The organism is Candidatus Mycolicibacterium alkanivorans (genome assembly GCF_022760805.1).
Taxonomy (GTDB): Bacteria; Actinomycetota; Actinomycetes; order Mycobacteriales; family Mycobacteriaceae; genus Mycobacterium; species Mycobacterium alkanivorans.
The window spans coordinates 624365-682035 of record NZ_JAIVFL010000001.1 but is presented as its reverse complement, the minus strand read 5'-3'; the positions used below and the strand labels follow the sequence as shown (position 1 = coordinate 682035).

Sequence of the window (57671 nt, the reverse complement as noted above, 5' to 3'; positions counted from 1 at the left end):
GATCTCGTCGGCATGCTCACGGTCGCGGACGGTCTTGACCTCCTGCGCGCGACGGATTTCGTCGGCCTGCCTCTGGGCGCCGCGGGTTGCCACGATCGCCAAGCCGCGCGGCAGCAGGTAGTTGCGGCCGTACCCGTTCTTGACCTCGACGGTGTCGCCGGCCACGCCGAGGTGATCGACCTCGGCAGTCAGGATCAGCTTCATTGTCGTACTTCCTTGTCTATCGGGCCGACGAGGTGAACGGCAGCAGAGCAACCTCGCGCGCGTTCTTGACGGCGATCGCAATGTCGCGCTGATGCTGCACGCAGTTACCGGTCACCCGACGGGCGCGGATCTTGCCGCGCTCGCTGATGTAGGTGCGCAGCAACGCGGTGTCCTTGTAGTCGATGCTCTGCCCCTTCCCCTTCTTGGAGCAGAACACGCACTTGCGGGTCTTGACCGGCTTTTCCGGAGCAGGACGCCGTTTCGTGGACTTGGCCATGTGTCAATCTCTTTCGTTCTTTGATGAGCGCGCGGGGCGCGCTGAAGGTTGTGTTAGAAAGGCGGTTCGTCGTCGCTGCCGGCGAACGATCCCGATGCCGGGGCGCTGCCCCACGGATCGTCGTTGGACTCGGTGGCCGCCGGACGGGACGTCCCGCCGCCGCCACCACCACCGAAGCCGCCGCCACCACCGCCGCGGGAGGCCTTGTTGACCTTGGCGGTGGCATACCGCAGGGAGGGGCCGATCTCGTCAACCTCGACCTCGAACACGGTGCGCTTCTCACCCTCACGGGTTTCGAAGGAGCGCTGCTTGAGCCGGCCGGTCACGACGACGCGGGAGCCCCGGGTGAGGCTTTCGGCGACGTTCTCAGCCGCCTCACGCCAGATGTTGCAGCGCAGGAACAGCGCTTCGCCGTCTTTCCACTCCCCGCTCTGGCGGTCATAGATCCGTGGTGTGGACGCCACCGTGAAATTGGCGACTGCTGCACCGGACGGGGTGAATCGCAGTTCGGGGTCGGCGGTCAGATTTCCGACGACGGTGATGGTCGTGTCACCGGCCACAAGGTCCTCCTGGCATAGTGGGTGGATTCACCGCGAGCCTACGTAACTGGTACGACGCGCGACGACGTTCTCCACTGAGTGACTAGTGCTTGTCGGTCCGCATCACCTTGGTCCGCAGCACCGACTCGTTCAGGTTGAGCTGACGGTCGAGCTCGGACACGGTGGCCGGTTCGGCCTTCACATCGACGATGGCGTAGATGCCCTCGGCATGCTTCGCGATCTCGTAGGCCAGCCGGCGGCGGCCCCAGATGTCGACCTTGCCGACACTGCCGCCGTCCTTGCGGATGACGTTCAGGAACGTCTCCAGCGACGGAGCTACGGTGCGCTCGTCAAGAGTGGGGTCAAGGATGACCATGACTTCGTATGGACGCATGGGAACCTCATCACCTCCTATGGTCGTAGCGGCCACGGTCATTCCGTGGCAGGAGAGTCGCCTGCGTCGGCAACCTGCCCAGGCTACCGGAACGCAGGCTGATCAGCGAAATCAGCTCCGGGCGCTGTAGTACTCCGTCGCCCGCGCCCGACGAACACGACGTCGATCGAGGGCACCCGCTGCAGCACCTCGCAGGGCCCGATGGCGTCCAACGTGGTGTTACGCGGAAACAACGCTATCGCGACGTGCATCCGGTGTCCCTCCCGGCTCGGGAAGGTGGGCGCGCGCTCCACGGGGGCGCAGCCATTGCGGGAGCCGGGCGGGGAACGCGTCGGGCGCACCGTCGAACACCCCGCCCGCCGGGTCGTCGATCAGGCCGTTCCAGCGTACGAGATCCAGTTTGGGCCGGTAGATCTGGCGAACGACAAGGACCATCAGCCCGACCACGGCGATATCGCGCAACAGCACGGTGCCGGTGAACCACTGCTCGGGAAGCCCCTTGTTGCCCTCGCCGTACAGGTAGTACATCCGAGGTACCCACACCAGCATGTCGATTGTCATCCACACCAACAGGATTCGGCGATGTGGCAACGCCAGAACCGCCAGCGGGACCAGCCACAGCGAGAACTGCGGGCTCCAGACCTTGTTCACCAGCAGGAACGCGGCCACCGTCAGGAACACCAGTTGCGCCACCCGCGGGCGCTGCGGAGCGGTCAGCGCGATGTAGGCGATTGCCGCACAACACAACAGGAACAGCACGGCCGCCACGACGTTGAGGACCACCGGCGGTTCCCAGAACCCCAGGTTCGGGTCGAAGCCGTCCCATCCGGTGAATGACCTCACCACGTTGTAGAGCGAGTCCATGTCGTCGCCGCGACGGGAGTTCAGCCGGAAGAACTCCGACCAGCCACGCGGATAGAGCAGCATCACCGGCAGGTTCACCAGGAACCAGGCGCCCACCGCGGACACCACCGACCGCGCCGCGTCGGCCATCCGGTCCGTACGGATCGCCAGCACCACCAGCGGCAGCAACAGCAGGGCCGGATAGAGCTTGGCGGATACCCCCAGGCCGATCAGGATGCCGGCCAGCACCGGTCTTCGCCGGGCCCAGACGAGTAGACTGCCGATCGCCAAAGCCGTTGCCAGCGCATCGAAATTCGTGAAGATCTGGAAGACCAGCACCGGGGAGGCCGCCACCAGGGCCGCGTCCCACACCCGTCGGCCCGACAGCCACGACGACGCCCACACCGTCGCCAGCCAGGCCAGCGCCAAACCGACCGCCGAGAAGTTGAAGAACATCACCACCTCGGCTACGACCGGCAGCGACAACATCTTTGCGACGGCGGTGTAGGTCTTGGCCAACGCCATCGAAACGTATTGGTACACCCCGGTCAGGACCGGATACTCCATGTAGCGCACCGCTGGCTTGCCGTCGTAGCGGGTCTGCGGCCGGCCTGTGGAGTCCGTCTCGATCCAGCTGGACTTGTAGGGGAACCTGCCCTGGCTCAACAACTCTGCGCCGTACAGCGGCACGGTGTCGGAGTAGCACAGTTCGTAGTACGCCCGCTGGTTCTGCCAGTTGGCCACCAACTTGTCGGGTGGACCGGTGCCGACGGTTTGCAGGCAGGGCGCCTTCGTCGACCAGCCCAGCGCCAGAACCACCAGCGCCATCAAGAACATGACCCGCAGTGGAGTGAGCACCCTGGTGCGGCCGATCAGGGCATGGCGGCCGACGGGGCCGCCGACAACATCGGACAGCGCGGAGCCGAGAGTGTCAGTGCGACTGGGGAAATCGCGGTCGTCCGCGCTGCGCAGATCGGCGGCCAACGGCTGTGGAGAGGCCGTGGCCCGGCCGGCACCGCCGTCGATCACGGCGGCGGAGGCGGAACGGCTGCGTTGGGGTCGCCACCCGGCGGTGGGATCACCGGCGGCTCACCTCCCGGCGGCGGCGGCCCGGGCGGCAGGTTGGTGATGGTCGTCGGCGGGCCGAGCGGAATCGTGATGCCCGGTGCCAATTCGATACTGGGCTGGATCACCGTCTCGCTCGGCGGTGCGGCGGTCGGCGGCGGCGGTGGTGGTGGTGGTGCCGGAACACCCGCGTAGCCGCCTACCTCGGCGGGCTTGGGGAACGACTCGATGTCGGTGCCCTTGAGCGCACCGTCCATGGTGGCCTTCCAGATGTCCGACGGGATGCCCGAGCCGTAGACCGGGCCGCCCCACTGGTTCACCAAAGGCTGTGTGCCGTCCACGGTTCCGACCCAGACCGCCGTCGACAGCGACGGGGTGAAACCGACCATCCAGGCGTCGCGGTTGGCGCCGGTGTCACCGAGCTGGTTGGTGCCAGTCTTGGCGGCCGACGGCCGGCCGTTGGCCAGGTTGTGGCCGTTGGACCACCCGGCGATGGGCTGCATGGCCGCTGTCACGTTGTCGGCGACGGCTTTCTCTATGCGGCGCTCGCCGGTGTTGTCCTGCTGGGAGGCGTCGAAAAGCACCTCGCCGCGGGCGTTGACTACCTTCTGCACGAAGTGCGGCTTGTGGTACATCCCGGAGGCGGCCAACGTCGCGTAGGCCGACGCCATGTCGAGCACCCGGGTCTGGTACTGGCCCAGCACCACACCGTTGTTCGGCGGGCCGCCCAGGCCGTCCTCGGACAGCGTGTGTTCCACCCCGGGGAAGCTGGTCGCGACACCGGCGCGGTGCGCGGCATCGGCGACGTCGGCCGGACCGTTCTTGAGCTTGAGCATCAACCGGTAGTAGCTGGTGTTCAGCGACCGCTTGAGCGCCTCGGCGATGTTGCAGACGCCGCAACCCCCACCCTCGACGTTGGTGATCTTGATGCCGTTGACGTCCACGGGCGAGCTGTCGATCTGATAACCCAGACCCATCCCCTGCTCGAGCGCGGCGACCAGAGCGAACACCTTGAACGACGATCCCGTCGGCAGGCCGGCCTGGGCGAAGTCGTAGCCCTGCGCATCCGAACCGCCGTAGTAGGCCCTCACCCGACCGGTGCGCGGGTCGATGGACACCACCGCCGCGCGCATGTCGGGCATCTGACCGTCGAGGTATTTCGACACCGCGTCCTCGGCGGTCTTCTGCGCCTGCGGGTCGATGGTCGTGGTGATCTGCAGGCCCTGGGTGTTCAGCGTCTGCTCGTCGATGTTGAACAGGTCGAGAAGTTCCTTGGTGACCTGGCGCTCGATCAGCCCGTTTGGGCCGGTGGTCACGTTCTCCGAGCGGGCCTGGTCCGGCGGCACCGTCGCAGGGAAGACCTGCTGACTGCGTTCGTCTTTCGACAGCGCACCCATCGACACCATGCCGTCGAGCACCCAGTTCCAGCGGGCCGCCGCGCCGCCGGGGTCGACGGCGGGGTCCAACGTCGAGGGCCGCTGGACCAGCGCCGCGAGCAGCGCGCCCTCGGCGACGGTCAGCTGGTCGACCGGCTTGTTGAAGTAGGCTTTCGACGCAGCCGAGATGCCGTAGGCGCCGCGCCCAAAGTAGATGATGTTCAGATAGGCCTGCAGCACTTCGTCCTTGGACCATTCGCGCGACATCTTCGTCGAGATGACGAGCTCCTTGGCCTTACGGATAAGACCGCCTAGGCCCGACCGCGCATCACCGACAAGTGCGTTCTTGACGTACTGCTGAGTGATCGTCGAGCCGCCCTGCAGGTCGCCGCCGAACAGGTTGTTCTTGATGGCGCGGGCGAACCCGGACAGCGAGAATCCCGGGTTGCTGTAGAAGTCCCGGTCCTCAGCCGCCATCACGGCGTTGCGGACGTGCACCGGCACCTGGTCGATGTTGACGTCCACCCGGTTCCCTTCGGGGGGAACGATTTTCGCCAGCTCCGAACCGTCGCTGGCCAGGATCGTCGACACCTGGTTGGTGCGGATGTCACCAGGCTGCGGCACGTCGACGATCAGGTAGGCCATGCCGAAAGTGAGCATCGGCAGCACGATCAGGACGACCGCTGCCAGGTAGATCGAGCGCCACACCCACTTCCAGGAGATCTGCTGGGAGAGTTTCGGCGGCTTGGGCGGTGGGCCGCCGGGGCCCCCGCGCGTCGGTGGAGGTGGTGGCGGCGGCGGGAGCTTCGGCGGCGGTGTGCCGTCCAGCGCCGCCTTGACGAGGTCGATCGGGTCGCGCGGCAGCGCCTCGATGAGCGTTGTCAGCCGGTCGTCCGGGGGAACTTGCCGGACGCGTGTGCCCGACTCGTCGGCGGCCGGAATCTTCGTCGTGGGCGTCTCGGCCCAGTGCCGGAGACCGTCGGACGCACCATTGCCGCCTGAACCCGCACGAATGTCAGTGGCTGGCCGGTCGCGACGCCCTTCGCTATTCACTGGCCGTACGCGCGCCGGAGCGCGCCGTCTGGGTGCCGCGCCTGCCGCGTCCATTGGTGGGCTTCGGCGCTCCGAGCACGTACGACTTGACCAAGTGATTCCATTCGCAGGTCCGGCATACCTCCACCACGTGCACCGAGAACTCATCGAACTTGGTTGCCAGCAGGACCAGTTCCTCGGCGGTGCGGGCCGACCCCGACACGGCACCAAGGTGATCGCCGAAAACCCACGACACCAGGGTCAGCGGTTCCTTGCGGCAGATCGGGCACGGCACCGAACTGGTCTTGCCGTGAAACTTCGCGGCGCGCAGCAGATAGGGATTGGCGTCGCACACCTCGGTGACCCCTGTGCGGCCGGAGTAGACCTCGGCCAGCAGGGAGCGCCGCCGTAGGGCGTAGTCCACCACCTGTCGCTGCAGTCGCACGAAGACCAGAGTACGTCGGCCATCTGAGCACCGACGCGCAACCGGTCCCACGGGTCGGGCGGATTGCCCGTCTAGTCTGCGGTCTTGGACCCCCAACTTCTACGATCGTCGTCGTGGCGACCTCCCAGACAGCTGGTACGCGGGCCAAGGACAGTGACCGCAACGACATCTGTCAGATCCTGGACACCGCACTGTCCGAGGGACAGCTGTCGATGACCGAACACGAGCAGCGGGTCAACGCCGCCACCACCGCCACGACGCTGGGTGACCTGCGGGCCCTGGTGTCCGACCTGCAGACCGCCAACGCCCCAGTCCAACTGGCGAGTTTGAAGAAGCCGGGGCGGATCGTCCCGTCGTCCCGCGGCGGGTGGGGTCTCCGGGCCGCCGTGGCCGGGGTGCTGGTGCTGCTGGGCATCGGGATCGGCTGGGGTTTGTACGGCAACACCCCGTCGCCGCTGAACTTCACCTCCGACCCGGGCGCCAAGTCCGACAGGGTGGCGCCGGTGGTGCTGACCCCACCGCGACAGCTTCAGTCCTTGGGCGGGCTCCACGGCCTTTTCGAGCAGACGCGCAAGAAGTTCGGCGACACCATCGGCTACCGACTGGTGATCTATCCGGACTACGCCTCGCTGGACCGTCCCGACCCCAACGACGACCGACGCTCGTTCAGCTACACCTACCGCGGCGGGTGGGGAGACCCCAGCACCTCGTCGAAGAGCAGCGACGCCACCGTGGTGGATCTGGCCGAATTCGATGCCAAGGCGGTGGTCGGCGTGCTGCGGGGAGCGCCCGAGACGCTGAACATCAAGCCCTCCGACGTCAAGAGCACCTACCTGATCGTCGAGCCGAGCCGGGACCAGACCGTGCCGGGAACCTTGTCGATCGACATCGACGTCTCCAGCGACTTCGGCAGCGGCTACATCGAATTGGCCCCGGACGGCACCGTCAAGCAGATCAACTACCCGTAGCTGGGGTTATTCACCCACTGACGTGCTGCCCGACACCTGCGGGCCCCCCCGCGTTCACCCCCGAGTTGGCACCGAATATATCGGCCCGATACTATTGCCGGAGGTGTCGACGCGCCGTAACGGTTGACGAAAGGAGGTGACCCGATGCTGGAGCTTGCCATCCTGGGTCTTCTCCTCGAGTCCCCGATGCACGGCTACGAGCTGCGCAAACGACTGACGGGCTTGCTGGGGGCGTTCCGTGCCTTCTCCTACGGCTCGCTGTACCCGGCGCTGCGCCGGATGCAGGCCGACGGGCTGATCGCCGAGGACGCCGCCCCCGCAGGAACCCCGGTATTGCGCCGTGGCCGGCGGGTCTACCAGCTGACTGACGCCGGCCGACAGCGGTTCTCCGAACTCGTCGCCGACACCGGTCCGCAGAACTACACCGACGACGGCTTCGGTGTTCACCTGGCCTTCTTCAACCGCACACCCGCCGAAGCGCGGATGCGTATCCTGGAAGGCCGCCGTCGGCAGGTGGAGGAACGCCGCGAAGGCCTGCGTGAGGCAGTCGCGCGGGCCAGCAACTCGCTCGACCGCTACACCCGACAACTGCATCAGCTGGGTTTGGAGTCCAGCGAGCGGGAAGTCAAATGGCTCAACGAGCTGATCACCGCCGAGCGGGTCGCACAGACGCACCCGGACCAGGCTTGAAGCCACATAGAACCTGACCAGCAGCAAGAAGAAGTTCAAGAAGGAGAACGTCCATGACTGAGCACAACGCGCCAGGAACGTCGACGGATGTGCGGGTCGCCATTGTCGGCGTCGGCAACTGCGCGTCGTCGCTCGTCCAGGGCGTCCAGTACTACAAGGATGCGGACCCGAACGCCTCGGTTCCCGGCCTGATGCACGTCAAGCTCGGGCGGTACCACGTGCGCGACGTGAAGTTCGTCGCCGCGTTCGACGTCGACGCCAAGAAAGTCGGGTTCGACCTGTCCGAGGCCATCTTCGCCTCGGAGAACAACACCGTCAAGATCGCTGACGTGCCGCCGACCGATGTCGTGGTGCAGCGTGGCCCGACCCTCGACGGCATCGGCAAGTACTACGCCGACACCATCGAGCTGTCCGATGACGAGCCGGCCGACGTGGTCAAGGTGCTCAAGGACAACAAGGTCGACGTGCTGGTGTCCTACCTGCCGGTGGGCTCGGAGCAGGCCGACAAGTTCTACGCGCAGTGCGCGATCGACGCCGGCGTGGCGTTCGTCAACGCGCTGCCGGTGTTCATCGCCTCCGACCCGGTGTGGGCCAAGAAGTTCGCGGACGCCGGTGTGCCGATCGTCGGCGACGACATCAAGAGCCAGGTCGGCGCCACCATCACCCACCGCGTCATGGCCAAGCTGTTCGAGGACCGCGGCGTCGCGCTGGACCGCACCTTCCAGCTGAACGTGGGCGGCAACATGGACTTCAAGAACATGCTCGAGCGCGAGCGCCTGGAGTCCAAAAAGGTCTCCAAGACCCAGTCCGTGACCTCCAACCTGACCGGCTCGCTGGCCGGCAAGATCGAGGACAAGAACGTCCACATCGGCCCGTCGGACCACGTCGCCTGGCTCGACGACCGCAAGTGGGCCTACGTCCGCCTGGAAGGCCGCGCCTTCGGCGACGTGCCACTGAACCTGGAGTACAAGCTCGAGGTGTGGGACTCGCCGAACTCGGCCGGCATCATCATCGACGCGGTGCGCGCGGCCAAGGTCGCCAAGGACCGCGGCATCGGCGGCCCGATCATCCCGGCCTCGGCCTACCTGATGAAGAGCCCGCCCAAGCAGCTCGCCGACGACGTGGCCCGCGAGCAGCTCGAAGCGTTCATCGCCGGCGGGCAGGAGCGCAGCGACGCGGGGATCAACAAGGGCTAGTTCGTTTTCGTCGAGTTCGCGCTGCTCCCCGAGAACGCCGCCAAGGTGCGCGGCACCAAGTCGTTCTTCGTCAACGACGAGGGCGCCGACGAATTCGCTCGCACTGCACCGGGATTCCAGACCGTCCACGTCGTGGCGGACGCCGGTCACTCGGTTCAGGGCTATCAGCCGCGGGCGCTGGTGCAGATCCTGCGGGATGTGCTCGACGGTTAGGGCCGGCGAGAGGCCTAACGTGATGACATGACCTTTCCCCTCCGAATCGGTGTCCAGCTCCAGCCCCAGCACTCCGACGACTACGCCCAGATCCGCGGCGCCGTACGCCGATGCGAGGACATCGGCATCGACGTCGTCTTCAACTGGGACCACTTTTTTCCGCTCTACGGCGACCCCGACGGCGCCCACTACGAGTGCTGGACCATGCTGGGAGCCTGGGCTGAGCAGACCTCGCGCGTCGAGATCGGCGCACTGGTCACGTGCAACTCCTACCGCAACCCCGAACTGTTGGCCGACATGGCCCGCACCGTCGACCACATCTCCGGTGGACGGCTGATCCTCGGCATCGGTTCGGGATGGAAGCAGAAGGACTACGACGAGTACGGCTACGAATTCGGCACCGTCGGCAGCCGGCTGGCCGACCTCGCCGAAGCGCTGCCGCGAATCAAGTCCCGGCTGGCCAAGCTCAATCCCGCGCCCACGCGCGACATCCCGATCCTCATTGGCGGTCAAGGCGAACGCAAAACCCTGCGCCTGGTCGCCGAGCACGCCGAGATGTGGCACAGCTTCACCAACGCCGAGACCTATCCGGGTAAGGCCGAGGCGCTGGCCGCCCACTGCGAGGCGGTCGGCCGTGATCCGGGCAGCATCGAGCGCTCGTCAGGTGTCGAGGGCCGCGACGCCGAAAGCCTGGTCGCCAACGCCGAGGCGCTGGCCGGTCTGGGCGTCACACTGATGACCGTCGGATGCGACGGGCCCGACTACAACCTGGGCCCGGCCGAGACGCTGGTCCGCTGGCGCGACAGCCGCTGACTCAGCAGGGCTCGCACTCCAGCGGCAGGGACTCCAGGCCGAACGTCCCTGCCGGCCATAAGGTGTGCGCCTCGCCCAGCCAGCTGGTAGACGGGTCGACGGGTAGACCAAGCGCCTACAGCGGTTCCTGTCTCAGGTTCTATAGTTCGGCCCTGAAAACGGCATTACGCGCCTCTTGACAGAGCCGCACAGGTTAGACTAGCGAACTATGATTGAGGCCGAGCCGCAGGTCACTGACCTGTCAGGGGACCTGCAGCGAGTCCTCTCGAAATTGTTCTCGGTCTTGCGCCGCGGCGACCCGCGCACTCCGACTAGCGGTGATCTGACGCTGGCCCAGTTGTCGATCCTGCTGACCCTGCTGGATCGGGGCCCGATGCGCATGACCGAGCTCGCTGCCCGCGAGCGGGTGCGCACACCCACCACGACGGTGGCCATCCGGCGCCTGGAGAAGCTGGGGCTGGTCAAGCGGTCCCGCGACCCCTCGGATCTGCGGGCCGTGCTGGTCGAGGTCACCCCGGAGGGACTGGTGCAGCACCGCGAGGCGCTCGATCACCGGCGCGCGTACCTGGCCTCGCTGCTGGCCAAACTCAGCGACGAGGAGCGCGAGACCCTGGCCAAGGCCCTGCGCCCGCTGGAGCGCCTGGCCGATCAATCCGAGAGCTAACCCAACCAGTCGAGCACCGCGGCGGCGGTCCAGGACTGCTGCATGCTGCCCAGCGGCTCACCGGTGAACGGCTCGTAATACTCGGCGAACGAGCCGTCGCTGGCCTGGCGCAGACCTTCTCGGCGCAACATCAACGAACGCTCGGACCAACCCCGGCGGGCGAACGCCCATGAGAACAGCCACGTCAGCACGGGCCATACCGGTCCACGCCAGTACTCGCGCGGCCGAAAGTCTTTGGAAACCGGCGATGTTGAGGGAATCAGCGAGAACTTCAGGTCCGGGTGTCCGCAGAACCGCGGGCCCTCGAGGACCCTCAGCAAGGCGCGTTCCTGCTCATGCGGCAGGCCCCCGCAGAGCAGCGGTGCGAACTGCGCAGCCGTCTCGGTGGCGATCCATTTTTCGCCTCGTACGTCGAAATCCCTTGCGGCGCCCGTTCTTTCGTCTGTCGTGCCGATGACCCCGGCGCGGAAGCGCTCGGCCCAGGAGTACAGGTCACGCACGTCGGAGTGGGGTCGCTTGTAATCCTCGCCGATGTTGGCCAGCACGTCACAGGCCACCGAGAAGATCGCCGAGACGAAGACGTCCTCGACGGCGAAGCTCATCACCTTCGGCAGGAGGTCGTCGTCGTAGCGGGCGGCCTTCATCTCCTCGAGCAGCCACAGATACCGGTCGTACTCGGTGTCCGACGGACGCTGGCTGGCGTCCGTGATGATGTGATTATCCTCGCGCTGATACTCCGGGACGTTGCCGGGAATCACGTTGGCGTAGGCCGAATCCCACCGTGGCGAGTTGTCCATCCCGGATTCCCAGCCGTGGTACAGGGTGATCCGGCCCCTCTTGTTCTGGTCTCTGGCTTCGGCAAGCCAGCGGTGCCAGCGCACCAGATCCGACCAACGCCGGTCCAGGAATGCCTCGGCCACCGCCCGGGTGGAGCGGCCCCGCATGCGTGCCCGGTCAAGGATGCGCTGCACCGCGATCGCGTGCACCGGAGGCTGGGTGATCCCGGAGGTGTGCCTGCTACGCGGGGCGTGGGCCGCCAGCGCCGAACAGGCCCAGCGGGCCGGGCCGGGAAAGTAGCCGTCGACACCATGGGCGAAGACGATGTGCGGGATCATCCCGTTGGTCCACTGCGCCGACAGCAGCGTGTCGAGTTCGACGACGGCGCGCTCGACACTCAGCGGGGCCAGGCCGACCGCCACGAAGGCGGCGTCCCAACTCCACATGTGCGGGTAGAGCTGGGGTGCCGCCGAGGTCATCACACCCAAGTCGTTACCGCGCAGCAGGTAGGCCGCGCGGGCCGCCAGCTGCGCCTGGCCGAAGCTCGGGTCAAATGCCACGCGTTCATTCTGCGTTGCGTGAGGTGGAAACGCAGATCGGTAGGGTTGGCGGCATGTCTTCCGGCGGGCAGGAGCGAAGCGACGCGGGGGTTGGGCGCGACGGGCAGGAGCGAAGCGACGCGGGGATGAAAACCGCAATGATCACTGGGGCGAGTGGCGGCATCGGATCCGCGATAGCCGAGGCCCTGGCCCCCACCCACATTCTGCTGCTGGCCGGCCGGCCGGCCGCCCGGCTCGACGCCGTCGCTGCCCGGCTTGGCGCCACCACCTGGCCGCTGGACCTGGCCGATCCGGACTCGGTGGAGGCCGCCGCCGAACCGCTGGCCGAACTCGACGTCTTGGTGCACAACGCCGGGGTGGCCTATCCGGGCCGGGTCGCGGAGTCCACCCCCGAACAGTGGCGCGCCACCTTCGAGGTAAATGTCATCGGGGCAGTGGCGCTCACCCTGGCGCTGCTGCCAGCACTGCGAGCGGCCAGAGGGCAGGTCGTGTTCATCAACTCCGGATCGGGGCTCAACGTCTCACCCGGGCTGGCCGCCTACTCGGCGAGCAAGTTCGCGCTGCGCGCCTTCGCCGACTCGCTTCGGGCCGACGAGCCGAGCCTGCGGGTCACCAGCGTGCACCCCGGCCGGGTCGACACCGAGATGCAGCGCGACCTGATCGCCTACGAAGGCGGCGAGTACGAGCCCGCGAAATTCCTGTCCGCCGAGACGGTCGCTCAGGTCGTGGCCGGGGTAATCGCCACGCCGCTGGATGCGCATACGCATCAGGTGGTCGTCCGCCCCCGGGCATGATTTCGGCGCGGTTATCGCCGGTAGGCGGCGATTAGCGCGCCGAAATCGCAGAACGGATGACGGCGATGACGCGCTCGGGATATCCCGTCAGATCCAGCCAGGTGAACCGCAGGATCTGCCAACCGCAAAGCGCGATGGTGTTCTGGCGCTGCCGGTCGATCTGAAACACCTCTTCGTCGGTGTGGAAGGCGAAGCCGTCGACTTCGATGGCGACCTTCTGCTTGGGAAAGGCCACATCGACCTTGTACCCAGCCACCGGATGGTTGGTCCGCCATCCGGTCAGTCCGGCTTGGCGCAGCAACCCCAGCAACAGCCTTTCGGCCTCCGAACGGCTGCCGTCGGCTGCGGCCTGAAGCATTCGGCGCGCTGCTGGCGCGCCGTAGCGGCCCTTGTTCCGGAGATGTGCCTGCCACAGCGCCTGCAACTCGACGTGGCGCTGCAGTGCGCGATCCATCAGCTTCGCTCCGCCACGGCGCCGAACCGAAGCCTCCACCACGGTGAGGGACAGTTCGGTCACCTTCAGCCCGCGAACGGCGCTGACATCTGAAGCGCCGAGGTTGCGCCGCCGCACCCGGGCGCCACCATGGCTACGACCGCGGCTGTTTCTCGGGACAGTGACCTCGACGACCTCAGGCGCGAACACCGTGAGGCGGTGCCACCAAGCAGCGGCAAGGCCGCTGGCCGCCGCGTGTGCGCCGTGCGCCCAAACCGCCGCGCGGATGCGGGCCGCGTCGGTGAATTCACGGTCGTCGACGAAGTAGACGCCCCGGGCACATCGACGCCAGTAACCCGAGCGCACACGACGTTGAACCGCTTGATGCGTGAGCCCGACGCGCTGCGCTTGAGCGAGCGTGATGACGCCATCTTGATCGCGAAGAAGATCGTTCAGCACGCCAAGATGGACGCGCCGGAAAACAGTTGCGTTCCATTCCTAGCGATTCGGGCGCGCTTGTCGCCGGTAGGCGACGAAAAGCGCGCCGAAATCGCCCGGGCTAGACGACGAGGTTGACCAGGCGGCCGGGAACGACGATGACCTTCTTCGGGGTGGCACCGGCCAGGAATGCCGCCACCTTCTCGTCGGCCAGCGCCGCCGCTTCGACGGCCGTCTTGTCGGCCTCGGCGTCGACCGTGATCCGACCACGCACCTTGCCGTTGACCTGTACCGGGTACTGGACGGTGTCCGCCACCAGAAAGGCCGGATCGGCAACAGGGAACGGGCCGTGCGCCAGCGATGTCTCGTGGCCCAGTCGCCGCCACAGCTCCTCGGCGAGGTGCGGGGCCAGTGGGGCCACCATCAACACCAGTGGCTCCAGCGCTGCGCGGGAGGTGACGCCCTCCTTGGTCAGGTGGTTGGTGTACTCGATGAGCTTGGCCGCGGCGGTGTTGTTGCGCAGGCCCGCATAGTCGTCGGCCACGCCGGCGATGGTGCGGTGCAGCAACCGCAGCGTCTCGTCGTCTAGCGACTCGTGCTTGGAAACCCGTTCCGCACCGGTGTTTTCGTCGACGACCAACCGCCACACCCGCTGCAGGAAACGATGGGCGCCGACCACGTCCTTGGTGGCCCACGGCCGCGACGCTTCCAGCGGGCCCATCGACATCTCGTAGACACGCAGCGTGTCGGCGCCGTAGTTGTCGCAGATCTCGTCGGGCGATACCGAGTTCTTCAGGCTCTTGCCGATCTTGCCGAACTCCTGGAAGACCTCGATCTCACCGTCGGTCCCCGGCAGGAAGAACTTCCCGTTTCGCTCGACGACGTCGGCGGCGGGCACGTACGCGCCCCGCGCATCGGTGTAGGCGAAAGCCTGGATGTAGCCCTGATTCACCAAGCGGCGGTAGGGTTCCCGCGACGTGACGTGGCCGAGGTCGTGAAGCACCTTGTGCCAGAACCGCGAATACAGCAGGTGCAGCACCGCGTGCTCGACGCCGCCGACGTACAGGTCCACCCCGCCCGGATCGTCCGGCCCGTGCTCGGATGGGCGCGGGCCCATCCAGTAGGCCTCGTTCTGCTTGTCGCAGAACTCTTCTGAGTTGTGCGGATCGGCGTAGCGCAGCTCGTACCACGAACTGCCGGCCCACTGCGGCATGACGTTGGTGTCGCGGGTATACCCCTTGAGTCCGTCGCCGAGGTCGAGGTCGACGTTCACCCACTCAGTCGCCTTGTTCAGCGGCGGCGACGGCTCGCTGTCGGCGTCCTCTGGGTCGAACAGCACCGGCGAGTAGTCCGCGATGTCGGGCAGCTCGACCGGCAGCGCGGAATCCGGCAGCGGATGGGCCCGGCCGTCGGCGCCGTAGACGATCGGAAACGGCTCACCCCAGTACCGTTGGCGCGCGAAAAGCCAGTCCCGCAGCTTGTATTCGATGCGGGCGCGGCCGCGGCCGTCGGCCTCGAGCTTCTCGGCGATGGCCGTCTTGGCGTCCTCGACACTAAGCCCGTCGAGGTACTGCGAGTTGACCAGTGTGCCGTGCCCGACATAGGCGGCCTCGGTGATGTCGCCGCCGGCGATCACCTCCAGGACGGGCAGACCGAACTCGCCGGCGAACTCCCAGTCACGCTGGTCGTGGCCGGGCACCGCCATGATCGCGCCGGTGCCGTAGCCGACCAGCACGTAGTCGGCGATGAAGACCGGAACCCGTTGCCCGTTGGCCGGATTGGTGGCCCACGTTCCTAGGAACACCCCGGTCTTGGTCTTGTTCTCCTGACGCTCCAGGTCGGACTTCGCCGCGATCGAACGCCGGTAGGCGGCCACCGCTTCACCGGGTGTGGCTGCGCCACCAGTCCAGCGCGGGTCGACGCCTTCGGGCCACTGCCCGGCCGTCAGAGCGTCGACGAGTTCATGTTCGGGTGCCAGAACCAGATAGGTGGCGCCGAACAGGGTGTCGGGACGAGTGGTGAACACTTCGATGTCGCTGCCGTCGGCATCGAAGAGCACCGATGCGCCGGTGGAGCGTCCGATCCAGTTGCGCTGCATGGTCTTGACCTTCTCCGGCCAGTCCAGCACGTCGAGATCGTCGAGCAGCCGATCGGAGTAGGCGGTGATGCGCATCATCCACTGCCGCAACCGTTTCCGGAACACCGGGAAGTTGCCGCGCTCGCTGCGGCCCTCGGAGGTGACCTCCTCGTTGGCCAGCACGGTGCCCAGCCCGGGACACCAGTTCACCAGCGAGTCGGCCCGGTACACCAGCCGGTGGCCGTCGACGACGTCGGCGCGCTCCCCCGCCGACAGCTGGGACCACACCCGGCCGTCATCGAGAGTCCTTGCGCCGCTGTCGAACTCGTCCACCAGCTCAGCGATGGGCCGGGCCTTGTTCTGTGCGGGGTCGAACCACGCGTTGTAGATCTGCAGGAAGATCCACTGCGTCCACTTGTAGAAGTCGACATCGGTGGTGGAGAAGCTGCGGCGCTGGTCGTGGCCCAGCCCGAGCCGGCCCAGCTGGCGACGGAAGTTCACGATGTTGGCCTCGGTGCGCACCCGTGGATGGGTGCCGGTCTGGACCGCAAACTGCTCTGCCGGCAGGCCGAACGCGTCGAAGCCCAGTGCGTGCAGCACATTGCGACCCGTCATCCGGAAGTAGCGGGCGTAGACGTCGGTGGCGATGTAGCCCAGCGGGTGGCCGACGTGCAGGCCATCGCCGGACGGGTAGGGGAACATGTCCTGGACGAACATCTTGTCCTCGGGCACCGCCGAACCATCTGCCGGAGCCAGCGAGCCCACCGGGTTGGGCACGTTGAAGGTGCCCCAGGCCTGCCAGTTGTCCTGCCACGTCGCCTCGATCCGCCCCGCCAGCTCGGCGGTATAGCGGTGCCGCGGCACGTCGGCGTCGGCCTCGGTGGCCCCGGTGGTAGGCGATTCGGTCACGCAGACAGGTTATAAGCACCATTGTCCGACGCCGACCACCCGCCGAGCCGGCGTGATCTGGGCTACTGCCGGTGGCCATTGTGAGCGTTGCCGGGCACCCCGGCAACGCTCTGGTATCAGTTGCGTTGCAGAGCGGTCAGAGGTTGGTTCCAGCTCAGTTCCAGGCCTAGCCCGCGGCTTCTCACGCCCACTACTGTCAGCCCGGGACAAGGGGTCTCACCAGGCCCAACCGTGTCGGAAAAGGACATCTGCGATGATCAGGATCGCCCGTAACTGGCGGGTAGTAGTAGGTGGTGTGGCCGCCGGTTCGGCCGCAGTACTCGGGTTTGCCGGCGCCAACGCAACAGCCGACCCGGTTCTTCCGCTCCCCCCCGCGCCGGCCGTCACTGAGACCGCCGCCGTCGCACCGCTGGCCGCCGGGCCGACCGCAGCCACCGCGCCGCTGGAGGTGCCGACCACCGTGACGGCGGCGCCCACGGCGGTGGCAGCCCCGGCGACCCTCGTCCCGGCTCAGTCCGGCACCATCGCCGACTTCTTCAAGGAGAAGGGCGTAACCATGGAGCCGCAGAAGGCCACCGGGTTCACCGCCCTCAACATCGTCCTGCCCATGCCGCGGGGCTGGAGCGTCGTCCCGGACCCCAACGTGCCCGACGCGTTCACCGTGCTGGCCGACCGCCTGGGCGGCGACGGGCTCTACACCTCCAACGCCGCGCTTAAGGTCTACAAACTGGTCGGCGACTTCAACCCGAAGGAAGCCATCACCCACGGCTACGTCGACGCCCAGCAGCTGTTCAACTGGCAGTCCACCGACGCATCCCTGGCCGACTTCGGCGGCTTCCCGTCGTCAATCATCGAGGGCACGTACCGCGAGAACGACCAGACGCTGAACACCTCCCGGCGTTACGTCATCGCGCAGTCGGGTGCCGACCGCTACCTGGTGTCGCTGGATGTGACGACCGCGGCCAACCAGGTCGTCGCGACGGCCGACGCGACCGACGCCATCGTCAACGGCTTCCGGGTGACCTCCCCGACCGCGGCGCCCGCGACCGCAGCGGCACCTGCGCCGGCGGCAGCACCGGTCTCCGATGCGGGCGCCACCGCGACCGTGACCGTCACCGTCCCCGTTCCGGTTCCCGCGGTGCCCGCTACGCAGCGCTGACGTCCGGCTCGTATTGTTGCCGCATGTTCCTTGCGGGCGTGGTGTGCCTGTTTCTGGCCGTGCTGGTCGGGGGTTCCGGCGTGTGGACCCTGTCCCGCCCGGCCGGGGCTGACCTGACCGCGCAGGTCATGCGCGCGGTGGCCCCGACCCAGGTCGCGGCCGGCGGCATGCTCGCAGCCGGCGGCGCTGCAGCGCTGGCCGCCCCCGCCTCGATCGCACTGACGGTGCTGATTCTGTGTGCGGTCGGCGCGGTCGGCACCGTTGCCGCGGGTTCCTGGCAGGGCGCCCGCTTCGCCGCCCGTAAGCAAACGGCGTCCTCCAGCTGCGCGGGTAGCTGCACGAGCTGCACCCGCTCCTGCGAGTGATCCTCTGACACGCCGCTGCCCGTCGTGGCGCTGATGCCGGTCGGCCTGGCCGCGCGGCTGGCGCGCGACTAGTTGCGGCTGACGTCGATCGGATGGGTCGCCAGCAGCGACAGCGGTAGCGGCTGGCGACGCAACACCCGCGACCACAGATCGACCCGCGGCTCGACCAGGACGTCAGAAGGCAAGGCGGACAACACAATCCAGTCGTCGCGTTCGATTTCCCCGTCGAGCTGGCCGATGGTCCACCCTGAGTAGCCGGCGAAAATCCGCACCCCCTCGACGGCGGCTGCGATCAGGTCCGGGTCGGCGTCGAGATCGATCATCACCATCCGGCCCGCGACGTGGCGCAGGCCGGGCATGCCGGCCGGGTCTGTACCGACGCGAAGCGCGCCCAAGCACAGCGCGGCGCCGCGTTTGACCGGGCCGCCGATGAACATCGTCTTCGGTTTGGCCGCCAACTTGGCCCACTGCGGCAACACATTGTAGACGGCGTTTTCGCTGGGCCGGTTGAGCACAACGCCCAACGTGCCGCCGTCGTTGTGTTCGACGACGTAGATGACGCTGCGGCGAAACGTCGGCTCGAGCAGATCGGTGTTGGCGAGCAGCAGCGTGCCAGCCCGCACCCGATGCGCCGCGGGCGCGACGAAATCTTCGGGATCTTCCGACTGTGACACTCCACCATCATGGCATCACCATGCGGTAGCTGTGGTGAACAAGCGGGCGCCTCCCGCACATTTGTACTGTTGGTCGGGTGGTCGACGCCAGCGCATCCGGTTCGCTGTGGCGTTCTGTGCGCAACCTGCCCGAGTTCTGGCGGCTGCTGGAGCTCAGGACGGCAAGCCAGTTCGGCGACGGCTTGTTCCAGGCCGGGCTAGCAGGCGGGCTGCTGTTCAATCCGGAGCGCGCCGCCGACCCCTGGGCGGTGGCCGGGGCCTTCGCCGTGCTGTTCCTCCCCTACTCCCTCGTGGGCCCGTTCGCCGGGGCGCTGCTGGACCGGTGGGACCGGCGCGCGGTGCTGGTCTGGGCAAATGTCGGGCGGCTGCTGCTGGTGACCGGCGTCGGCCTGCTGCTGGCCGTGGGCGCCGGCGAATCAGCCGTGCTGTGCGGGGCGTTGATCGTCAACGGCTTCAGCCGGTTCGTCACCTCCGGCCTGTCGGCCGCGCTGCCGCACGTCGTCCCGCGCGAGCAGGTCGTCACGATGAACTCGGTGGCCACCGCCACCGGGGCAACCGCGACCTTCCTGGGCGCCAACTTCATGCTGCTGCCCCGCTGGCTGTTCGGGTCGGGCGATGCCGGGGCGGCCACGGTCATCTTCCTGGTCGCGGTCCCCGTCGCAGTCGCGTTGGTGCTGTCGATGCGCTTTCCCCACCATGAACTCGGACCCGACGACACCGCACGGGCGGTCCACGGTTCGGCCTTCTACGCGGTGGCGACGGGGTGGATCTATGGCGCGCGCACCGCGGCGGGAACCCCGACGGTGGCCGCCACCCTGTCCGGTCTTTCCGCCCACCGCATGGTGTTCGGCATCAACACGCTGCTGGTCCTGGTGATCGTGCGGCACAGCGACACCCCGGCCGTGGCCGGGCTCGGCCTCGGTACGGCGGTGGTGTTCGTAGCAGCCACTGGAAGCGGCTCGTTTCTGGCCAACGTGGTGACCCCGCCGGCGGTACGACGATGGGGCCGCTACGCCACCACCAACGCAGCGCTGATCTTCGCTGCAGTGATCCAGCTGGCCGGGGCCACCCTGCAGCTGGTGGTGATGGTGGTGTGCGGTTTCTTCCTGGGCCTGGCCGGCCAGGTGGTCAAGTTGTGCGCGGACACCGCGATGCAGATCGACGTCGACGACGCCCTGCGCGGACACGTGTTCGCCGTCCAGGACTCGCTGTTCTGGTTGTCGTTCATAGTGGCGATTGCGGTATCGGCGGCGGTCATCCCGCTCGACGGCCAGGCGCCGGTGCTGGCGCTGGCCGGCTCGGTGATCTACCTGGCCGGGCTGGCGGTGCACGCGATCGTGGGCCGGCGGCGGGCGATCAGCATCTAGAGTTTGGCCATGAGCACCGCCGACGAGATCATCGACGATCTACGGGATGAGAGCGACGCCCTCGACTCTCTGGTGAGCCCGCTGACCCCGGCCGGCTGGGCACAGCCCACCCCCGCTCCGGGGTGGACGATCGCACACCAGATCGCGCACCTGTGGTGGACCGATCGGGCGGCCCTGACGTCGATCACCGACGAGGCCGCCTTCGGGGACATGCTCGCCGCCGCCGCGGCCGACCCGCTGGGCTTCTCGACAAGGCCGCCGAGGAACTGACTGCGACCACGCCGCCTCACGAGCTGCTGGTCCAGTGGCGCCAGACGCGGACCCGGCTGCACGAGGAGCTGCAATCCGTGGCCGACGGACGCAAGCTGCTGTGGTTCGGCCCGCCGATGAGCGCTGCGTCCACGGCGACCGCGCGGCTGATGGAGACCTGGGCACACGGCCTCGACGTCGCCGACACGCTGGGTGTGGCGGTGCGGCCGACCGCGCGGCTGAAGTCGATTGCCCACCTGGGCGTGCGGACCCGCGACTTCGCGTTCTCCGTCCACGGGCTCGCCGCGCCCGCCGAACCGTTCCGGGTGGAGTTGAGTGCACCCGACGGGGGCGCGTGGACGTGGGGTCCCGAGGACGGCGCGCAGCGGGTCACGGGGTCCGCAGTCGACTTCTGCTACCTGGTCACCCAGCGACGGCCGCGCGCTGAGCTCAACGTGGTGGCAACTCGAACGCATCGCGACCGCGGTGCCGGTGTCGGTGGTGCTGCGCCAGATCCATACTGGCGGCACACATCTCCGGCGGTGACAGGCCAGCTCGTCAACGCGCCAGTAGTTCGACGCCGAGCTGGTCGACGTCATCGGTGTTCCTGGTGACCAGCGGAACTCCGAGGGGCGTGTGCGCGGTGCCCACGGTCTAGTCGAGTGCCGTCGCGTCGTCGGCCGAGCCGTCGCCATCGGTGTCGATCAGCTTGACGTCCCAGCGCCCGTCGCCATCGGTGTCCACCCATCCGACGCCGGCCGTCCCGTCGGTCGTCCGTAGCGCCCGATCGGCCACACCGTCGCGGTCGACGTCGAACAACCGGTCGGGGCTGCCGTCGCCGTCGACGTCGGCCGGCCCCTCGCCGGTGTGCTCCGCCCCGTCCAGACTGAACCACCGCAACGGCCCCACCGGGCCGATGGAAGTCATGGCCCAGGTGCCCGACCCGTCGTCGGTGTAGAGACTCTCGGCGGTGCCGTCGTCGTCCAGATCCAGGGCGGCATGGTCGGCCAGACCGTCCCCGTCCAAGTCGGCCAGCGCGTCGTCGAACACGCCGTCTCCGTCGAAATCGATTCGCACAGAATCGAATTCACCGTTTCCGTCGAGGTCGAAGTCGGGCCGCCCGCTGAACATCGCCGCGGTGCCGTCCCCGGGTCCCAGGCAATAGTCCATGCACAGTCAGACGCTGCGCGAGCCCTTCTCGTTCCACCACGACAGCAGTTCGGCGGTGGCCTCCTCGCGGGACAGCGGGCCGCGGTCCAGCCGCAGCTCCTTCAGGAATCTCCAGGCCTGACCGACCTGCGGGCCCGGCGGGATGTCCAGCAGCTGCATGATCTCGTCGCCGTCCAGGTCGGGGCGCACCCGCGCGAGGTCCTCCTTGGCGGCCAGTTCGGCGATGCGCGTCTCGAGGTCGTCGTAGTTGGCCTGCAGCCGCGCCGCACGCCGCTTGTTGCGAGTGGTGCAGTCCGCGCGCACCAGCTTGTGCAGCTTGGGTAGCAGTGGGCCGGCATCGGCGACGTAGCGGCGCACCGCTGCGTCGGTCCACTTGCCGTCGCCATAGCCGTGGAATCGCAGGTGCAGATAGACCAGCTGGGAGACGTCGTCGACCATCTGCTTGGAGTACTTCAGTGCGCGCATCCGCTTGCGGACCATCTTGGCGCCGACGACCTCGTGGTGGTGGAAGCTCACCCCGCCGTCGGGTTCGTGCTCGCGGGTGGCGGGCTTGCCGATGTCGTGGAGCAGTGCCGCCCAGCGCAGCACCAGGTCGGGATCGTCCTCCAACGCCATCGCCTGGCGCAGCACCGTCAGCGAGTGCTGGTAAACGTCCTTGTGCTGATGGTGTTCGTCGATGGCCATCTGCATCCCGCCGATCTCCGGCAGCACCACCTCGCCCATGCCGGTCTGCACCATCAGGTCGATCCCGGCGACCGGGTCGGCGCCCAGCAGCATCTTGTCCAGCTCGACGGCGATCCGTTCGACGGTGATGCGCGCCAGCTGCGGCGCCATCTCCTCGATCGCCTGCCGGACCCGGTCGGCCACCCCGAACTGCAGCTGCGAGACGAACCTCGCCGCCCGCAGCATCCGCAGCGGATCGTCGCCGAAGGACACCGAGGGCTTGGCCGGGGTGTCGAGGACCCGCATCCGCACCGCCGCCAGACCGTCGAGCGGATCGATGAACTCCCCCGGGCCGTCGGCGGTGATGCGCACCGCCATCGCGTTGACGGTGAAGTCGCGGCGCACCAGGTCGTCCTCGAGGTTGTCGCCGTAGTGCACCTGCGGATGGCGCGACACCTGGTCGTAGCTGTCGGCGCGGAAGGTGGTGATCTCCACCCGCTGGCCGGCCTTGCCCACCCCGACCGTGCCGAAGTCGATGCCGGTGTCCCACAAGGCGTCGGCCCACGGCCGCACGATTCGCTGCACCTGCTCGGGCCGGGCATCGGTGGTGAAGTCGAGGTCGGTGGTCAGCCGACCCAGGACGGCGTCGCGCACGCTGCCGCCGACGAGGTAAAGCTCACGGCCCGCGGCAGCGAACAGCGCGCCGAGCTCACCGAGCAGTTCGCCCTGCCGGTTGAGCTCGACGAGCGCCCGCGCGAGCAACTCGACGTCCTGGGGGGTTTCGGACACGTCGGGTCAGCCTAGTAGTCCGACGATACAGGCGGCGTGCCGCCTGAGCAGGAGGACGAAGGAGAGGCCGAGCAGTCCGACGGTGCAGGCGGCTACCGGCGAGTGCGGGACGGTGGGTCATCGCGTGCCAGCTACTATCGCTTGGGTGTCGGACGGCGAACAGGCCAAACCACGACGGCGCCGGGGTCGGCGCCGTGGCCGACGCGCGGCCGGTCCGCCGGAGCACGTCGCAGCCGACAACCACGCCGCCGAAACCGAGACCTCGGCCGGCGGCTTGGTGATCGACAACATCGACGGTCCCCGCGAAGCACAAGTTGCCGCGCTGATCGGCCGGGTCGACCGGCGCGGCCGCATGCTGTGGTCGCTGCCCAAGGGGCATATCGAACAGGGCGAGACCGCCGAGCAGACGGCCATCCGCGAAGTCGCTGAGGAGACCGGCATCCAGGGTCACGTCCTAGCTGCGCTGGGCAGCATCGACTACTGGTTCGTCACCGAGGGCCGCCGCGTCCACAAGACCGTCCATCATTATCTGATGCGGTTCTCCGGCGGCGAGCTGTGCGACGAGGACCTCGAGGTCACCGAGGTGGCGTGGGTGCCGCTGGACGAACTGCCCCGTCGGCTCGCCTACGCCGACGAGCGCCGGCTGGCCCAAGTGGCCGGGGAACTGATCGAACTTCTGCAGTCCGACGGCCCGGCGGCGCTGCCGCCCCTGCCGCGCTTCGCACCGCGGCGACGCCCGCAGACGCATTCGCACACCCGCAACCGTCGCTCCGACGAGGCTGGGCCGCGCCAGTCCGGGCCGCGGACGAACGGCTGCGGACCGGGAACGTGACGGCACGCGGCCGCGCCGGCGGCGCGGCGCGGTACCTGCTGATCGTCGGACTGCTCGCCCTGCTGGGCCTACCCACGACCGCGGCGCCCGCCGCCGCCGGCGAACCCAGCTCCGCGCCCTTCCTGCACGTCCGCATCGACGCCGTCACACCCGATCTGGTGACCACCACCAGCGAGCCGACCCTCTCCGTCACCGGCACCATCACCAACGTCGGCGACCGTCCGGTGCGCGACGTCGTCGCCCGCCTCGAACACGCCGTCGCGGTGACCTCGTCGTCGGGCCTGCGAACCACCCTCGACGGCAGCACCGACGCGTACCAACCGGTCGGCGACTTCACCAACATCGCAGCGGAGATCCCGCGCGGCCGGGCCGTCGGCTTCACGTTCTCCTACCCGCTGCGCGGAGACGCCGTGCCCTCGCTCGGCGTCGACAAGCCCGGCGTCTACCCGCTGCTGGTCAACGTCAACGGCACCCCCGACTTCGGCGAGGCCGCCCGCCTCGACGACGCCCGCTTCCTACTGCCGGTCCTTGGCGTGCCGGCGGATCCGGCCAACTCCACCGGCGATGCGGTGGCCGACGTCGTCGCCCCGGACACCGCCAAACCCGTTGCGGTGACGATGCTTTGGCCTTTGGCGGACAAGCCGCGGCTGGCACCCGGCGTGCCCGGCGGCACCACACCGGTGCGGTTGATGAACGACGACCTGGCGGTGTCGCTAGCCAGCGGCGGCCGGCTCGACACCCTGTTGTCGGCCGCCGATTTCGCCACCAGCCCGGCTGTCGATCCCGACGGACAGGTCGCCCGCGCGCTGTGCCTGACCATCGACCCCGACCTGTTGGTGACCGTCAACGCCATGACAGCCGGCTACGTGGTAGCCGACTCGCCCGACGGGATGGGGACGGCCTCGCACCCGGGTACGGGGCAGGCCGCGGCGACCGCCTGGCTGGATCGGCTGCGGGCGCTGGCCAAACGGATCTGTGTCGCGCCGACTCCCTACGCCCAGGCCGACCTCGGGGCGTTGCGGCGGGTCGGTGACGGCGGGCTGGCCGCCGCGGCGACCACCAACGCAGGCAAGGTCATCGACCAGATTCTGGGCGTCACCGCCACCCGCGGCGTCACCATTCTGGGTGACGGCCCGCTGACCGCCCCGGCGCTCGACCTGCTCAACGGCCAAGGCGCCACGGTCGCCGTCGCGGCCGCCAGCATCACCGCCCAAGACTCCTCGACCGGCGAGCCGATGATCGCCGACCTGACCCCGCACCGGTTGTCGCATCAGGTTGTGGTGGCGCCGTTCGACCCGGCCGTCGGCGCCGCGCTGGCCGGCGTCGGCACCGACCCGGACCTACCGACCTACGTCGACCCGTCGCTGACCGTGCCGCTCAACCACGACTCCACCATCGCCCGCCGTCAGGACGCGCTCGCCGCCATGCTGTGGCGCGCCCTGCGGCCGGAGACCGAGCCGCGCACCCAGATCCTGCTGCCGCCGCTGAAGTGGAGCCCGCAGCCCGACGACGCACAGGCCATGCTGACCGCGCTGGCCACGACGATCCGCTCCGGACTGGCCGCCCCTCGGCCGCTGCCCGCTCTGGTCAGCGAGACCGCTGCGATGCCCCCGGGGGAGAACCCCGGCCCCCCGTCCCCCGATGACGTCCGGGGCCGATTCGACGACGACGTCGTGGAGACGATCGGCGGGCAGGCGGACCGGTTGCGGGGATTGACCGCCGCCCTGACCACCGACCCGCGCACCGGACTGACCGGCCAGCAGTACACCGCCCCGCTGCGCGAGGACATGCTGCGGGCGCTGAGCCAGACCGAGTCCCCGCGGACCCGCAACGACCTTGCCCGTCAACGGCTGGCCGTGGTCGGCAGGACCATCACCGACCTGTTCGGCGCGGTCACCATCGTCAACCCCGGCGGCTCCTACACCCTGGCCACCGAGCACAGCCCGCTGCCGCTTGCGGTGCGCAATGACCTTGCCGTGCCCATCCGGGTCTGGCTGCAGGTCGACGCCCCGCCCGGAATGAAGGTGACCGACCTCGGCGAGCAGGAGGTGCCGCCGGGTTATCTGCCGCTGCGCGTGCCCATCGAGGTGCACTTCACCCAGCGCGTCGCCGTCGACGTCACCTTGCGCACCCCGGACGGGCTGCAGCTCGGCGAGCCGGTGCGCTTGTCGGTGCATTCCAACGCCTACGGCAAGGTGCTGTTCGCCATCACCCTGTCCGGCGCGGTCGTGCTGGCGCTGCTCGTCGGCCGGCGGCTCTACCACCGCTTCCGCGGTGAACCCGACCCCGCCGACCTCGACCGGCCGCGCCGGCCGCATCCGACCGGCGGCGAGGAATGACCCCTCCGCCCCGCCGGCCGGTCGCCGAGCTGTCCGACGCCGCGGTGGTGTCCCGGTCGTGGGGCATGGCGTTCGCAACCCTGGTCAGCCGCATCACCGGCTTCACTCGCATCGTGCTCCTCGCCGCGATCCTCGGCGCCGCGCTGTCCAGCGCGTTCACGGTCGCCAACCAGTTGCCGAACCTGATCGCCGCGCTGGTGCTGGAGGCCACGTTCACAGCGATCTTCGTTCCGGTACTGGCCCGCGCCGAGCGTGACGACCCCGACGGCGGCGAGGCCTTCGTCCGGCGACTGGTCACACTGGCCACGACCCTGCTGCTGGTGGCCACGCTGATCTCGGTGGCCGCCGCACCACTGCTGGTGCGATTGATGCTCGGCCGCGACCCGCAGGTCAACCAGCCGCTGACCACCGCGTTCGCGTATCTGCTTCTGCCGCAGGTGATCTTCTACGGTCTGTCCTCGGTGTTCATGGCAATCCTGAACAATCGCAACGTTTTCGGACCACCAGCGTGGGCGCCGGTAGTCAACAACATCGTCGCGATCGCGACTTTGGGCTTGTATCTGATTATGCCGGGACCGCTTTCGGTCGATCCGGTGCAGATGGGCAACGCCAAACTGCTGGTCCTCGGGATCGGCACGACACTGGGGGTGGTGGCCCAGACCGCGGTCCTGCTGATCGCCATCCGCGCCGAACGAATCAGCCTGCGGCCGCTGTGGGGTATCGACGACCGCCTCAAGAAGTTCGGCACCATGGCGGCGGCGATGGTGCTCTATGTGCTCATCAGTCAGATCGGCCTGGTGGTGGGCAACCAGATCGCCAGTACCGCAGCGGCTTCCGGCCCGGCGATCTATAACTACACCTGGCTGGTGCTGATGCTGCCGTTCGGCATGATCGGCGTGACGGTGTTGACGGTGGTGATGCCGCGGCTGAGCCGCAACGCCGCGGCCGACGACATCCCCGCGGTGCTGGCCGATCTGGCCCTGGCCACCCGGCTGACCATGGTGACCCTCATCCCGATCGTCGCGTTCATGACGGTCGGGGGCCCGGCAACGGGCAGCGCCCTGTTCGCCTACGGCAAGTTCGGTGAGGTCGACGCCAACTATCTGGGCATTGCGATCACGCTGTCGTCGTTCACGCTGATCCCCTATGCGCTGGTCCTGCTGCAGCTGCGGGTGTTCTATGCCCGCGAGCAACCGTGGACGCCGATTCTCATCATCATCGCGATCACCAGCGTCAAGATCGCGGCCTCGCTGCTGGCTCCCCACCTGACCGACGACAAGGAACTCGTAGCCGGCTACCTCGGCGCGGCCAACGGCACCGGTTTCCTGGCCGGCGCCGCCCTGGGATACGTCCTGCTGAGCCGGTCGCTGAAGCCGCCGCGCGGCCGCCTGCTCGACCTTGACGTGATCCGCACCATCCTGGTGACCACCGCCGCCTCGCTGCTGGCCGGCCTCGTCGCCTATGTCGTCGACCGGCTGCTCGGTCTGCAGGCGCTGACCGTCCACGCCGGCGGCGCCGGGTCGCTGCTGCGGCTGCTGGTGCTCGGCGTGATCATGCTGCCGATCCTCGCCGCGGTGATGCTGGCGGCCCGGGTTCCCGAGGCGGTAGCCGCCTCGGGCGCCGTCAAACGCCGGATCACCCGAACCCCACCTGTAGCCGGTACCTCAACTGCCACGCTCGTCCCGCCTCCTGCGAATAACCCGGTCACGTATTCTGAGCGCAGCAGTTCGTCCGGAGCCGGGTCTGCGCCACTGCGGTTCGGGCCTCCGGCCAACGCCGGAGCATGGATGGGGAAAGGACCGGAGGTGAGCGACCAACCCTCGGGCACGCCCCCTGTCGGTCCGCCCGGTGACGCGACGACGAAGATTCCGCGGCAGGCCGCCGACGACTTCCAGCCGGATGTTCCGCCCGATGTGAGCGTTGGCACGGTGCCGCCCGGGGCGGGCAGGAGCGACACGGTGCCGCCCAGGGCGCCGAACGCCCGGCAGGACTTCGCCGGTGATCCGACCCGGGAGCCGATCGCGTTCGAGCAGGATGCCCATCTCATCCCCGGCGCCACCGTCGGCGGCGGCCGCTACCGGCTGCTGGTGCCCCACGGCGGGCCGCCGGGCCTGCAGTTCTGGCAGGCCCTCGATACCGCACTCGACCGGCAGGTGGCACTGACCTTCGTCGACCCCGACCGCACCCTGCCGGACGAGCAGGTCCGAGAGATCTTGGCCCGCACCCTCAAACTGAGCCGCGTCGAACGGCCCGGGGTAGCCCGCGTGCTCGACGTGGCCAACACCGGATCGGGCGGACTGGTGGTGTCGGAGTGGATCCGCGGCGGCTCTCTGAAGGAAGTCGCCGACACCTCACCGTCCCCGATCGGCGCGGCGCGCGCGATCCAGTCGCTGGCGGCCGCGGCCGGCGCAGCGCATGAGGCCGGCGTCGCGCTGTCGATCGATCACCCCAGTCGGGTCCGGGTCAGTATCGAGGGCGACGTCGCGCTGGCGTTCCCGGCGACCATGCCCGGCGCCACCCCCGAAGACGACATCCGAGGCATCGGCGCCGCACTGTACGCGCTGCTGGTCGATCGCTGGCCGCTGCCGGAGCCCGGTGCGCCCAGCGGGCTCGAGGCCGCCGAGAAGGGTCCGGCCGGCGAGCCGCTGGAGCCTCGCGTCGTCAACCGCGAAATCCCCTTCCAGATCTCCGCGGCCGCCGCCCGCTCCATTCAATCCGGTGGCGGAATCCGCAGTGCGGCAACACTTTTGAATCTGCTGCAGCAGGCGACGGCCGTGGCCGACCGTACCGATCTCATCGAGCCGATCGGCGCGGCCGCACCAGTCGGCGCACAGCCGCCCACCCAGGACGATCCCGAGGCGCAGGCCCGGCGCAAGCGCAACCTACTGATCGGTGTCGGTATCGGCGCCGGGGTGTTGGTCATCGCGTTGATCGTGCTCGCCTCGGTGCTCAGCAGCATCTTCGGTGACGTCGGCGGCGGTCTCAAAGGCGACCAGCTCGGGCTCAACCCGTCGGCCTCACAGGATCAGAGCCCGTCGGTCTCCGGCGCCACGGTCAAACCCGTCAAGGCGACTGTCTTCTCCCCGCAGGGCGGCGCCGACAACCCGGACAAAGCGGACCTCGCCCTGACCGGAAGCGCGGGCTCTGGCTGGGTGACGGACACCTACACCGACCCCACGCCGTTCCCGAACTTCAAAAACGGCGTCGGACTGCTGCTGCAGCTGCCGCAGCCCACCACCGTCGGCAGCGTCTCGCTGACGGTGCCCAGCACCGGAACGCAGGTGCAGATCCGTTCGGCGTCCAGCGCCAGCCCGGCCAGCCTCGAGGACACCACCGTGCTGACCCAGGCCACCGCCTTGAAGCCGGGGTCCAACACCATCCAGGTCAACGCGTCCTCGCCGACGACCTACCTGCTGGTGTGGATCTCCACGATGGGCACCACCGACGGCAAGAACCGCACCGAGATCTCCGGACTGAGCGTCAAGGCCGTTTCCTAACAGCTTCCTGACCGGGGTGAAGTGCGCGGCCCGGCGGCCGTGAATACCGTCCGGCCGTGCCCAGTTCTTCCCGTACCGACGCCGACCTGCTGGCCGCCCACGTCGCCGGCGATCGCTACGCGTTCGCGGAACTGTTCCACCGCCACCACGGCCGCCTCTACCGGCTGGCGCGCACCACGACGCGATGCGCCGAGGACGCCGACGACGCGCTGCAGGACGCCATGCTCGCCGCCCACCGCGGGGCCTCGTCGTTCCGGCACGACGCCGCCGTCGGCAGCTGGTTGCACCGCATCGTCGTCAACGCCTGCCTGGACCAGCTGCGGCGCGCCAAAGCCCACCCGACCACCGCGCTCGACGACGACACCCGCACGATCGGTGACCGCACCGGCCAGGTGGAGGCGGCCATTCTGGTGCACCGGGCCCTGATGCGCCTGCCGGTGAACCAGCGCGTGGCGGTGCTGGCGGTCGACATGCTGGGCTACTCGGTGGCCGACGCCGCCGCATCGCTGGGCGTGGCCGAAGGCACCGTGAAGAGCCGCTGCGCGCGGGCGCGCGCCCGCCTAGCGGTCCTGCTCGGGTCCTGACCCGGCACACTGGTCAGGTGCAGCCCAGCGACGACCCGACGCACACGGTCGCACCGGCCGCCCCGGGTGGGGCCGCACACGCCGCCCGTCCAGCCGGCAACACCCGACGGCTGGCGGCGGCCTTGATGGGGGCGGCCGCAGTGCTCGCCGCTGTCGGTATCGGCACCGCGGCGCTGTTGCGCCCGTCCGGTGGCACCGTCAGCTCGCGGACCAGTGCCAGCACCATCACCGTCACACCGAAGGTGCCGCTGTCGGGCCGTGAGCTGGCCGCCCTGGTCGGCCGCAGCCCACAGTTCGGTCCGCTGAGCGACCCGAAGCGCCGCGCCGCTTGCCTGAGCGGCCTCGGCTACCCCGGCTCGCTGCAGGTCCTGGGCGCCCAGCCACTGCAGATCGGCGGCCGGCCGGCCGTCCTGCTGGTGCTGCCCGGCGATCGCCCCGATGAGCTGGTCGCGCTGGCGGTCTCGCCCAATTGCAGCGCGGCCGACACCGGGCTGATCGCCGACACGACCGTCGGCCGCCCATAGTCAACGGCGGGGAACAGCCGGGCCTACCCTGTTGTTTGACCGGGTGCCCTGGAGGCACCCGCCTCCGCAGGCACCGGGACCCGGCAGAAAGGCTGAAATGAGCGCCACCCCTACAGTCCATGACGTCATCGTCATCGGATCAGGACCCGCCGGCTACACCGCGGCCATCTATACCGCGCGGGCGCAGCTGAATCCTTTGGTGTTCGAGGGCACCACCTTCGGCGGCGCGCTGATGACCACCACCGAGGTGGAGAACTACCCCGGCTTCCGCTCGGGCATCACCGGGCCCGAGTTAATGGACGAGATGCGCGAGCAGGCCCTGCGCTTCGGCGCCGACCTTCAGATGGAGGACGTCGAGTCGGTGTCACTGGACGGTCCTGTCAAGGAGGTGGTGACCGCGGGCGGCGAGACGCATCTGGCCCGCGCGGTCATCCTCGCGATGGGTGCCGCTCCCCGCTACCTGGGCGTGCCCGGTGAGCAGGAACTGCTCGGCCGTGGCGTGAGCGCGTGCGCCACCTGTGACGGCTTTTTCTTCAGGGACCAGGACATCGCCGTCATCGGCGGCGGTGACTCGGCTATGGAGGAGGCGACGTTCCTGACCCGTTTCGCCCGCAGCGTCACCGTGGTGCACCGGCGCGAGGAGTTCCGGGCGTCCAAAATCATGCTGGAACGCGCCCGCGACAACGACAAGATCACCTTCCTGACCAACACCGCGGTGCTCGCGGTCGAGGGTGACACGACGGTCACCGGCCTGCGGGTGCGCGACGTCGTCACCGGCGAGGAATCCACCCTGCCCGTCACCGGCGTGTTCGTCGCGATCGGTCACGATCCCCGGTCAGACCTGGTGCGCGGCGCGGTCGACCTCGACCCCGACGGCTATGTCCTGGTCGAGGGCCGTACCACCGCCACCTCGCTGGAGGGCGTGTTCGCCGCCGGCGACCTCGTCGACCGCACCTACCGGCAGGCCATCACCGCGGCCGGCAGCGGCTGTTCGGCCGCGATCGACGCCGAACGCTGGTTGGCCGTAGCACACGAATCCGGCGCCGCCGGAAAGATGATTGGAGCACAACGATGAGCGACGACAGCGCAACCGTAATCGTCTCCGACGACTCGTTCGCCGACGACGTCCTGGCCAGCAATACCCCTGTGCTGGTGGACTTTTGGGCCACCTGGTGCGGGCCGTGCCGGATGGTGGCCCCGGTTCTGGAGGAGATCGCCACCGAGAAGGCCGGCGCGCTGCGGGTGGCCAAGCTTGACGTCGACGCGAACCCATCGACGGCCCGCGACTTCCAGGTGGTGTCGATCCCGACCCTGATCCTGTTCAAGGACGGTCAGCCGGTGAAGCGGATCGTCGGAGCCAGAGGTAAGGCTGCGCTGTTGCGGGAGATCGCTGACGTCGTCTAGGCCGCCGGTCGAGCGGTCTCGGCGCGAAGACATCTGTTTGAGCGTCATCGCGAGACCCACTGGTCGAGACCATTCCGTTATGGGCGGCCGCGCCTGCCGTTTTCCGGAATGCGGTCCGCTTCTGCGAGAATGCTGTCTAGCCTCTGCAACCGTCAGCGCGCATCACCGCTGACCACGGTCACCGAAGGGCCCTCGTATGTCGAGTCTGGACCACGGCGCCGCGGACGATGCCTCATGGCATCGCACCGGCCCGGCTGAGCCGCTGCGCCACGGTGACCGCAGTAGCGCCGTGGTCGAGATCCGGGCCGCGCTGGCCGCGTTGGGTCTGCTGGAGAATCCGGATGAGGATCTCACGACCGGACGGCACGTAGCCGCCGACCTGTTCGACGCCGAACTCGACCATGCCGTGCGCGCGTTCCAACAGCGTCGCGGTCTCATCGTCGACGGCATCGTCGGTGAGGCCACCTATCGCGCGCTGCGGGAGGCCTCCTACCGCCTGGGCGCACGGACCCTGCTGCACCAGTTCGGCGCGCCGATGTACGGCGACGACGTGGCGACCCTGCAGGGCCGGCTGCAGGATCTCGGCTTCTATACCGCGCTGGTGGACGGCCACTTCGGCCTGCAGACCCACAGTGCGCTGATGTCCTACCAGCGCGAGTACGGGCTGTCGGCTGACGGCATCTGCGGCCCGGAAACGTTGCGCTCCTTGTACTTTCTAGGCTCGCGGGTCACCGGCGGATCGCTGCACGCCATCCGTGAGGAGGAGCAGGTCCGCCGCTCCGGCCCGCGGTTGTCGGGTAAGCGCATCATCATCGATCCGGGCCGCGGCGGCAACGACCACGGCCTGATCACCAACGGCCCCGACGGACCCATCAGCGAAGCAGATATCTCGTGGGACTTGGCAAGTCGGCTCGAGGGCCGGATGACCGCAATCGGCATGGAGACGTTCCTGTCACGTCCGGCCAACCGCAGCCCGTCCGACGGCGAGCGCGCCGTGACCGCCAACAGCGTCGGTGCGGACCTGATGATCAGCCTGCGCTGCGAGACCCAGCCCAGCCCGTCGCCCAACGGCGTCGCCTCGTTCTACTTCGGTAGCTCGCACGGTTCGGTGTCCACCATCGGCCGCAATCTCGCCGACTTCATTCAGCGAGAAGTGGTGGCGCGCACCGGTTTACGTGACTGCCGCACGCACGGCCGGACTTGGGATCTGCTGCGTCTGACCCGCATGCCCACCGTCCAGGTGGACGTCGGCTACATCAGCAATCCGCGTGATCGTGCCATGCTGGTGACTCCGCAGACTCGCGACTCCATCGCCGAGGGCATCCTGGCCGCCGTGAAGCGGCTGTACCTGCTAGGCAAGAACGACCGGCCCACCGGAACCTACACCTTCGCCGAGTTGCTGGCCCACGAGCAGGCCGCCGAGCAGGCGCGGCACGCCCTCTGATTCAGCTGCGAACGTCCGCGCCGGCTCCCACCGGCTGCTGCAGCTGTGCGCTGTCCAGAAGCTGCTTGAGTGCGGCCTCCACCTCGGCCTTCCAGCCGAGTCCCTTGTCGAGTTCCAGGCGCAGCCGCGGGAAGTAGCGGTGCGGGGCTACGACAGTGAAGCCCGCATCGAGCAGGAAGTCGGCCGAGATCATGCATTGGTCGAAGGAGCAGTCCCCCAGCGCTTCGACGGCCGGCCGCAGTTCGGGATCGGCGATCTCGGCGCCCATCAGCTCGGCGGTATCGGCAGTGCGACCGAAGGCCTCCAGCGCTCGCACGCCGCGGCGGACCAGCTCGCTGACGACCTGGCTGATGAGCGAATGCGGCAGGCCCTCGGCATAGCCGGGCTCGGTTCCCATCGACGTGAGCAAAACTGCGTCGGCGCTCACTGGTCCGGTCGGGAAACGCTGGGCACGTGGCACCGCGCGAGGCGGCGCGTAGAGGACGTAGCCCAGACAGGACCCTTCGTCATCACCGCCGGATCCCTCGGCGGGAGCCATGGCCGCGACCTGGCCGCACGAGCCCCACTCGAGCATGACCATCGACAGCCACGCTTCCTTCTCGAACTCCGGGTCGGGCAGGTACTCCCCCGCGCCGAGGGTCGCGGGGTCGACCTCCCAGAACACGCATTGGCGCGCATGCTTGGGAAGTTGATCGAACGCCTCGAGCTGCAGCGGCTCGATGAATACGGACACTAGCTTCCCCGGCTTTCACAAGGTGCGCTGGCGTGCGCAGCAGCCCCTCCAGGATAGGAGACGCGCCCAACGGGGGCCAGTGCTGGCTTGGCAACCGCCCGATCGGCTGGTCATTGGCGAAAGGCTTTGTGGCACTGTGTGATTCCTCTTCGAAGACGGGCGCGCAGCGAACGCGAGAACATGCTGGCGTCACAGTGACGGAACTGTCCGGTGTCGTCATATCTGCGTTCTCAGCCCGCCGAAGAGTCCATCATGCCGACGATCCGCTGAAGGTCGTCGACCGAGCCGAACTCGACGACGATCTTGCCTTTGCGCTTGCCCAGGCTGACCGTCACCCGGGTGTCGAAGGTACTCGAGAGGCGTTCGGCGACATCCCGCAGCCCCGGCATCTGGATCGGCTTGCGCCGCGGCTGGGCCGGGGCCTTGCCGTCCCCCCTGTTGGCCAGGGTGACGGCCTCCTCGGTGGCCCGCACCGACAGGCCCTCGGCGACGATCCGCGCGGCGAGCTCTTCCTGAGCTTCCGGACCGGCCTCGAGTGCCAGCAGCGCCCGGGCATGGCCGGCCGACAGCACCCCTGCGGCGACTCGGCGCTGGACCGCGATCGGAAGCCGCAGGAGTCGGATCATGTTGGTGATGACTGGGCGGGACCGCCCGATCCGGACAGCGAGTTCATCGTGGGTGACGTCGAATTCCTCGAGCAGCTGCTGATAGGCCGCCGCCTCTTCCAACGGATTCAGCTGCACACGGTGGATGTTCTCCAGCAGTGCGTCGCGGAGCAGGTTGTCCTCGGCTGTCTCGCGAACGATCGCCGGGATGCTCGTCAGGCCGGCCTGCTGGGCGGCGCGCCAGCGCCGCTCGCCCATCACCAGCTGATAGCGGAGCGGTGCGCCCGGTGCGGCCTCCGGGACCGCGCGAACGACGATCGGCTGCATCAGTCCGAACTCGCGGATCGAGTGCACCAGCTCCGCGAGCGCCTCCTCGTCGAAGACCTGCCGCGGCTGACGAGGATTCGGCTCGATGGCCGACGGGTCGATCTCGCGGTAGATCGCTCCGACGTTCTCGACCTCAACCTCGACCTGTGCGCTACCGAATACCGCGTCGGCCGCCGCGTCGCCCATCCGCGGACCGCCATCGGCCGGGCCGGTCGGAATCAGCGATGCCAAACCGCGGCCGAGGCCGCCCTTGCGCCGCGACGGCTGGGTCATGACTGTGCCTCCATGGATGCCGAAGTGCCGCGGGTCGCGAGTTCCCGACTGGCGTCGAGGTAGCTCATCGCACCCCGTGAGCCCGGATCGTAATCGATGATCGTCATGCTGTAGCCCGGGGCCTCCGAGACCTTGACGCTACGCGAGATGACAGTCCGCAGCACCTTGTCGCCGAAATACCGACGGACCTCGGAGGCTACCTGGTCCGCCAGTTTGGTGCGTCCGTCGTACATGGTGAGGAGGACGGTGGAGACGATCAGGCCGCGATTGAGGTGCGCGCGCACCATCTCAATATTGTTCATCAACTGCGAGACGCCCTCGAGCGCGTAGTACTCGCATTGGATGGGGATCAGTACCTCGGGTGCGGCCACCAGAGCGTTGATGGTCAGCAGACCCAATGACGGTGGGCAGTCGATAAAGACGTAGTCGAAGTCGGATTCGTCGAGCGCTGCCAACGCGTTGCGCAGCCGGTTCTCGCGGGCCACCATGCTGACGAGTTCGATTTCGGCGCCGGCAAGGTCGATCGTGGCCGGCACGCAGAACAGGCGCTTGCTGTGCGGGCTCTGCCGGACCGCGGCCTGCAATGGCATCTCCCCCAGCAGAATCTCGTAGGACGATGGTGTCCCCGACCGCCGGTCACTGATGCCTAGCGCTGTGCTGGCATTGCCCTGCGGATCAAGATCGATGACGAGAGTCTTCAGCCCCTGCACGGCGAGGGCGGCGGCGAGGTTGACGGCAGTCGTCGTTTTACCCACGCCGCCCTTCTGGTTTGCCACCGCCAACACCCGGCGGTGCGGTGGTCGCGGGAGCTGTCCGGCGGTGGTGTGCAGCACTTGCATCGCCCGCTCGGCGGCTGCGGCGATCGGAGTGTCGAACTCGTCGGCCGGATTCCATGTTTCACGTGAAACATCCGGGGACCCGCCGCCGGATCCGCCCGTTGGGCTCGGTGGGACAGTCATGGTCCTCTTCTCTCCGACGATTTCGTCGCGCGCTTTCTGCCCGGCGCCCGCTCCCCCCGTACCGCTATGACGACAGTGACGGGCGGGCTCGAATAGCTCACACCACATCTCACCACCTCGACGTCGGATGCGCCTAACGCGACCATCACGCGGCGACTCTCCGCGACTTCCTCGTCGGCCCGCTCGCCTTTCATCGCCAGCATCCGGCCCCCCGCGCGCAGTAGCGGAAAGCTCCACCGGGTCACTTTGCCCAACGAGGCCACCGCCCGGGACACCACGGCGTCGGCGCCACCCAGCCGCGTCCGCACTGCGGGCTCCTCGGCCCGGCCGCGGACCACCTCCACGGGCAGCCCGAGCGCCGCAACCGCCTCGGCGAGGAACTCGGTGCGCCGCAGCATCGGCTCAACCAGCGCCACCCGCAGATCCGGTCGGGCGATCGCGATGGGCACACCCGGCAGGCCGGCGCCGCTCCCGATGTCGAGGACGCGGGCGTCGGGCTCGATCAGCTCTGCCACCGCGACGCTGTTGAGAATGTGGCGGTCCCAGATGCGGTCCACTTCGCGTGGACCGATGAGACCGCGCTCCACACCGGATCCGGCCAGCAGTTCGGCATAGCGAACCGCCAGTCCGATCCGGTCGCCGAACAGTTGCGCGGCAACTGCCGGAGGTGACGGCACGTCGCCATGTTTCACGTGAAACATCCTCCGGGGTTCGGCGTGGTCTGGCGAGGAACTACATTGATGTAACTTCAGTCCGTCGAGACGACGACGCGGCGCGACGGCTCCACGCCCTGGCTCTCGCTGTGCACACCCTGCACTGCCGCGACGGCGTCGTGGACGATCTTCCGCTCGAAAGGCGTCATCGGCGCCAGCTCCTCGCGCTCACCGGTCTCGCGGACCCGGCGGGCCACCTTGTCGCCGAGGGCACTGAGCTCCTCGCGCCGGCGACGACGCCAGCTGGCGATGTCCAGCATGAGCCGGCTGCGCTCCCCCGTCTTCTGGTGAACCGCCAGCCGGGTCAGTTCCTGAAGCGCGTCGAGCACCTCGCCCCTGCGCCCCACCAGCTTGCTCAAATCCTCGCCGCCGTCGATGCTCACGACCGCGCGGTTGCCCTCTACGTCCAGGTCGATGTCACCGTCGAAGTCCAACAAGTCGAGCAGCTCCTCGAGATAATCGCCGGCGATCTCACCCTCGGCGACCAGACGCTCCTCGAGCTCTTCATCCTTGGCTACTGGGACCTCGGCGTCGGTCACCTCGGTCAGCTCTGCGGTATCGGCATCCGTCATGTGTCTCTCCTCTTCCACCCGGATCGAGTCCGGTCAGCGCTTACGTTTCTTGGGTCGCGCCCCGGGCCGCGGCGTCGCCGCCGGCTTGGTCGCGGTGTCCGGGCTCGCCTCGCTCGTCTCGTCGTCGGCCACGGTGGCGGTGTCGTCGTCCGCCTCGCCATCGGTCGCCGCGGAAGCGCCCTTCTTCGGCTTGGTGGGCTTGGCTCCAGGCGCCGGCGCATTCGCCGATCGGCGAGCCAGCGCCTCTTCCTTCTTGGCTTCTTCTTCCTTCTCGATCCGAGTGAACACCACGTGCTGCTGGCCGAAGGTCCAGATGTTGTTCGAGACCCAGTAGATGATGATCGCGATCGGCAGGAACGGGCCGCCCACCACAACACCGAGCGGGAACACGTACAGCGCGAGCTTGTTCATCATCGCGGTCTGCGGGTTGGCCGCGGCTTCCGGACTCTGGCGCGCCACCGAGGCCCGGCTGTTGAAGTAGGTGGCGATGCCGGCCAGGATCATCAGCGGAACCCCGACGGCGATCACCGCCGGTCGGCTGAATTCGGTGAACGCATCCAGACCGGTCGTCTGGATCATGCTGGCTCCCAGCGGAGCGCCGAACAGGTTCGCGTCCAGGAAATGCCCGACATCGGTCGGGTTGAACACATAGTTGCCTGTGGCGCGGTTGAGTTCGACGGACAGCTTCGGCTGACCGAACCCACCCTGGGTGCGGTTGAACGAACGCAGGACGTGATACAGGCCCAGGAACACCGGAATCTGCGCCAGCATGGGCAAGCAGCCGAGGATCGGGTTGAAGCCGTGCTCACGTTGCAGCTTCTGCATTTCCAGCGCCATCCGCTGGCGGTCCTTGCCGTACTTCTTCTGCAACGCCTTGATCTGGGGCTGCAGCTCCTGCATCTGCCGGGTGGTGCGGATCTGGCGGACGAACGGCTTGTAGAGCAGCGCGCGCAGGCTGAACACCAGGAACATCACCGACAACGCCCACGCGAAGAAGTTCGACGGTCCGAGAATCAGGGCGAACAGCTTGTACCAGAGCCACATGATGCCCGACACCGGGTAGTAGACGAAGTCGAGGCTGAACCAGTTAAACATGTGCGCTCCTGGCGTCGGATTCCACGCAGCTGTCGCTGGGCGGTGCGTGCCGGTCTGGGATCGGATCCCATCCTCCCCGATGCCACGGACCACACTTCGCAAGCCGGACCAGGGTCAGCCAGCTGCCCCGGATCAAGCCGTACTCAGTCAGCGCATCAACCGCGTACTGACTACACGTCGGGGTGAACCGGCACGTAGGCAGCCGCAGCGGCGAGATGGTATGGCGGTACAACTCGATGAGGAAGACCAGCCCGCGCACCGGGAGCATCCGGGCCCAGGTGGACCACCTCTGCTCACTCACCGGTTCTTCTCCGTCAATTCGTGCGTGCGTCGCAACCCGGTACGCAGCTGTTTCTCCAACCGCGCCGAATTTGCGTAGCGACTGCTGGGCAACGCGCGGATGACCACCCGATCCCCCGGATCGAGTTCAGGAACTAAGGTGCGCGCCACATGTCGAAGGCGGCGCGCCACCCGATGCCGAAGCACCGCGGACCCGACCGACTTGGCCACCACCAGTCCGATGCGCGGACCGCCGTCACCGTCACGTCGTGCGTGCACGACGATATCCGGCTGCACCGCTCGCACCCCGTGTTTGACCGTGGCGCCGAACTCCGCAGACCGTCTCATCCGGTACTGAGCCGGGAGCACGCCGCGTGATCCGTGGATCAGGCAGTCAGTGAACGACGACCCTTGCGGCGCCGGTCGGACACGATGGCACGCCCGGCGCGCGTGCGCATGCGCAGCCGGAAACCGTGAACCCGCGCCCGGCGCCGGTTGTTCGGCTGAAAGGTCCGCTTGCCCTTGGCCACGACTGTCTCTCCTCATTGCGTCTGACGGTCGCCGACCGGTGTACACGCCGAAGGTGTACCCGGGCGAACGCGACTGCCGTTGGTAAGCTCTGGTCTCGCTCGTAACCGGCGCGGCCCCGGAGGATCCGATCGCAGCCGTATCGCCGACGTACGGGCGACTGTTCGAGGGTACTGATGTCACTTCGCCTGGTCAAACCGCCTAGTCATACCCTGCTGGCGACGCAGGGATTCACAACCGTCACAACCGTCACTCCGCGGCCGCGGTAGCGCAAAATCCACTCCATCGCAATGCTGCAGAACGGTTGGCAGCCGCCGGGAAAGCTGTTAGCTTCTGCCAAAGCCGTTTCAGTTCGAAGCGGCACCGGAACACCAAAGCAGGGGGCTCGGTCGACGGGCTGTCCAGACAACATCGTTTGACTGGATCGATCACCCGCTAACCCCGACACCCTCCGCCGATATGCTGCGAGATGAGGGCGCCTGTTCTGTCCACAGCTGTGGATAACTTTGTGGATAGTATGCCGTCGGCCCGTTCGTTTATTGCCAGACCTTGGACCAGGGGGATTTGTCGTTGACCGATGATCCCGGTTCCGGATTTGCCACAGTGTGGAGTTCGGTGGTCACTGAACTCAACGGTGACTCCTGCATCGACTCCCCCGGGAGCAACGGCTCCGCCGCCGATTGGCGCCTGACACCACAACAAAGAGCCTGGCTGAAGCTGGTTCGGCCGTTGACCATCGTCGAGGGCTTCGCACTGCTGTCGGTTCCGAGCAGCTTCGTGCAAAACGAGATCGAGCGTCACCTGCGCACCCAGATCGTCGACGCGCTCAGTCGCCGACTTGGCCAGCGGGTCGAGCTCGGCGTGCGGATCGCACCACCCGAAGACGACGACGACGGCTCCGGACCGGATCCGCCGGCCGCCGAATCAGATCTCGACGAGGTCGACGAGGACCGTGAAGCCCTGGCCAGCGCCCACGAAAGTTGGCCGTCCTACTTCACCGAGCGGCCACGCAGCAACACCTCCGCCGACTCGCCCGCCACGAGTCTCAACCGCCGGTACACCTTTGACACCTTCGTCATCGGTGCGTCGAATCGTTTCGCTCACGCCGCCGCGCTGGCGATTGCTGAAGCTCCCGCCCGGGCGTACAACCCCTTGTTCATCTGGGGTGAGTCCGGACTGGGCAAGACACACCTGCTGCACGCGGCCGGCAACTACGCCCAGCGGTTGTTTCCCGGTATGCGGGTGAAGTACGTCTCGACCGAGGAATTCACCAACGACTTCATCAACTCGCTGCGCGACGACCGCAAGGTGGCGTTCAAGCGCAGCTACCGCGACATCGACGTGCTGCTGGTCGACGACATCCAGTTCATCGAGGGCAAGGAAGGCATCCAGGAGGAGTTCTTCCACACCTTCAACACGCTGCACAACGCGAACAAGCAGATTGTGATCTCCTCCGACCGGCCGCCCAAACAGCTGGCCACCCTCGAGGACCGGTTGCGAACCCGGTTCGAATGGGGATTGATCACCGATGTCCAGCCACCTGAGCTGGAAACCCGCATCGCCATTCTGCGCAAGAAGGCCCAGATGGAACGGCTCGACGTCCCCGACGACGTCCTCGAGCTCATCGCCAGCAGCATCGAGCGAAACATACGCGAACTTGAGGGCGCGCTGATCCGGGTCACCGCCTTCGCATCGCTCAACAAACAGCCGATCGACAAGGCTCTGGCCGAGATCGTGTTGCGCGACCTGATCGCCGACGCCGGCACCATGCAGATCAGCGCGGCCACCATAATGGCGGCCACGGCCGAGTACTTCGACACCACCGTCGAGGAGCTCCGCGGCCCCGGCAAGACCAGGGCGCTGGCCCAGTCCCGCCAGATCGCGATGTACCTGTGCCGTGAACTCACCGACCTCTCACTGCCCAAGATCGGCCAGGCGTTCGGTCGCGATCACACGACCGTCATGTACGCCCAGAAGAAAATCCTCAACGAAATGGCATGCCGGCGCGAGGTGTTCGATACCGTCAAAGAACTCACCACCCGCATCCGCCAGCGCTCCAAGCGCTGAAATTTCCGGGAATTTCTTTCCCTGCGGTCCAAAAACTTTGACCGCATCAGTATCAGTGGCCACACCGGTTCCTGTGGATGGCGCTGTGGACAACGCCGGGCATCACCACCGAAGACCACGGGATGACCCTGAACAATCCGGTGATATCCACACCGCAGCGCACCAACACCACCTGGCATGCACAAACCACTCACATCCCCGCGCTACACCCGAGCAGGTCTTCAACGCTGTCATCCACAACTTGCACAGCCCCTATTACTATTGCCGATCTCTATCCCTGGAGATTCCTTCGAAAGAAGGGCCTGGGGAAAACCGATGCACAGCGCCGGCCGGAACCTCCCCGGGTGGTTCTGTCGCCCCAATCGATTAGCTTTCAAGACGGCGTCCGACGCTCTACGGTTGTTGTTCTGACTGCCGTTCCGCGGCCGTCGCTCACAGACCACGCGGGCACCGTGCTCCGGCACGTCACTGAGCAGTGGGTCTGCGGGTTTCGCGTGATGAAGGGACACTATGGACGTGGCGACGACGACGGTTGGCTCCGACTTGAAGGTTCGCCTGGTGCGGGAAGACTTCGCCGATGCGGTGGCCTGGGTGGCTCGTAACCTGCCGACGCGCCCGACGGTGCCGGTTCTGGCTGGCGTGTTGCTCACCGGTACCGAGCACGGGCTGACCATCTCCGGTTTCGACTACGAGGTCTCCGCTGAGGTCCAGGTACCTGCCGAAATCGCTTCTCCCGGAAGCGTTTTGGTCTCAGGGCGGCTGCTGTCTGACATCACCAGGGCATTGCCCGCCAAACCGGTCGACGTCACAGTCGAGGGCACCCGGGTGTCGCTGACCTGCGGCAGCGCCCGTTTCTCGTTGCCCACAATGGCCGTCGAGGACTACCCGTCGCTGCCCTCGCTGCCCGAGGAGACCGGTGTGATCTCCACGGATCTGTTCGGCGAGGCCATCGGCCAGGTCGCGGTAGCCGCCGGCAAAGACGACACCCTGCCCATGCTGACCGGGATTCGCGTGGAGATTTCCGGTGAGACAGTTGTTTTGGCCGCCACCGACCGGTTCCGGCTGGCCGTTCGCGAGCTGACCTGGTCGACGTCCTCGCCGAGCCTGGAGGCGGCGGTGCTGGTCCCGGCCAAGACCCTCGCCGAGGCGGCCAAGGCCGGCATCTCCGGTTCCGAAGTACACCTGGCCCTCGGTGCGGGGTCCGCAGTCGGCAAGGAAGGCTTGTTGGGTATTCGCAGCGCCGGAAAGCGCAGCACCACCCGTCTGCTCGATGCCGAGTTCCCGAAGTTTCGTCAACTGCTGCCCAGCGAGCACACTGCGATCGCCACTATCGGTGTGGCCGAACTGACCGAGGCGATCAAGCGTGTGGCGCTGGTCGCCGACCGCGGCGCTCAGATTCGGATGGAGTTCAGCGATGGTGTGTTGCACCTGTCGGCCGGGGCCGACGATGTGGGCCGCGCCGAGGAGGATCTGCCGGTGGAGTTCGCCGGTGAGCCGCTGATCATCGCGTTTAACCCGACATACCTGACCGATGGACTCGGTTCGCTCCATTCGGATCGGGTGACGTTCGGGTTCACCACGCCGAGTCGTCCTGCGGTGCTGCGGCCCGCGGGCGATGATGGTCAGGCAGAGGGCAGTGGGCCGTTTCCGGCCGTTCAGACGGATTACGTATATCTGCTGATGCCGGTGCGCCTGCCCGGCTGACCGCGGCAACGAAAGAGGCACACACATGCAATTGGGTTTGGTCGGCCTCGGCAAGATGGGCTTCAACATGCGTCAGCGGTTGCGCGAGGGAGGCCACCAGGTCATCGGGTATGACCCGCGCCCGGAAGTCAGCGACGTACCGAGCCTGGCGGCGCTCGCCGAGGCGCTCACCGCTCCGCGGGTGGTGTGGGTGATGGTGCCTTCCGGTCCCATCACCGATGAGACCATCACGTCGTTGTCGGAGGTCCTCAGTCCCGGGGACCTCGTGGTCGACGGCGGCAACTCCCGGTTCACCGAGGATGGCCCTCACGCGGAAATCCTTGGTAGGAAAGGCATTTCGTTCGTCGACGCTGGCGTGTCCGGCGGGGTGTGGGGCTTGGCGGAGGGCTACGGCCTGATGGTGGGTGGCAGCGACGAGGACATCGCGCGGGTCATGCCGATCTTCGAAACTCTGCGTCCGCCCGGTGAGCTCGCGGACGGATTCGTCCACGCCGGCCCGGTGGGCGCCGGCCACTACGCCAAGATGGTGCACAACGGCATCGAGTACGGGCTGATGATGGCGTACGCCGAAGGATACGAACTGCTCGCCGCCGAGCCGCTGATCAAGGACACCCAGGCCGTCATCCAGGCGTGGTCCAACGGCACGGTCGTGCGGTCGTGGCTGCAGCAGCTGCTAGCCAAGGCGCTCAAAGAGGACCCGAATTTCGCCGATATCTCCGGTTTCACCGAGGATTCCGGTGAAGGCCGCTGGACCGTCGAAGAGGCCATCCACCACCGGGTGCCGATGCCGGTGATCGCCGCATCGCTGTTCGCCCGGTTCGCATCCCGGCAGGACGACTCGCCCACCATGAAAGCGGTGTCGGCACTGCGTAACCAATTCGGTGGACACGCGGTCAAGCGAGTCCCGTTGTCCGGTTAGCGGCTCGGGAATGTACGTCCGGCACCTGGCGCTCCGCGACTTCCGGTCGTGGGCTCACGTCGACCTCGAGTTGGCACCGGGCCGGACCGTGTTCGTCGGATCCAACGGGTACGGAAAGACGAACCTCGTTGAGGCACTGTGGTATTGCGCGACGCTCGGCTCACATCGGGTGGCCACCGACGCGCCGTTGATCCGAGCGGGCGCGGACCGCGCGGTGGTCTCGACCATTGTCGTCAACGAAGGACGCGAACTCGCTGTCGACATCGAGATCGCGGCGGGCCGGGCGAACAAGGCACGGCTGAACCGCTCACCGGTGCGCAGCACCCGCGAGATCGTCGGAGCGGTGCGCGCGGTGCTGTTCGCACCCGAGGATCTGGCCCTGGTTCGCGGGGACCCCGGGGAACGGCGCCGGTATCTCGACGAACTCGCAGCGGTTCGGCGCCCTCGCATCGCGGCGGTACGCGCGGACTACGACAAGGTCCTCAAACAGCGCACCGCCTTGCTGAAATCGGCTGCTGGAGCCCGCTTCCGGGGCGACCACGGTGTGTTGGACACCCTCGATGTCTGGGATGGGCACCTGGCCGCACACGGGGCAGAGCTGATGGCCGCGCGCATCGAACTGGTCAACCTGCTCGCACCCGAGCTGGAGAAGGCATACCAGCTGCTGGCGCCGGCGTCGCGGCCGGCGGCGGTCAGTTACCGCAGCAGTGTCGAACTGTCCGGTGCCGACGGCGAGAATGTGGAATTCCTCGAGGCGGCACTGCTGGCCGGTCTGGCCCGTCGGCGCGACGCGGAACTGGAGCGCGGGATGTGTCTGGTGGGTCCGCACCGCGACGACCTCGAACTGCGGCTCGGTGACCAGCCGGCCAAAGGCTTCGCCAGCCACGGTGAATCGTGGTCGATGGCGTTGTCGCTGCGGCTGGCGGCTTACGAGCTGCTGCGCACCGAGGGCACTGAACCGGTCCTGATTCTCGACGATGTGTTCGCCGAACTGGACACCGCGCGCCGCCGGGCGCTGGCCGGGGTGGCCGCCGGCGCTGAGCAGGTGCTGGTCACCGCCGCCGTCGGGGAGGACATCCCCGAGGACTGGGACGCCACCCGGATCGGGATCGCACTGCACGATGACGACAGTGGCCGCACGTCGGCGGTGATTCCGTGACCGAATCCGACGACGAGGTGACTGGTCCGCCGGAGCACCTCAGTGGGCTGGCGGGGATGGATCTGGTGCGCCGTGCGTTGGAGGAAGCCCGGGGTGCGGCGCGTAGTCAGGGTAAAGAGGTCGGACGCGGTGGCCGCTCGCCGAATCAGCGGCGCACAAACCGACGTAGCGGGGGTGGGCGCGCCTGGTCGGGGCCAGGGCCGGACCGTCGCGACCCGCAGCCGCTCGGCACCGTGGCGGCTGACCTGGCCAAGAGCCGTGGCTGGCTGCCCCACGTCGCCGAAGGAACGGTGTTCGCCCAGTGGACAACGGTGGTCGGCGAGCAGATCGCCGAGCATGCCGAGCCCACCCTGCTTCGTGACGGACTCCTAAGTATCACCGCCGAGTCGACCGCCTGGGCCACCCAGCTGCGGATGGTGCAGGCACAGCTGCTGGCCAAGATCGCTGCGGCGGTCGGGGACGGTGTGGTTACCGCGCTGAAAATCACCGGCCCGACCGCCCCGTCATGGCGGAAGGGGCCGCTGCACATCTCCGGGCGAGGTCCCCGGGACACCTACGGATGAGATCCACTACCACGATCGGCTGACAGCCACGTGAAGGTCGCCGGCGGGTATGTCAAGCGTCATCACGTATGGCGATGCAAGAAATTCCGCGCACGGCTCAACTAGGTGTGCAGAAACGCCGCCGCAGAATCGGTCCGGTCCGGGGTTGACGGTAGACTATGACGAGACCTGCGGGCGATCCGTGAACCACCCCGCTGCGAACCCCAAGGAGACCTGTCCGACCGTGGCTGCCCAGAAGAAGAAAGACCAAGACTCCTACGGTGCCGGCTCGATCAAGATCCTCGAGGGCCTCGAAGCTGTTCGCAAGCGTCCCGGCATGTACATCGGCTCCACCGGTGAGCGCGGCCTGCACCACCTGGTGTGGGAGGTGGTCGACAACGCCGTTGACGAGGCTATGGCCGGTTACGCCACCAAGGTCGACGTGCGGCTGCTCGAAGACGGTGGCGTCGAGGTCACCGACGATGGCCGCGGCATCCCGGTCGCGATGCACGAATCCGGCGTCCCCACCGTCGACGTCGTCATGACCGTGCTGCATGCCGGCGGCAAGTTCGAAGAGGGCGCCTACAGCATCTCCGGTGGTCTGCACGGCGTCGGCGTGTCGGTGGTCAACGCGCTGTCCAGCCGCCTCGAGGCGGACATCCGCCGCGACGGCTACGAGTGGTTCCAGACCTACGACAATTCCGTGCCGGGCACCCTCAAGCAGGGCGAGGCCAGCCGCAAGACCGGCACCACCATCCGATTCTGGGCTGATCCCGCCATCTTCGAGACCACCACCTACGACTTCGAGACGGTCGCGCGCCGGTTGCAGGAGATGGCCTTCCTCAACAAGGGTCTGACCATCGAGCTGACCGACGAACGGGTCGCCCCCGAAGAGGTCGTCGATGACGTGGTCAGCGACACCGCCGAGGCACCGAAGTCAGCCGAGCAGGCCGCCGCGCCACAGAAGGTCAAGCACCGCACGTTCCATTACCCCGGCGGCCTGGTCGACTTCGTCAAGCACATCAACCGGACCAAGCAGCCGATCCACAACAGCGTCGTCGACTTCTCCGGCAAGGGTGAGGGCCACGAGGTCGAGGTCGCGATGCAGTGGAACGCCGGGTACTCGGAGTCGGTGCACACCTTCGCTAACACCATCAACACCCACGAGGGTGGCACGCACGAAGAGGGCTTCCGCGCGGCCTTGACGACCGTGGTCAACAAGTACGCCAAAGACAAGAAGCTGCTCAAGGACAAGGACCCCAATCTCACCGGCGACGATATCCGGGAGGGTCTTGCCGCCGTCATCTCGGTGAAGGTGGCCCAACCGCAGTTCGAAGGCCAGACCAAGACCAAGCTGGGCAACACCGAGGTGAAATCGTTCGTCCAGCGCATCTGCAACGAGCAGCTCAGCCACTGGTTCGAGGCCAATCCGTCGGACGCCAAGACCATCGTCAACAAGGCGGTGTCCTCGGCGCAGGCCCGCATCGCCGCCCGCAAGGCGCGAGAGTTGGTGCGGCGCAAGAGCGCAACCGACATCGGCGGTTTGCCCGGCAAGCTCGCCGACTGCCGCTCCACCGACCCGAGCAAGTCCGAACTGTATGTGGTGGAGGGCGACTCGGCCGGCGGCTCGGCCAAGAGCGGCCGCGACTCGATGTTCCAGGCGATCCTGCCGTTGCGCGGCAAGATCATCAATGTCGAGAAGGCACGCATCGACCGGGTGCTGAAGAACACCGAAGTCCAGGCCATCATCACCGCGCTGGGTACCGGCATCCACGACGAGTTCGACCTGGCCAAGCTGCGCTACCACAAGATCGTGCTGATGGCCGACGCCGACGTTGACGGTCAACACATTTCGACGCTGCTGCTGACTCTGCTGTTCCGGTTCATGCGGCCGCTGATCGAGAACGGTCACGTGTTCCTCGCCCAGCCGCCGCTGTACAAACTCAAATGGCAGCGCAGCGAGCACGAGTTCGTCTACTCCGACCGCGAACGCGACGTCGTGCTCGAGGCCGGGCTCAAGGCCGGCAAGAAGATCAACAAGGACGACGGCATCCAGCGGTACAAGGGTCTGGGCGAGATGAACGCCAAGGAACTGTGGGAGACCACGATGGACCCGTCGGTGCGGGTGTTGCGCCAGGTCACCCTCGACGACGCCGCCTCGGCCGACGAGCTGTTCTCCATCCTGATGGGTGAGGACGTCGAGGCGCGCCGCAGCTTCATCACCCGTAATGCCAAAGACGTTCGCTTCCTTGACGTTTAACCCTTCCCTAGGGACAAGAGGATCACATGACTGACACCACGTTGCCGCCCGGCGACGCCGCCGGAGACCGCATCGAGCCGGTGGACATCCAGCAGGAGATGCAGCGCAGCTACATCGACTACGCGATGAGCGTCATCGTCGGCCGTGCGCTGCCGGAGGTGCGCGACGGCCTCAAGCCGGTGCACCGCCGCGTGCTCTACGCGATGTACGACTCCGGGTTCCGGCCCGACCGCAGCCACGCCAAGTCGGCGCGTTCGGTCGCCGAGACGATGGGCAACTACCACCCGCACGGCGACGCCTCGATCTACGACACCCTGGTCCGGATGGCCCAGCCGTGGTCGCTGCGCTACCCGCTGGTCGACGGGCAGGGCAACTTCGGCTCGCCGGGTAACGACCCGCCGGCCGCCATGCGGTACTGCGTCACCGGTGATGCCCTGGTAGCTCTACCTGAGGGCAAATCGGTGCGCATCGCCGATGTCGTGCCTTGCGCAAAGCCGAACAGCGACAACAACATCGAACTGAAGGTGCTCGGTCGACACGGCACGCCGGAGTCAGCAGATCGGTTGTTCCATTCGGGTGAGCACCAGACCTTCTCCGTTCGGACGGTCGAAGGACACCAGGTCACTGGCACGGCGAATCACCCGCTGCTATGCCTGGTGAGCCTGGGTGGTGTGCCGACGCTCCTCTGGAAGCTGATTGAGGAGATCCGCCCCGGTGACTATGTCGTCATGAGCGCCGAGTGTGGGGCTTATGCACACAAATCGCGAGTGGCGCCCTACATATCCCCCACAGTCGATGAAGTACCTGGGCTTGCGGAGTTCCTCCGCGCCAATGGGAACGATCCCGACGCTCGCGCCATCGCAACAGAGTTGACCGACGGGCGTTTCTACTACGCCACCGTTGCTTCGGTTGTCGACGCAGGCGTGCAGCCCGTCTACAGCCTGCGTGTCGACACAGAGGACCACTCGTTCATCACGAATGGCTTCGTCAGTCACAACACCGAGGCGCGGCTCACCCCGCTGGCCATGGAGATGCTGCGCGAAATCGACGAGGAGACAGTCGATTTCATCCCGAACTACGACGGCCGGGTCCAGGAGCCGACGGTTCTGCCGAGCCGGTTCCCCAACCTGCTCGCCAACGGTTCGGGCGGCATCGCCGTCGGTATGGCCACCAACATCCCGCCGCACAACCTGCGCGAGCTGGCCGAGGCCGTCTACTGGTGCCTGGAGAACTTCGAGGCCGACGAGGAGGCCACCCTCGAAGCGGTCATCGAGCGGGTCAAGGGTCCCGACTTCCCCACGCACGGTCTGATCGTCGGCAGCCAGGGCATCCTCGACGCCTACCGCACCGGTCGCGGCTCGATCCGGATGCGCGGTGTCGTCGAGATCGAAGAGGACAGCCGCGGTCGCACCGGCATCGTCATCACCGAGTTGCCGTACCAGGTCAACCACGACAACTTCATCACCTCGATCGCCGAGCAGGTTCGCGACGGCAAGCTGGCCGGCATCTCCAACATCGAGGACCAGTCCAGTGACCGGGTCGGTTTGCGGATCGTCGTGGAGATCAAGCGCGACGCCGTGGCCAAGGTGGTGCTGAACAACCTCTACAAGCACACCCAGCTGCAGACCAGCTTCGGCGCCAACATGCTGTCCATCGTCGACGGGGTGCCGCGCACGCTGCGCCTCGACCAGATGATCCGCTACTACGTCAACCACCAGCTCGACGTCATTGTGCGGCGGACCACCTACCGGTTGCGCAAAGCCAACGAGCGGGCCCACATCCTGCGCGGCTTGGTCAAGGCGCTCGACGCGCTCGACGAGGTGATCGCGTTGATCCGGGCGTCGGAGACCGTCGACATCGCCCGGGCGGGCCTGATCGAGCTGCTCGACATCGATGAGATCCAGGCCCAGGCGATCCTGGACATGCAGCTGCGGCGCCTGGCCGCCCTGGAACGTCAGCGGATCATCGACGACCTGGCCAAGATCGAGGCCGAGATCGCCGACCTCGAGGACATCCTGGCCAAGCCCGAACGGCAGCGCGCGATCGTGCGCGACGAGCTCAAGGAGATCGTCGAGAAGCACGGCGACGACCGGCGCACCCGCATCATGGCCGCCGACGGTGAGGTGTCCGACGAGGACCTGATCGCCCGCGAAGACGTGGTCGTGACGATCACCGAGACCGGGTACGCCAAGCGCACCAAGACCGACCTCTACCGCAGCCAGAAGCGCGGCGGCAAGGGTGTGCAGGGCGCCGCGCTCAAGCAGGACGACATCGTGCGGCACTTCTTCGTGTGCTCCACGCACGACTGGATCCTGTTCTTCTCCACGCAGGGTCGCGTCTACCGGGCCAAGGCCTACGACCTGCCCGAGGCCCAGCGCAACGCGCGCGGTCAACACGTGGCCAACCTGCTGGCTTTCCAGCCCGAGGAGCGCATCGCCCAAGTCATCCAGATCAAGGGCTACGAGGACGCACCGTATCTGGTGCTGGCCACCCGCAACGGCCTGGTGAAGAAGTCGAAACTGTCCGACTTCGACTCCAACCGCTCGGGCGGCGTCGTGGCGATCAACCTGCGTGACGGTGACGAGCTGGTCGGCGCAGTGCTGTGCTCGGCGGAGGACGACCTGCTGCTGGTCAGCGCCAATGGCCAGTCGATCCGGTTCTCGGCCACCGACGAGGCGCTGCGGCCGATGGGCCGGGCGACCTCCGGTGTGCAGGGCATGCGGTTCAACGCCGACGACCAACTGCTGTCCCTCAACGTGGTCCGCGAGGGCACGTATCTGCTGGTCGCGACGGCCGGCGGGTATGCCAAGCGGACCGCGATCGAGGAGTACACCGCGCAGGGCCGCGGCGGCAAGGGCATCCTCACCATCCAGTATGACCGTCGCCGTGGCAGTCTGGTCGGCGCATTGGTGGTCGATGAGGACAGTGAGGTGTTCGCCATCACCTCGAGCGGCGGTGTCATCCGCACCGCGGCGCGCCAGGTCCGCAAGGCAGGACGCCAGACGAAGGGCGTTCGCTTGATGAACCTCGGCGAGGGCGACACACTGTTAGCCATTGCTCGCAATGCCGAGGAGCAGGAGATCGCGGACGAGGCGTCTGACGCGGACACCGCGCCCGACGCAACGTAGCGTGGCGGAGGGCAACAGGTGAGGAGCTGGTGGTGAGCGCACCCAACGAGCCGGGTCAGCCCGGGCCGGGCGATGGCCCTGGCAACGGGAACGGCTTGGTGGACCCGGCCGCGGCCCGGCCCGCCGCCGGAGCCAACGGCGGCGATGTCCCGCCGTGGCAGCGCGGCGCCACTCGTGCCCGTCAGGGCGCGACACCACCGCGACCGGGCCCGGACGCCGGTGCCCGGCCCGAGCCTCGGCCGGCCGCACCGCCAGCGTCGCCGAGCATCGAGGCCCGGGTGAACCGGTTCATCACTGGCACCGCCGCCCCCGACCTCTCGACGCTGGGCGGACAGCCACCCCGGCCGGAGTCTCGCCAGGAACCGGAGGCGCCGACCGCCCGGCCGGGGACGCGTCCCGAGCGCACCGAATTCGCGCGGCCCGAGGCCTATGCCAGCGAGCTGCCGGACCTGTCTGGGCCGCCGCCCAAGCCCACCCAGCCGCGCAAAGCTCCCGTGGAACGTCCGCCCAACGCTGAGTCGAGCCCCGCCAAGGCCGCTGGGCCGTCCTCACGGATCCAGGTCGGCGCCAACCGCGCGCGCGGTCCCGTGCGCGCCAGCATGCAGATCCGCCACATCGATCCGTGGAGCGCATTGAAGGTATCGCTGCTGCTGTCGGTGGCGCTGTTCTTCGTGTGGATGATCGCTGTGGCGTTCCTCTACCTGGTGCTCGGCGGGATGGGCGTGTGGAGCAAGCTCAACAGCAACGTGGGCGACCTGCTCACCAACACCAGCGGCGGCGGTGGTGAGCTGGTGTCCAGCGGGACGATCTTCGGGGGCGCGGCGCTGATCGGTCTGGTCAACATCGTGCTGCTGACCGCGATGGCCACCGTCGGTGCGTTCATCTACAACCTGAGCACCGACATCGTCGGCGGCATCGAAGTCACCCTGGCCGACCGGGACTGACGAGAACCGACCGGTTTGGGTGCAGCACCGCGCGTACGGTAATCTCGTCGCTCGGTCGTATGACGAATACGGGCCTATAGCTCAGGCGGTTAGAGCGCTTCGCTGATAACGAAGAGGTCGGAGGTTCGAGTCCTCCTAGGCCCACGGTGTCCTGGTCAACGGGGAGGGCGTCCGTGAGGATCGCATTGCTGCTGGCGGTCCTGGCCGCTGGCGCTGCAACACTGCGCATCGGCCGCCGCGGCGAAGTCTGGCACACCCTGCACGACCGTGACTGACCCGGGGCCTTAGCTCAGTTGGTAGAGCGCTGCCTTTGCAAGGCAGATGTCAGGAGTTCGATTCTCCTAGGCTCCACAAGTAGCGGCGTTCCGCCGCAATCCACTTCGTGAACGGCGTTCCGCCGGTCACGAAGTGGCCAAGTACCCTCCCGTATCGGCCGTTGCTGCATACGCTAGCGCGGGACGGTGTTGTCGCCGTCAACTATCGGGCAGGGGGGCCGCCAATGGTGTCGGTGGACGACGTCCTCAAACCTGTGCGGTCCGTCGGCGGCTTCTACTCACTGGCCATGGACACTCTGGTCGCGATGTTCACCAAGCCGCTGGCCTGGCGGGAGTTCTTCCTGCAGATCTGGTTCGTGGCCCGGGTGGCGATCCTGCCGACGCTGCTGCTGGCGATCCCGTTCACCGTCCTGGTCGTGTTCACCCTTAACGTCTTGCTGCACGAATTCGGTGCGGCCGACTTCTCCGGCACCGGCGCCGCCAACGCGTCGGTCACCGAGATCGGGCCGATCGTCACGGTCCTCGTCGTCGCCGGGACCGGAGCCACCGCGATGTGCGCCGACCTCGGTTCTCGCACCATCCGCGACGAACTCGCCGCGCTGCGGGCGATGGGCGTCGACCCTGTCCATCGCCTCGTGGTCCCCCGCGTGCTGGCTGCCACCGTCGTCGCCATGTCGCTGGTCTCGCTGGTGACGTTCGTCGGGCTGGCAGGATCCTTCGCCTTCGCCGTCTTCGTCCAGCACGTCACCCCGGGCGCCTTCGCTGCCGGTCTCACCCTGTTCACCGGGTTGCCCAACGTCATCCTGGGTCTCGTCAAGGGCGCACTGTTCGGTGTCTCCGCCGCCTTGATCGCCTGCTACAAGGGCATGGCGGTGCGCAAGGGTCCGCAGGGTGTCGGCAACGCCGTCAACGAGACCGTCGTGTACTCGTTCATCGCGCTGTTCGTCATCAATGTCGTTGCGACGGCCGTCTACTACACGAGCGTTAGATGACCGGTAAGGCTGCCGGACAACGGCATTCGGCACCGCCCACCGTCGTGAAAGGAATGGTCGACGGCTGGAACCGGATCGGCACGCAGATCAAGTTCAATGCCAGATCCGTGCGCGAGATGGGGATAGCGGTGGTCCGCTACCGCACCGAGATCCTGCGCCTGATCGCCCAGATGAGTTTGGGCACGGGCGCACTGGCGCTCATCGGCGGCACAGTGGCCATCGTCGGATTCATGACGCTCACCACGGGAGCGGTCATCGCTGTGCAGGGCTACAACGAACTTTCGGGCATCGGGGTGGAGGCCATGACCGGCTTCATCTCCGCCTACGTCAACGTCCGCATCATCTCCCCCGCAGTGGCCGGGATCGGCCTGGCGGCAACCATCGGCGCCGGTGCCACCGCGCAGTTGGGGGCGATGCGCATCAACGACGAGATCGACGCGCTGGAGGTGATGGCCGTCCGTTCGGTCGCCTACCTGGTGTCCACCCGCGTGATCGCCGGTGTGGTGGTGGTGATCCCGCTGTACTGCGTGGCGATGGTGTGTGCCTTCCTCGCTGCACGGTTCGGCACCACAGGCTTCTATCACCAGTCCACCGGCGTCTACGACCACTACTTCAACACCTTCCTCAATTCCAGCGATCTGCTGTGGTCGTTCTTCACCGTCGTCTTGATGGGCGTCGCCGTCATGCTGATACACACCTATTACGGCTACACCGCCACGGGCGGTCCGTCCGGCGTCGGTGTGGCGGTGGGACGTTCGGTGCGCGCATCGTTGGTCGTCCTGGTGTTGCTGCTCTTGGTGGTCGCGATGTCCATCTACGGCCAGTCCGGCAACTTCCACCTCTCCGGGTAGCGACATGTCAGATCCGCGCTCGGAAGGACTCCACCCGGCTTGGTGGACACTGATCTTCCTGGCCGCCGTCATCGGCACCATCGTGGCGACCACGACGCTGTTCTCCGGCTCGCTGCGCTCCTACGTGCCGGTGACGCTGACGGCTGACCGGGCGGGGCTGGTGATGGATCGCGGTGCAAAGGTCAAGCTGCGCGGCGTGCAGATCGGCCGCGTCGGACGGGTCTCAGCCAACCAGAACCAGGTGGACCTCCGGCTCGAAATCGAGCCGGACCAAATGCGATTCATTCCGGCGAATGTCGGGGCGCGTATCCGCGCCGGCACGCTGTTCAGCGCCAAGTTCGTCGAGCTCGTCTATCCGAGTGACCCCAGCCCGCAACGGCTCACCGCCGGATCGGTGATCACCTCCGACAACGTCAGCACCGAGATCAACACCATGTTCCGCAACGTCGCCGACATCCTCAAACAGGTCGACCCGGCGAAACTTCAGGCCACGCTGTCCGCTCTGGCGCAGGGCCTGCGGGGACACGGCGAGACCATCGGGCAGACCATCACCGACACCAACGAGGTGCTCAAGCAGATCAACGCCCGCGCCGGAACCATCGAGGCCGACCAGCATGCGGTGAGGCGGATCACCGACACCTACAGGGCCGCCGCCCCGGACATCCTGAAAGCCCTCGACGGGGCCGGAACCACCAGCGCGACCATCACTGACAACGCGGCCACGCTCGATTCGTTACTCACCGGCGTGGTCGGGCTTGCCCACGGCGGCATCGATCTGATCGGATCGAGCCAGCCCGATCTGACCCGGGCCGTCACACTCTTCGAGTCCACCTCGCGGCTGCTCTTCAAGTACAACCCCACCTTCACCTGCACACTGGTCGGCGCCAAGACAGCGCTGGACACCGGCTACCTCGACGCCACCGGAGGCGCCAACCACAAGTCGATAATTCTCGACAGCACGCTGCTGTTCGGGCCAGACCCCTATCGCTACCCGCAGAACCTGCCGGTCATCGGGGCCAAGGGCGGTCCCGGCGGCGCACCGGGCTGCGGCTCGCTGCCCGATGTCGCCGCCAATTGGCCTGTGCGCCAGCTGATCACCAACACCGGCTGGGGAACGGGCCTCGACATCCGGCCGAATCCCGGCATCGGGTTCCCCGGCTACGCCGACTACCTTCCGGTCACCCGGGCGATCCCCGAACCGCCCAGCGTCCGCAACCCAGGTGGCCCGGCACCGGGGCCGATTCCCTACCCAGGCGCGCCGCCCTACGGCGCGCAGCTCTACGCCCCGGATGGAACTCCGCTATGGCCGGGCTTGCCGCCGGCTCCCCACCGGGCGCCCCCGTGAGCCCGGACCGCCACCGCCCGGCTCGGAACCCTTCGTGGTACCCGCACCCGCCCAGCTGCAACCGACCCCGACCCCACCGCTGCCCGATGCGGCGACGCCGTCACCATGATGTGGCGCCCATGAAAGAAAACCTGCCGGGCGCGATCGTGCGCGCCGCCGTGTTCCTGGTCGTGTGTGCGCTGGGTCTGGTGGCGATGCTGGCGATCTTCGCCCAATTGCGGTTCGAGACCGAAAACACCTACACCGCCGAGTTTCACACCGTCTCAGGTCTGGAGGACGGCAACTTCGTCCGCATCGCCGGAGTTGAGGTGGGCAAGGTCAAGAACATCAGGATCCGCGACGACGGGGTCGCTCTGGTCGAGTTCGGCACCGACGGCTCGGTGGTGCTGACCGAGGGCAGCCGAGCGGTCGTCCGTTACCGCAACCTCATCGGTGAGCGCTACCTCGCGCTGGAGGAAGGGGTGGGCGCAACCCGGCAGCTCCGCCCCGGTGCCACCATCCCGTTGTCCCGCACCGCTCCCGCGCTGGACCTCGACGCGCTGCTCGGCGGATTCCGGCCGCTGTTCCACGCGCTGGATCCCCAGCAGGTCAACGCACTGTCCGAGCAGCTCGTCACCGCACTGCAAGGCGAGAGCCCCACCATCGCAGCGTTTCTGGCCCAGACCGCAGCCGTGACCAACACCCTCGCCGACCGCGACCAGCTGATCGGGCAGGTCATCACCAACCTCAAGACCGCGGTGGGATCTCTGGGCGATCAGAGCTCACAGTTCGCCGGAGCCATCGACTCGCTGTCCACCGCACTGGCCACCGTCGCCGACCGAAAGCAGGACCTGCGCAACGGCGTCGTGTTCGCCAACGAGGCAGCAGCACAGATCGGCGACCTACTCGTCCGCGGCCGGGCACCTCTGGTGAAGGTGGTCCACGAGGCGGACCGCACCGCTGATTCTGTGCTGTCCGACCGGGCCTACTTTGATCGCTTCCTCGACACACTGCCCGACAGCTACCGGATGCTCAACCGCCAGGGCCTCTACGGAGACTTCTTCAGCTTCTACCTGTGCGACCTGATCCTGAAGCTGAACGGCAAAGGGGGCCAACCGGTCTACGTCAAGGTCGCCGGGCAGGACACCGGGAGGTGCACTCCGCGATGACGACCTTCGCCGACCGCAATCAGATCGTTATGGGACTGCTCGGGGCCGCAATCACTTTGGGCGTGGTCCTCGGCGCGCTCAACTACGGGAAGCTGCCGTTCATCAACTCGAGCCGGGAGTACTCGGCCTACTTCGCCGAGGCCGGCGGCCTGTTGTCCGGGGCACCCGTGCAGGTGTCGGGCTTCAAGGCCGGCAAGGTGCGCAGCATCGACCTTGACGGCCCGCGGGTACTGGTCACCTTCGAAGTCGACAAGAACATCCGGCTGGGTGACCGCACCGAGGTAGCCATCAAGACCAAGAGCATTCTGGGTGCCAAGATCCTCGAAATCACACCGCTGGGCGACGGCAGACAGTCCGGGCCGATCCCGCTCGATCGGACCACCTCGCCCTACCAGCTGCCCGATGCCCTTGGCGGCCTGACCACAACCATCAGCGGCCTCGACATCGACCGGCTGTCGGACTCGTGGAAAGTGCTGGCCGACGAAT

General features: G+C 67.5%; 51 protein-coding genes, 2 tRNA genes and 4 pseudogenes (2 of these 57 running past the window's edge). 34 read left to right on the top strand and 23 right to left on the bottom strand.

The genetic code is table 11. The features are described 5' to 3' along the window. From rplI to K9U37_RS03390, 8 genes and pseudogenes are all read right to left on the bottom strand, one after another. Window positions 1–204 carry the start of a 50S ribosomal protein L9 gene (gene rplI / locus K9U37_RS03425; protein ID WP_243070530.1) on the bottom strand. 255 nt of this gene lie to the left of the window's left edge, so only the first 204 of its 459 coding nucleotides appear in the window; its start codon is at window positions 202–204; its stop codon lies beyond the left edge, outside the window. A gap of 16 nt (window positions 205–220) precedes the next feature. Continuing rightward, window positions 221–481, bottom strand: a complete 261-nt coding sequence (gene rpsR, locus K9U37_RS03420; protein ID WP_243070529.1) for a 30S ribosomal protein S18 — start codon at window positions 479–481, stop codon at window positions 221–223. 53 nt (window positions 482–534) lie between these two features. Next, window positions 535–1041, bottom strand: coding sequence for a single-stranded DNA-binding protein (locus tag K9U37_RS03415; protein ID WP_243070528.1), 507 nt, complete (start codon window positions 1039–1041; stop codon window positions 535–537). Window positions 1042–1123: 82 nt separating this feature from the next. Then, a complete protein-coding gene (gene rpsF, locus K9U37_RS03410; protein WP_243070527.1) occupies window positions 1124–1414 on the bottom strand; it encodes a 30S ribosomal protein S6 in 291 nt (96 codons plus the stop codon). Between the two features lie 137 nt (window positions 1415–1551). Beyond that, window positions 1552–1665, bottom strand: a pseudogene (locus K9U37_RS03405) (DJ-1/PfpI family protein); the annotation flags it as partial. Further along, window positions 1634–3286 carry a glycosyltransferase family 87 protein gene (locus K9U37_RS03400; RefSeq protein WP_372489378.1) on the bottom strand — a complete coding sequence of 551 codons (1653 nt, stop codon included), beginning with the start codon at window positions 3284–3286 and terminating at the stop codon, window positions 1634–1636. The pseudogene K9U37_RS03405 and the gene K9U37_RS03400, both read right to left, overlap by 32 nt. Further along, complete coding sequence (locus K9U37_RS03395) at window positions 3283–5640, bottom strand: transglycosylase domain-containing protein (RefSeq protein WP_243073202.1); 2358 nt, start codon at window positions 5638–5640, stop codon at window positions 3283–3285. Before K9U37_RS03395 ends, K9U37_RS03400 begins: the two co-directional genes overlap by 4 nt. A 103-nt stretch (window positions 5641–5743) precedes the next feature. After that, window positions 5744–6175: a DUF5318 domain-containing protein gene (locus tag K9U37_RS03390; RefSeq protein WP_243070526.1), complete on the bottom strand. Its 432-nt coding sequence runs from the start codon at window positions 6173–6175 to the stop codon at window positions 5744–5746. A 113-nt stretch (window positions 6176–6288) separates the two neighbouring features. Between K9U37_RS03390 and K9U37_RS03385 the strand changes: the two genes are divergently transcribed. The 6 genes and pseudogenes from K9U37_RS03385 to K9U37_RS03360 all read left to right on the top strand — a co-directional run bounded on the left by K9U37_RS03385 (window position 6289) and on the right by K9U37_RS03360 (window position 10719). After that, the gene (locus tag K9U37_RS03385) at window positions 6289–7143 is read left to right on the top strand and encodes a DUF1707 SHOCT-like domain-containing protein (protein WP_243070525.1); all 855 of its coding nucleotides are present in this window, start codon (window positions 6289–6291) and stop codon (window positions 7141–7143) included. Window positions 7144–7287: 144 nt separating this feature from the next. Next, window positions 7288–7833, top strand: coding sequence for a PadR family transcriptional regulator (locus K9U37_RS03380; protein ID WP_243070524.1), 546 nt, complete (start codon window positions 7288–7290; stop codon window positions 7831–7833). A gap of 53 nt (window positions 7834–7886) precedes the next feature. Beyond that, window positions 7887–9029 carry an inositol-3-phosphate synthase gene (locus K9U37_RS03375; protein WP_243070523.1) on the top strand — a complete coding sequence of 381 codons (1143 nt, stop codon included), beginning with the start codon at window positions 7887–7889 and terminating at the stop codon, window positions 9027–9029. 45 nt (window positions 9030–9074) lie between these two features. Then, window positions 9075–9242 (top strand): annotated as a pseudogene (locus K9U37_RS03370) (alpha/beta fold hydrolase); the annotation flags it as partial. A gap of 27 nt (window positions 9243–9269) precedes the next feature. After that, window positions 9270–10055 carry an LLM class F420-dependent oxidoreductase gene (locus K9U37_RS03365; protein ID WP_243070522.1) on the top strand — a complete coding sequence of 262 codons (786 nt, stop codon included), beginning with the start codon at window positions 9270–9272 and terminating at the stop codon, window positions 10053–10055. A gap of 208 nt (window positions 10056–10263) precedes the next feature. Continuing rightward, entirely contained in the window at window positions 10264–10719 is a 456-nt protein-coding gene (locus K9U37_RS03360; RefSeq protein WP_243070521.1) for a MarR family winged helix-turn-helix transcriptional regulator, read from the top strand. Here K9U37_RS03360 and ggh read toward each other — a convergent pair. After that, window positions 10716–12056, bottom strand: a complete 1341-nt coding sequence (gene ggh, locus K9U37_RS03355) for a glucosylglycerate hydrolase (protein WP_243070520.1) — start codon at window positions 12054–12056, stop codon at window positions 10716–10718. The two genes, K9U37_RS03360 and ggh, sit on opposite strands and share 4 nt — an antisense overlap. 125 nt (window positions 12057–12181) lie before the next feature. Here ggh and K9U37_RS03350 point away from each other — a divergent pair, with 125 nt between their 5' ends. Further along, the gene (locus tag K9U37_RS03350; protein WP_243073201.1) at window positions 12182–12850 is read left to right on the top strand and encodes an SDR family oxidoreductase; all 669 of its coding nucleotides are present in this window, start codon (window positions 12182–12184) and stop codon (window positions 12848–12850) included. Window positions 12851–12881: 31 nt separating this feature from the next. Here the strand turns inward: K9U37_RS03350 and K9U37_RS03345 are convergent, their stop codons facing one another. Both K9U37_RS03345 and leuS read right to left on the bottom strand, forming a co-directional pair. Continuing rightward, window positions 12882–13742: a type IV toxin-antitoxin system AbiEi family antitoxin domain-containing protein gene (locus K9U37_RS03345; protein ID WP_243070519.1), complete on the bottom strand. Its 861-nt coding sequence runs from the start codon at window positions 13740–13742 to the stop codon at window positions 12882–12884. Between the two features lie 100 nt (window positions 13743–13842). Further along, window positions 13843–16707: a leucine--tRNA ligase gene (gene leuS / locus K9U37_RS03340; protein WP_243070518.1), complete on the bottom strand. Its 2865-nt coding sequence runs from the start codon at window positions 16705–16707 to the stop codon at window positions 13843–13845. Window positions 16708–16960: 253 nt separating this feature from the next. Here leuS and K9U37_RS03335 point away from each other — a divergent pair, with 253 nt between their 5' ends. Then, window positions 16961–17866, top strand: a complete 906-nt coding sequence (locus K9U37_RS03335; protein ID WP_243070517.1) for an LpqN/LpqT family lipoprotein — start codon at window positions 16961–16963, stop codon at window positions 17864–17866. Between the two features lie 23 nt (window positions 17867–17889). Next, a complete protein-coding gene (locus K9U37_RS03330; protein ID WP_243070516.1) occupies window positions 17890–18231 on the top strand; it encodes a hypothetical protein in 342 nt (113 codons plus the stop codon). Window positions 18232–18299: 68 nt separating this feature from the next. On the opposite strand, the gene K9U37_RS03325 is transcribed toward K9U37_RS03330, so the two are convergent. After that, the gene (locus K9U37_RS03325; RefSeq protein WP_243070515.1) at window positions 18300–18905 is read right to left on the bottom strand and encodes a YqgE/AlgH family protein; all 606 of its coding nucleotides are present in this window, start codon (window positions 18903–18905) and stop codon (window positions 18300–18302) included. Window positions 18906–18982: 77 nt separating this feature from the next. On the opposite strand from K9U37_RS03325, the gene K9U37_RS03320 reads away from it, so the two are divergent. Next, complete coding sequence (locus tag K9U37_RS03320) at window positions 18983–20272, top strand: MFS transporter (protein WP_243070514.1); 1290 nt, start codon at window positions 18983–18985, stop codon at window positions 20270–20272. Window positions 20273–20281: 9 nt separating this feature from the next. Then, window positions 20282–21135: pseudogene (locus tag K9U37_RS03315) on the top strand (TIGR03084 family metal-binding protein). 40 nt (window positions 21136–21175) lie between these two features. Here the strand turns inward: K9U37_RS03315 and K9U37_RS03310 are convergent. Next, complete coding sequence (locus K9U37_RS03310; protein ID WP_243070513.1) at window positions 21176–21691, bottom strand: pullulanase; 516 nt, start codon at window positions 21689–21691, stop codon at window positions 21176–21178. A gap of 6 nt (window positions 21692–21697) precedes the next feature. Then, window positions 21698–23143: a CCA tRNA nucleotidyltransferase gene (locus tag K9U37_RS03305; RefSeq protein WP_243070512.1), complete on the bottom strand. Its 1446-nt coding sequence runs from the start codon at window positions 23141–23143 to the stop codon at window positions 21698–21700. A 145-nt stretch (window positions 23144–23288) separates the two neighbouring features. Here K9U37_RS03305 and K9U37_RS03300 point away from each other — a divergent pair, with 145 nt between their 5' ends. From K9U37_RS03300 to K9U37_RS03265, 8 genes are all read left to right on the top strand, one after another. Continuing rightward, entirely contained in the window at window positions 23289–23975 is a 687-nt protein-coding gene (locus K9U37_RS03300; protein ID WP_243070511.1) for an NUDIX hydrolase, read from the top strand. Next, the gene (locus tag K9U37_RS03295; RefSeq protein WP_243070510.1) at window positions 23972–26314 is read left to right on the top strand and encodes a hypothetical protein; all 2343 of its coding nucleotides are present in this window, start codon (window positions 23972–23974) and stop codon (window positions 26312–26314) included. Before K9U37_RS03300 ends, K9U37_RS03295 begins: the two co-directional genes overlap by 4 nt. Then, window positions 26311–29811 (top strand): murein biosynthesis integral membrane protein MurJ, encoded by a 3501-nt coding sequence (murJ, locus tag K9U37_RS03290; protein ID WP_243070509.1) that lies wholly within the window; start codon window positions 26311–26313, stop codon window positions 29809–29811. Before K9U37_RS03295 ends, murJ begins: the two co-directional genes overlap by 4 nt. Window positions 29812–29867: 56 nt before the next feature. Next, the gene (gene sigM / locus K9U37_RS03285) at window positions 29868–30395 is read left to right on the top strand and encodes an RNA polymerase sigma factor SigM (RefSeq protein ID WP_243070508.1); all 528 of its coding nucleotides are present in this window, start codon (window positions 29868–29870) and stop codon (window positions 30393–30395) included. Window positions 30396–30412: 17 nt separating this feature from the next. After that, entirely contained in the window at window positions 30413–30919 is a 507-nt protein-coding gene (locus K9U37_RS03280) for an RsmA family anti-sigma factor (protein ID WP_243070507.1), read from the top strand. Between the two features lie 97 nt (window positions 30920–31016). Continuing rightward, window positions 31017–31994, top strand: coding sequence for a thioredoxin-disulfide reductase (trxB, locus tag K9U37_RS03275; RefSeq protein ID WP_243070506.1), 978 nt, complete (start codon window positions 31017–31019; stop codon window positions 31992–31994). Continuing rightward, on the top strand, window positions 31991–32323 hold the full coding sequence (gene trxA / locus K9U37_RS03270) for a thioredoxin (protein ID WP_243070505.1): 333 nt from the start codon (window positions 31991–31993) through the stop codon (window positions 32321–32323). Before trxB ends, trxA begins: the two co-directional genes overlap by 4 nt. Before the next feature lie 196 nt (window positions 32324–32519). After that, window positions 32520–33767: an N-acetylmuramoyl-L-alanine amidase gene (locus tag K9U37_RS03265; protein WP_243070504.1), complete on the top strand. Its 1248-nt coding sequence runs from the start codon at window positions 32520–32522 to the stop codon at window positions 33765–33767. Between the two features lies 1 nt (window position 33768). Here the strand turns inward: K9U37_RS03265 and K9U37_RS03260 are convergent, their stop codons facing one another. The 9 genes from K9U37_RS03260 to rpmH all read right to left on the bottom strand — a co-directional run bounded on the left by K9U37_RS03260 (window position 33769) and on the right by rpmH (window position 39853). Then, complete coding sequence (locus tag K9U37_RS03260) at window positions 33769–34500, bottom strand: acetyltransferase (RefSeq protein ID WP_243070503.1); 732 nt, start codon at window positions 34498–34500, stop codon at window positions 33769–33771. Between the two features lie 230 nt (window positions 34501–34730). Continuing rightward, window positions 34731–35705 (bottom strand): ParB/RepB/Spo0J family partition protein, encoded by a 975-nt coding sequence (locus K9U37_RS03255; RefSeq protein ID WP_243070502.1) that lies wholly within the window; start codon window positions 35703–35705, stop codon window positions 34731–34733. Then, entirely contained in the window at window positions 35702–36664 is a 963-nt protein-coding gene (locus tag K9U37_RS03250; protein WP_243070501.1) for a ParA family protein, read from the bottom strand. The genes K9U37_RS03255 and K9U37_RS03250 overlap by 4 nt, the downstream gene beginning before the upstream one ends. Next, the gene (rsmG, locus tag K9U37_RS03245; RefSeq protein ID WP_243070500.1) at window positions 36661–37365 is read right to left on the bottom strand and encodes a 16S rRNA (guanine(527)-N(7))-methyltransferase RsmG; all 705 of its coding nucleotides are present in this window, start codon (window positions 37363–37365) and stop codon (window positions 36661–36663) included. The genes K9U37_RS03250 and rsmG overlap by 4 nt, the downstream gene beginning before the upstream one ends. A gap of 47 nt (window positions 37366–37412) precedes the next feature. Next, complete coding sequence (locus tag K9U37_RS03240) at window positions 37413–37949, bottom strand: Jag family protein (RefSeq protein WP_243070499.1); 537 nt, start codon at window positions 37947–37949, stop codon at window positions 37413–37415. A 33-nt stretch (window positions 37950–37982) separates the two neighbouring features. Continuing rightward, window positions 37983–39044 carry a membrane protein insertase YidC gene (gene yidC, locus K9U37_RS03235; protein WP_243070498.1) on the bottom strand — a complete coding sequence of 354 codons (1062 nt, stop codon included), beginning with the start codon at window positions 39042–39044 and terminating at the stop codon, window positions 37983–37985. Beyond that, a complete protein-coding gene (gene yidD, locus K9U37_RS03230; RefSeq protein ID WP_243073200.1) occupies window positions 39037–39312 on the bottom strand; it encodes a membrane protein insertion efficiency factor YidD in 276 nt (91 codons plus the stop codon). Before yidD ends, yidC begins: the two co-directional genes overlap by 8 nt. Window positions 39313–39341: 29 nt before the next feature. Beyond that, the gene (gene rnpA / locus K9U37_RS03225; RefSeq protein ID WP_243070497.1) at window positions 39342–39692 is read right to left on the bottom strand and encodes a ribonuclease P protein component; all 351 of its coding nucleotides are present in this window, start codon (window positions 39690–39692) and stop codon (window positions 39342–39344) included. Between the two features lie 17 nt (window positions 39693–39709). After that, window positions 39710–39853: a 50S ribosomal protein L34 gene (gene rpmH / locus K9U37_RS03220; protein WP_014818477.1), complete on the bottom strand. Its 144-nt coding sequence runs from the start codon at window positions 39851–39853 to the stop codon at window positions 39710–39712. 568 nt (window positions 39854–40421) lie between these two features. On the opposite strand from rpmH, the gene dnaA reads away from it, so the two are divergent. The 15 genes and pseudogenes from dnaA to K9U37_RS03145 form a co-directional block, all read left to right on the top strand. Continuing rightward, window positions 40422–41918 (top strand): chromosomal replication initiator protein DnaA, encoded by a 1497-nt coding sequence (gene dnaA, locus K9U37_RS03215; protein WP_243070496.1) that lies wholly within the window; start codon window positions 40422–40424, stop codon window positions 41916–41918. Window positions 41919–42434: 516 nt separating this feature from the next. Next, a complete protein-coding gene (dnaN, locus tag K9U37_RS03210) occupies window positions 42435–43622 on the top strand; it encodes a DNA polymerase III subunit beta (RefSeq protein WP_243070495.1) in 1188 nt (395 codons plus the stop codon). 25 nt (window positions 43623–43647) lie between these two features. Beyond that, the gene (gene gnd / locus K9U37_RS03205) at window positions 43648–44541 is read left to right on the top strand and encodes a phosphogluconate dehydrogenase (NAD(+)-dependent, decarboxylating) (RefSeq protein WP_243070494.1); all 894 of its coding nucleotides are present in this window, start codon (window positions 43648–43650) and stop codon (window positions 44539–44541) included. A gap of 10 nt (window positions 44542–44551) precedes the next feature. Continuing rightward, window positions 44552–45700: a DNA replication/repair protein RecF gene (gene recF / locus K9U37_RS03200; protein WP_243070493.1), complete on the top strand. Its 1149-nt coding sequence runs from the start codon at window positions 44552–44554 to the stop codon at window positions 45698–45700. After that, a complete protein-coding gene (locus K9U37_RS03195; protein WP_308197323.1) occupies window positions 45697–46263 on the top strand; it encodes a DUF721 family protein in 567 nt (188 codons plus the stop codon). Before recF ends, K9U37_RS03195 begins: the two co-directional genes overlap by 4 nt. 223 nt (window positions 46264–46486) lie before the next feature. After that, entirely contained in the window at window positions 46487–48502 is a 2016-nt protein-coding gene (gyrB, locus tag K9U37_RS03190; RefSeq protein WP_243070492.1) for a DNA topoisomerase (ATP-hydrolyzing) subunit B, read from the top strand. Window positions 48503–48528: 26 nt separating this feature from the next. Continuing rightward, a complete protein-coding gene (gyrA, locus tag K9U37_RS03185; protein ID WP_243070491.1) occupies window positions 48529–51630 on the top strand; it encodes an intein-containing DNA gyrase subunit A in 3102 nt (1033 codons plus the stop codon). Between the two features lie 32 nt (window positions 51631–51662). After that, window positions 51663–52574 (top strand): DUF3566 domain-containing protein, encoded by a 912-nt coding sequence (locus tag K9U37_RS03180; RefSeq protein ID WP_243070490.1) that lies wholly within the window; start codon window positions 51663–51665, stop codon window positions 52572–52574. Window positions 52575–52644: 70 nt separating this feature from the next. Further along, a tRNA-Ile gene (locus tag K9U37_RS03175) sits at window positions 52645–52718 on the top strand. Window positions 52719–52852: 134 nt separating this feature from the next. Further along, window positions 52853–52925 (top strand) — tRNA-Ala (locus tag K9U37_RS03170). A gap of 148 nt (window positions 52926–53073) precedes the next feature. Next, window positions 53074–53841, top strand: coding sequence for an MlaE family ABC transporter permease (locus K9U37_RS03165; protein ID WP_243070489.1), 768 nt, complete (start codon window positions 53074–53076; stop codon window positions 53839–53841). After that, complete coding sequence (locus tag K9U37_RS03160) at window positions 53838–54692, top strand: ABC transporter permease (RefSeq protein WP_243070488.1); 855 nt, start codon at window positions 53838–53840, stop codon at window positions 54690–54692. Before K9U37_RS03165 ends, K9U37_RS03160 begins: the two co-directional genes overlap by 4 nt. 4 nt (window positions 54693–54696) lie before the next feature. Beyond that, a pseudogene (locus K9U37_RS03155) lies at window positions 54697–56146 on the top strand (MCE family protein). Window positions 56147–56156: 10 nt separating this feature from the next. Then, window positions 56157–57185 carry an MCE family protein gene (locus tag K9U37_RS03150; RefSeq protein WP_243070487.1) on the top strand — a complete coding sequence of 343 codons (1029 nt, stop codon included), beginning with the start codon at window positions 56157–56159 and terminating at the stop codon, window positions 57183–57185. Beyond that, window positions 57182–57671, top strand: partial view of an MCE family protein gene (locus K9U37_RS03145; RefSeq protein WP_243070486.1) — the start only. 791 nt of this gene lie beyond the right edge of the window; only the first 490 of its 1281 coding nucleotides appear in the window; the start codon lies at window positions 57182–57184; its stop codon lies off the right edge, out of view. The genes K9U37_RS03150 and K9U37_RS03145 overlap by 4 nt, the downstream gene beginning before the upstream one ends.

Bases quoted from the DNA above. Each gene is read 5' to 3' on its own strand.
- rpsR (WP_243070529.1), bottom strand. From the start codon at position 481: ATGGCCAAGTCCACGAAACGGCGTCCTGCTCCGGAAAAGCCGGTCAAG.
- rpsF (WP_243070527.1), bottom strand. From the start codon at position 1,414: ATGCGTCCATACGAAGTCATGGTCATCCTTGACCCCACTCTTGACGAG.
- K9U37_RS03380 (WP_243070524.1), top strand. From the start codon at position 7,288: ATGCTGGAGCTTGCCATCCTGGGTCTTCTCCTCGAGTCCCCGATGCAC.
- K9U37_RS03375 (WP_243070523.1), top strand. From the start codon at position 7,887: ATGACTGAGCACAACGCGCCAGGAACGTCGACGGATGTGCGGGTCGCC.
- K9U37_RS03365 (WP_243070522.1), top strand. From the start codon at position 9,270: ATGACCTTTCCCCTCCGAATCGGTGTCCAGCTCCAGCCCCAGCACTCC.
- K9U37_RS03360 (WP_243070521.1), top strand. From the start codon at position 10,264: ATGATTGAGGCCGAGCCGCAGGTCACTGACCTGTCAGGGGACCTGCAG.
- K9U37_RS03350 (WP_243073201.1), top strand. From the start codon at position 12,182: ATGAAAACCGCAATGATCACTGGGGCGAGTGGCGGCATCGGATCCGCG.
- K9U37_RS03335 (WP_243070517.1), top strand. From the start codon at position 16,961: ATGATCAGGATCGCCCGTAACTGGCGGGTAGTAGTAGGTGGTGTGGCC.
- K9U37_RS03330 (WP_243070516.1), top strand. From the start codon at position 17,890: ATGTTCCTTGCGGGCGTGGTGTGCCTGTTTCTGGCCGTGCTGGTCGGG.
- K9U37_RS03310 (WP_243070513.1), bottom strand. From the start codon at position 21,691: ATGGACTATTGCCTGGGACCCGGGGACGGCACCGCGGCGATGTTCAGC.
- murJ (WP_243070509.1), top strand. From the start codon at position 26,311: ATGACCCCTCCGCCCCGCCGGCCGGTCGCCGAGCTGTCCGACGCCGCG.
- trxB (WP_243070506.1), top strand. From the start codon at position 31,017: ATGAGCGCCACCCCTACAGTCCATGACGTCATCGTCATCGGATCAGGA.
- trxA (WP_243070505.1), top strand. From the start codon at position 31,991: ATGAGCGACGACAGCGCAACCGTAATCGTCTCCGACGACTCGTTCGCC.
- K9U37_RS03265 (WP_243070504.1), top strand. From the start codon at position 32,520: ATGTCGAGTCTGGACCACGGCGCCGCGGACGATGCCTCATGGCATCGC.
- K9U37_RS03255 (WP_243070502.1), bottom strand. From the start codon at position 35,705: ATGACCCAGCCGTCGCGGCGCAAGGGCGGCCTCGGCCGCGGTTTGGCA.
- K9U37_RS03250 (WP_243070501.1), bottom strand. From the start codon at position 36,664: ATGACTGTCCCACCGAGCCCAACGGGCGGATCCGGCGGCGGGTCCCCG.
- rsmG (WP_243070500.1), bottom strand. From the start codon at position 37,365: ATGTTTCACGTGAAACATGGCGACGTGCCGTCACCTCCGGCAGTTGCC.
- K9U37_RS03240 (WP_243070499.1), bottom strand. From the start codon at position 37,949: ATGACGGATGCCGATACCGCAGAGCTGACCGAGGTGACCGACGCCGAG.
- yidC (WP_243070498.1), bottom strand. From the start codon at position 39,044: ATGTTTAACTGGTTCAGCCTCGACTTCGTCTACTACCCGGTGTCGGGC.
- yidD (WP_243073200.1), bottom strand. From the start codon at position 39,312: ATGCTCCCGGTGCGCGGGCTGGTCTTCCTCATCGAGTTGTACCGCCAT.
- gnd (WP_243070494.1), top strand. From the start codon at position 43,648: ATGCAATTGGGTTTGGTCGGCCTCGGCAAGATGGGCTTCAACATGCGT.
- recF (WP_243070493.1), top strand. From the start codon at position 44,552: ATGTACGTCCGGCACCTGGCGCTCCGCGACTTCCGGTCGTGGGCTCAC.
- gyrA (WP_243070491.1), top strand. From the start codon at position 48,529: ATGACTGACACCACGTTGCCGCCCGGCGACGCCGCCGGAGACCGCATC.
- K9U37_RS03165 (WP_243070489.1), top strand. From the start codon at position 53,074: ATGGTGTCGGTGGACGACGTCCTCAAACCTGTGCGGTCCGTCGGCGGC.
- K9U37_RS03160 (WP_243070488.1), top strand. From the start codon at position 53,838: ATGACCGGTAAGGCTGCCGGACAACGGCATTCGGCACCGCCCACCGTC.
- K9U37_RS03150 (WP_243070487.1), top strand. From the start codon at position 56,157: ATGAAAGAAAACCTGCCGGGCGCGATCGTGCGCGCCGCCGTGTTCCTG.